Consider the following 57064-nt stretch of genomic DNA (forward strand, 5'->3'; position numbering starts at 1 on the left):
GCCCGGCAACGACGATCCGGTATGGACTCGGCTCAACGATCAGCTGAGCTGGTATCGCGCCAAATCCCTGCGCGCGCAACGGTCCTACAAGGCGGTGAAGGTGGTGCAGCTGCTGGTCGGGGCCACCGTGCCGGTCGTGGCGGCGCTGTCGGCGCCGGCGTTGCTGACCGCGAGCCTGGCCGCCGTGGTGGTGGTCGCCGAAGGCGCCGAGCAACTGTTCCAATGGCACGCGAACTGGTTGCGCTACCGCGCGACCACCGAATCCCTCAAGCAGCAAAAGCATTTGTTCCTCGCCGGCGCGGGCCCCTACGGTGGCCGCGAACGCCGCAAGGTGCTCGCCGAACGGGTGGAACGTATCGTCTCGCAGGAGACCAGCGCTTGGCTCACCGACGCCGAGCGCAGTGCGCAGGGGCCGCAGCAGTAGTCGCGGCAGGGGAGGGGTTGGCCGGTGACGCGCATTTTCCTGAGTCATTCGAGCAAAGACAACGCGGCGGCAATCGCCCTGCGGCAGTGGCTGATCGAGCAGGACCCCGGACTGTCGGAGGACATCTTCCTCGACCTGACTCGCGAGGCCGGCATCGCGGCGGGCACCCGCTGGAAGGAAGCGCTGATCCGCGCCAGCGAACGCTGCGAAGCGGTGATCTGCCTGGTCACCGCGCACTGGCAGGCCTCGCGCGAATGCGTCGTCGAGTATCGCACCGCCGAGAACCTCGGCAAACGCATCTTCAGCGTGCGCCTGGAGCGGCTGACCGAAACCGACATCACCCGGGAATGGCAGCGCTGCGACCTATTCGGGGACGGCCCGCACACCGAGATCGAGGTGGCCGGCTACGAAACCGTCGTCTTCCGGACCGAAGGCCTGCACCGGCTCCTGGACGGCCTGCGCACCTCGGGCATCGGCGCACAACACTTTCCGTGGCCGCCCGCGGCGGACCCGGACCGATCGCCCTACCGCGGCTGGCAGCCCTTCGACGCCGTCGACGCCGCGGTGTACTTCGGGCGGGATGCCCAGATCGTGCGCGGCATGGATCTGCTGCGCGGGATGCGCACGGCCGGTAAGCCTTCCGTGTTCGCGATCCTCGGCCCCTCCGGCACCGGGAAATCCTCGTTCATGCGCGCCGGTCTGCTACCCCGGCTGGCCCGCGACGATCGCGAATTCGTCGTGCTCGACATCGTGCGTCCGGAACGCGCGGCCCTGACCGGAGCCCACGGACTCGCGGTCGCGATCCACGGCACCCGCGCTCGCCTCGGGCTCGGCGGCCGCGCCCTCGGTGACCTCAAAACCGCACTGCCGCACGATGTCGAGCTGGTCCGGGACTGCCTGCGCGAGATCGCCCGCGCCGCCCACACCCGGCTGCTCGACACCGGCGAGGCGCTGCCCACCCTGGTCCTGCCGATCGACCAGGCCGAGGAGTTGTTCGGTGCGGACGCCGGCGTCGAAGGCGACCAACTCCTGCACCTGCTCGCCCAGCTGCTGGCCGACCCCGCGGCGCCGCTGATCATCGTCCTGACCATCCGCACCGACCGCTACGAACTCTTCCAAACCGCGTCCCCGGTCGCCGAGGTCGAAACCCTGGTCTTCGACCACCTGAAACCCCTGCCCCGCACCCGATTCCGCGAACTGATCACCGGCCCCGCCGCCCGCGCCACCGCCGCGGGCCGGCGCCTGACCATCGAACCCGCCCTCCTGGACGAACTCGTCGCCGACTGCACCGACGGCGCCGACACCCTCCCACTCCTGGCCCTGACCCTGTCCCGCCTGCACCACGACTACGGCGAAGACGGAGTGCTGCGACTCGACGAATACACCGCCATGGGCGAAATGGCCCGCGTGGTGCGCACGGAAATCGACGCCCTGCTGGCCGCGGACCCGGACCAGCGCCGCGAACAACTCGGCATACTCCGCAGCGCGTTCATTCCCTGGCTGGCCACCGTCAACCCGGAAAACGACTACCCCCTGCGCCGCATCGCCCGCTGGAACGACCTGCCCGCCGAAAGTCACGCGCTGATCGACCGATTCGTCGACGCCCGGCTGATGGTGAAAGACCACCGCGACGGGGAGACGGTTGTCGAAGTCGCAGTGGAAAGCCTGCTGCGCCAATGGGACGAGCTCGCCGCGTGGTTGCGCGAGGAAGCGGACGCGCTGAAAGACGCCGACGCACTCGAACAATCGGCCCTGTCCTGGGAACACAACGGATGTGACGACGCTTGGCTGGTCGAGGGAACCCGCCTCGTCGAAGCCGAAACACTGTCCACGAAACCGGGATTCCGGGAACGGCTGGAATCGGTGCGGCCATATCTGGTCGCCTCGCGGGCGCGGGAGAACGAGCGCGCCGACGTCGAAAAGCGGCGGCAGCGGGAGGAGTTGCGGGCGGCAAAGGAGCAGCAGGAGACCGCGGAGGCGCTTGCCGCGGCGTCGGCGCAGGCGGAGTGGGAGGCGCAGCAGTACGCGAACGGGATACGGCAGCGATCGCGGTTGTTGCTGGTGCTCGCGACGCTGTCGGTGGTGATCATGCTGGTTGCGGCGGGGGCGTTCGTGGTGGCCAGGAAGAACAAGGACGCGGCCGACGAGCGGGCGCGTGACGCGGTGGCGCTGCAACTGGTGGCGCAGAGCAAAGCGATTCTGAGTGGGAATCAGGACGGTGGGGACGCGCTGGCTTTCCAACTGGTGCTCGCCGCGCTGAAGTTATCCGAGCAGGAGCAGGTGCGTGCGGCGGCCGTCGACATTCTGTATGAGAACCGCGGGTTGCAGTGGGTCACCTCGGTGAATTCGCTCAGTTCCGTATCGTTCGATACGGACGGCAGCCGAGTGTCCTTTGCTGATTCGAGCGGAATTCTGAAAACGCTGGATACCGCTACCGGAGAGTTCCGAGAAGCTCCGGCGGCTCAGCTGCAAGACAGTATCTCGACGCTCAGTCCAGACGCCACACGGGCAGCTGTCGTGCGAAACCTGGACCGAGAGTCCGAAATTCAGGTGGTCGACCCGATTTCCGGCCGACTCGTTACTGCGCTCGCAGTCGACGGAGCGGTGATCAAGGTCGCCTTCAGTTCCGACGGCTCCCGGCTGGTGGCTACCTACGGCGGCGACACGGTCCAAGTGTGGGACGCGAGATCGGGTGTGACCGTCGGCGGTCCGTGGCCGAGCGACTTCCAGGAAACGACTTACAACCTGGCGATCAGCAGTGACGGTCGAAGAGTCGCATGGGGGCAGACCCATCTGCAGGTATGGGACGTGGACGCCGGTCGGCGTTTCGACGGTCTCTTCGGCGCCAGGGCACAAAGCGAGGACAGCACGGCGCATATCGCGTGGAGCCTGGCATTCAGTAGCGATGGCCACAAGATCGTCGTTGGTTCGATCGACGGAGGAGTCGAGGTCTGGGATATCGAGACAGCCCAGCTCGCCGCCGCTCCGGTGTACAGCGGCCTGGGCAGCATGGTGACGGCGGTTGCTCTGAGTCCAGACGGGCGCAGGTTTGTGGCAGGCGACTCCAGCGGGGCGCTGCAAGTCTGGGACCTCGAGCGAATGGTGAGGTTAGGAGCAGCGATCATGCCGGCAACCGAGCCGATGGCTGTTCATTTCACGCCCGACAGCGAAGATGTCGTCGTCGTCGGATCGAATGGAACCGTGCGGCGCTTGGACCCGGAGGCGGGTACGCTCCCACGTCCGTTCTCGCAGTTGTCGACCAGTTATCGCAACTCGGGGCTGAGTTCGGATGGATCCCGAATGATCACCTGCTACGACGGTGATGAGCTACAGGTGTGGGATGTTCGCGCAGGTCGCAAAGTCGGATCGCTACCAGACAGGGAGGCTTGCACCCCGCAGCGGGGGAGCGCATTCCGCTGGGACGGAAGAAAGTTCATGTTCGTGACTGCGGCGGGGAATGTCCGCGTCTGGGACGTGGACAGTGGACAGACGGTGAGCGGGCAGCTGCCGTTTCCACTCGATGATTATGCCGATCTAGCGTTCGGCGCGGAGGGCGATCCGATTCTGATGAGCATCATCGGGCCGACAGCGCAGATTTGGAATCCTATGACCGGAGACCCGGTCACCGCGCCCATGCGTGCGTCATCGGACGAACTACTGGGGCCCGTTTTCAGCGCGGATGGACGATGGGTCGCACTGCAGAGCGTGGACAACTCTGTCGTGGTCTGGGATACGAAGACCGGCCAGGCGGAGGGGCGCCCGATGAAACTCGAATCGCAGGCGAATCTTCTGAAATTCAGTCCTGACGGTACGAAAATGGTCTCCAACAACCAAGGGACGGTCTCCGTGTGGGACATCTCGTCCGGAAGGACCGTTGCCGACATCACCACCGGCCACCTCTCGGTCATCGCGTTGTTGACCTTCAGTCAGGATGGCAGATATATCGCCTCAGCCGATGCCCGAGGCGCTCTGCGCATTTGGCACGCCGATTCCGGAGCATATGTAGGCGGCTCGACAACCACTGGTACATCGGTCGACGCGCTCGAATACACCCCTGGTGTCGGATTCATCGCGTTGTACGACCGAGCGATCCGAACCTGGCCCCTTTACGATGACGTGGAAGCCCCGCTCTGCGACAAACTCCGCTCCAACATGCGCGAAAAGGATTGGGAGACTTGGGTTGGCACCGGCGAACCGGTGAAGCTCTGCGACGGACTCCCTTAGCTCCGTTGACCCACACCCCACCGCCTGGGACGCTCCTTCTGTGCGGATCCACCATCTCAACTGCGGCACCATGTCCATGGGCGTGGTCGACCACTGCCTCCTGATCGAAACCGGCACCGGTCTGGTGCTGGTCGACACCGGCTACGGACTCGGCTGCGTGCACGATCCCGGTCGGATGATCGGTCCCGCGCGTTTTGCGCTGGGCACCAAGTTGCGGGAAAACGAGACGGCGATCCGGCAGATCGAGGGGCTCGGTTACGACCCGGCCGATGTCCGCGACATCATCCTCACGCATCTGGATCTGGATCACGCCGGCGGTCTCGCCGACTTCCCGGACGCGACCGTGCACGTGCACGGTCTGGAGTTACGCGCGGTCACCGAACCGAAGACGGTGGCGGAGCGGCTGCGCTATCGCAGGCAGCAGTGGGCGCACGAGCCGAAGTGGCTGGTCAACGAAAACGTCAGCGGCGGCGACTGGTTCGGTTTCGGGGCGGTGCGGGATCTGCCCGGGCTGCCGTCGGAGATTCTGGTGGTCCCGCTGCCCGGTCATACGCGCGGGCATATCGGTGTCGCGGTGGACACCGGCAGCGGCTGGCTGCTGCACGCGGGCGACGCGTACTACCTCGGCAGTGAGATCGATCCGGTGCGCCCGCACACGCCGCTGATCTGGCGGCTGTACGAAACCGGTGCGATCCTTGCGCGGGCGTATCACGAGAACCGCCGTCGGCTGGCCGAGCTCAATCGGGCCCACGGCAGCGAGATCACGATCTTCTCCTCGCACGATCCGCGTGCTTTCCGCCGGCTGTCGGCCTGACTTGCGTGGCCGCCGCGGCTGCGCGCACCGTTGACCCCGTGGCAGACGGCAGGCTCGGGCAGTTGAGTGGCGATGGTGATGTGCTGTTCGCGTATGGGACGCTGCAATTCCCGGAGGTTCTGACCGCGCTGCTGGGCCGTTGTCCGCGGCTGCGGTCCGCGGAACTGCGAGGGTGGCGGGTGGCGGCGTTGCCGGACCGAGTTTATCCGGGACTCGTGCCGGATCCCGGTGGGCTGGCGCGCGGCATGCTGATCTCCGGGCTCGACGCCGCGGAGTGGTCGGTCCTCGACGGCTTCGAGGACGACGAATACGACCTGCTGCCAGTCGATTTCGCCACCGGGTCCGCGTGGACCTATGTCTGGACCGCGGCGGTCGAGCCCGAGCTGTGGCACTCCACCGAGTTCGCCGCGGCGCACTTGGCCGCGTTCCTTCCGCGCTGCGCGCAGTGGCGGGTGTGACCTGCCGGTTGCGTTCCTAGACGACCGGTCGTATATTTCAGGCATGGCCCGCCCCCGACGCAGTGACGACACTCGCCAGCTCCTGGTGGAGGAGGGTGCGGCCGGGTTCCTCACCAACGGCTATCACGGCACCGGCATCAAGCAGGTGCTGGACGCGGTCGGTGTGCCGAAGGGGTCGTTCTACAACTACTTCGACAGCAAAGAGACCTTCGGTCAGGCCGTCATCGATTACCACTCGCAGTGCATCCAGCGGAACATGGCCGCGGCCTTCGGGCCGGCCCTGGATCCGGTGGCCGGGCTGCGTGCCTTCTTCGCCCGGCAGATGGACGAGTTCGTCGAAACCGATTACACGGGTGGGTGTTTGATCGCCAACCTCGGCGCCGAACTCGAAGGCAGCGAGGTGCTGCGCGAATCGCTGTCGGCCGCGTTCCGCACCTGGCGCGACGGGATGGCCGTGGCGCTGCGCGAAGCGCAGGAGCAGGGCACCATCCGCGCCGATATCGACGCCGCCGAACTCGCTGATCTGCTGATCGAATCCTGGGAGGGCGCGGTGATCCGGATGAAGATCGACCGCACGCTGGAGCCGCTGCGCAAGTGCCTGGCCCGACTGCTGGACGACTACTTCCGGCCCTGATCTCTGGCGTTCCGCGCGCGTACTTCATTTATCCATTCAAAGACGACCGGTCGTATCAACTGATGAAGGAGAAAGACATGTCCACCAAAACGGTGATCGTCACCGGATCCTCGAGCGGCATGGGCCGCGATATCGCCCGGGCCTTCGTGGCCCGCGGCGACAATGTGGTGCTCAACGGGCGCGACGCAGGCAAGCTCGCCGAGGTCGCCGCCGAACTCGGCGCGCCGGAGCGGGTCGCTCAGGTGGCCGGCGATATCGGTGCGGCCGCAACGGGTTCGGAGCTGGTGCGCACCGCCGTCGAACGCTTCGGGCGGGTCGACATCCTGGTCAACAACGCCGGAATCTTCGGCGCCAAACCGTTCGTCGACGTCACCGAAGCCGACCTCGATATTTATCTGGACGGCAACCTGAAGGGCACCTTCCGCACCACCCAGGCGGTCGTGCGCCAGTTCCTGAGTCAAGGCGCGGGCGGCAGCGTCGTCAACATCGGCACCGTCCTGATCAACCACGCGCTGGCGGGCCTGCCCGCCTCCGCCGCGCTGGTCAGCAAGGGTGGGGTGCACGCCCTGACCACCAGTCTCGCCGCGGAACTCGCCGCCGCGGGGATTCGGGTGAACGCCGTCGCCCCCGGCATCATTCGCACGCCGCTCTTCGGTGCGGGCGACGAAACGAGTTCCGGCCGCCTGGCTCTGCTCAATCGCATCGGCGAGGTCTCCGAAACCACCTCGGCCGTCCTCTACCTCGCGGACGCCGACTTCATCACCGGCCACATCCTGCCCGTCGACGGCGGGTTCCTCTCCGGAAGAGCAGCGTAATGCCGTACGTCAACATCAAAGTCACCGACGAGGGCGTCACCCGCGCGCAGAAGGCGCAACTGATCAAAGGCGTCACCGACCTGCTCCAGGATGTCCTGGGCAAGGATCCCGACACCACCTTCGTCCTGATCGACGAAGTCGCCCTGAGCGATTGGGGTGTCGGGGGCGTGGATGTGGAGGAGTACCGGCGGCGGCGCGCCTGACCCGCCGCTATCGGGTATCGAGGTCGATCCAGTACCGGCGTGCGGGCCCGAACTCGGTAGCGCGGATCTCCTCGAGGACACCGCCCTGGCATTCGATGGTTCTCGCCGAGGCGGCGTTCTCCGCCGCGCAGACGATCAACACGCGAGCCAGCCCCGCGGCGCGCGCCTCGTCGAGCATCCGCCCCAGCGCCCAGGTGGCCACACCCCGCCGCCGCGCCGACGGGCGTATCCCGTAACCGATATGTCCGGCTTCCCGCACGAGCTCGGAGTAGCTGTGCCGCAACGCTATCCCGCCGAGCACCTGCTCACCCTCGATGATCCACCGATAGGTGCAGCGATCCGGACCCGAGGAGGACCGCAACCGAGCGACCCACGCGGCGAATCCGTCCGGCGAGTCGACCTCGTCGTCGTGCAGCAGCCCGAAGCCGTCCTCGTGGGCGCCGGGGCCCCACTCGCGATGCGCTTGCAGCCAGGCCGCGTGCCGGTGTGCCTCGGGGGCGATCAACTCGGGCATGCTGCGACGATATCCGGCCGAGCGCGAAAACTCAGGGCCCGCACGGACTTCCGTGCGGGCCCTGCGTCGAATACGTCTTACTTGCGCAGCGCGTACGGTTCGATCGACCCGCGCAGCAGCGCCCGCGCGTCGAGGGTCTCCGGACGGTAGGGCAGGGTGGCCAGGCGCGCGGTCATCTGCGCGACCGGATCCTCGACCGGCTTGGCGACGCCGAACAGGAAGGTCCACTCGTGCTCGTCGCTGGCGTAGGGCACCACCGTGTCGAAGAGCTTGTGGAAACGATCCCAGGAACGCTTCAGTGTCTCGTTGCGCCACATCGTCTGACAGCCGGCCTGCGCGGCGAGCACGCCGCCCTCGGCCAGCAGCGACTTACAGCGCAGCAGGAACTCGTCCTCGTAGAGGCGATTGTGCTGTGCGTCCTCGACCCGCTCGTCCGGCAGATCGATGATGATCATGTCGTAGCGCGTGCCCGCCGCCTCGGCCTTGGCCAGGAAATCCCAGCCGTCGGCGTAGTGCATCTTGATCGGGCCGTCCTGGGCGACCGCCGCGGCCAGATCGGCCTCGGTGTAGCCGTAGGGCAGGTGCTTCGCGCACAGCTCGACCTCGAGCTGATCGATGTCGACGTGGTCGACCAGCGACGCACCGGCCGCCGCCGACATCTGCGAGGCGACACCCTCACCGGAACCGATGATCAGCACCTTGTCCAGCTTCTCGGCCAGCACATACCCCGGCACGAGCATGGCCTCGTGGTAGGTGAGCTGGGAGAACTCGGTGGACTGGCGGTCCTCGTCGGAGAACAGGCTGACGCCCTGATCGGTCTTGGCGATCACCATGTGCTGGTACGGCGTATTGGTGTCGACGATGACCTCGTCGAGATCCCAGATCCGGGTCAGGCCTTCGCCGACCGGCTCGTGGATCTTCTCGGCGCCGTGGCCACGCTGGATGACCTGCATCCGAACGTCGCGGGGCTCGAGTTTGTCGCGCAGTAGCTCGACAGCCTTCGTCGCGCCCGCACCGATGCTGCCGCAGGTGAAGACGTCGACGAAAATGTCGCCGGACTCCGGATAAGTGTGAATCGAGGCGTGAGACTCCGACAACAGCGCGAGGACGGTCACCCCCTGCGGATCGAACTTCTTGTGTACGACATCGCAGATGGTGACGCCCGCCGCGATCAGTGACTCACGCAACGCCGATTCGAGTCGTTCGAGATCGTCGCACAGGTCTGTGTCGACACCACCGAACTCGGCCAGCACGTGCCAGCCGGTGAAATCCGCCGTCATGATAGGCAAACTCACTCTCGCTCAGCGCCCGAGACATGAACGGTCAAGGGCGGAAAACCATTGAAGGACACCGACGAGTAACTCGCGGTATAGGCGCCGGTATGCAGGATCTGGATGAGATCACCGGCTCGCAACGTGGTCGGCAAAAGGACCTTTGTGCGTTGATACAGTACATCGTCGCCGTCGCAGGTCGGACCGGCGACTACCGCTTCGTCGACGGGATCGCCGTCACGTTCGGTGACGAACCGGTAGGCGATGTACTCGTTCTCCGTCTCGGCCATGCCGTTGTAGCGGCCGATGTCGAGATACACCCAGCGCCGGCCATCCGGCGCGATTCGAATGCCGATCACCTCGGCATGGATGGTGCCCGCGTTGCCGACCAGGGCGCGGCCGGGTTCGACCACGACCTCGGCGCCGGCAGGCAGGAACTCGGCGACCGCGGTGTTCACCACTGTCGCGATCTCGCCGAGTTCGGGGGCGGCGGTGGCGTAGGCGATCGGCAAGCCGCCGCCGATGTTCACCGAGCGAACCTCGACGTCCTTGTCTGCCAACGCGTTCGCAATCTCCCCGGCCTGCTCGATGCCGATCCGCCAGGCTCTCGGGTCGGTCTGCTGCGAGCCGACGTGGAAGTACGGGCCCGCCACGATCAGCCCGAGATCACGCGCGCGCACCAGCAGCCGGGCCGCCTCGGCCGGCGCGCAGCCGAACTTGGTGCCGAACGGTGTGGTCGAGGCGGGCGTCGAGGCCAGGAACCGGCACTCGACCTCGGTACCCGGCGCGTGCTCGGCGATGCGCAGCAGGTCGTCCTCGGTGTCGAAGGCGTAGCGGCGCACCCCCAGCGCGTAGGCGCGGGCGATATCAGCGGCCTTCTTGATGGGGTTGCCGTAGCACATGACGGCCGGATCGACCCCCTGCGCGAGACCCAGTTCGATTTCGCCGAGCGAGGCGACATCGAACTCGGCGCCCTCCTCGTTCAGGAGCCGGATGATCTCCGGCACCGGACTCGCCTTGACGGCGAAGCGAATTCGCGCCGCGGGAAGTGCGGCTCGCAATGCGCGATAGTTCGCGCGGACCCGGTTCAGCTCGATCACGAGACGGGGCGACTCGAGCACGTTTCGATCGGCCAATCTAAGGGAACTCTTTTCGATCAGGCGCAGGTGAGCGGCGTGTAGGCAACAGTCCGCGACAATACACGCGCAGGGCTCGGAAAAACGAACCGGACGCGGGTCGTCCGCGTCACGCCGCGCGTGCCGCGCGGCGCTCAGCCCGCCGCGACCGTGAGCTCGTCGAAGACCACTTCGCCCGCGGCGTCGGACTCGGCCAGATCGACGATCGCCTCCAGTGCCCAGCCGTGATCACCGGCGGGATCGTCGAGGGTCTGGCGGATGTGCCAGAAGCCGGGGCGGGTCTCGACCTGGAACAGCTGCGGACCACGAGCGTCGGGCCCGGTGCCGATGCGCTCGTACTCGTCGAAGTAGGGCTCGAACTCCGCGGCCCAGTCCGGTCCGGCGCCCATCGCGTCCAGATCGTTCCAGCGGCGCAGCGCGGCCAGTTCGACCCGGCGGAACATGGCGTTGCGGACCATCACCCGGAACGCGCGGACATTGGCGCTGATCGGGCGGATCGACTCCGCGCCGAAGGCGACCTGCTCGGTGTCGGTCTCCGCACCGGGGCTGGTGAGCTGCTCCCATTCGTCGAGCAGGCTGGAATCCACCTGGCGCACCAGCTCGCCCAGCCACTCGGTGATGTCGTCGAGTTCCTCGGTGCGGGCGGCGTCGGGCACGGTGCGGCGCAGCGCGCGGTAGGCGTCGGCGAGATAGCGCAGCACCACGCCTTCCGAGCGCGCCAGCTCGTAGTGCGAGATCAGTTCGGCGAAGGTCATCGAACGCTCGATCATGTCGCGCACCACCGACTTCGGTGACGGCGCGAACTCCGAGACCCACGGGTGCCCGGCGCGATAGGTCTCATAGGCCGGGTCGATCAGCTCCGCGAGCGGCTTCGGCCAGGTCACCTCTTCGAGCAACTCCATGCGCTCGTCGTATTCGATGCCGTCGGCCTTCATCTCCGCGATCGCCTCGCCGCGTGCCTTGTGCTGCTGGGCCATCAGCAGCTGCCGCGGATCCTCGAGCGTCGACTCGATGAGGGAGATCACTTCGAGGGTGTAGCCGGGCGCGTCCTTGTCCAGCAGTTCGAAGGCGGCCAGCGCGAAGGGCGACAGCGGCTGATCGAGAGCGAAATCACGTTGCAGGTCGACGGTGAGCCGGGCTCGGCGGCCCTGCGCGTCGGGCTCCGGAAGCTGTTGCACCACACCCGCATCGCGCAGCGCGCGATACAGCTGCACCGCGCGCAGAATGTGCTTGCGCTGAGCCGGACGGGGCTCGTGATTGTCCTCGAGCAGGTGCCGCATCGCGTCGAAACAGTTGCCGGGGCGGGCGATCACGTTGAGCAGCATCGCGTTGGTGACGCTGAAACGCGAGACCATCGGCTCGGGCTGCGCGGTGACGAGCCGGTCGAAGGTCTCCTCGCTCCAGGAGACGAAACCGGCCGGCGGTTTCTGCCGCTGCACCCGCTTCTGCTTCGCCGGATCGTTGCCCGCCTTGGCCATCCGCTTGGTGTTCTCCACCTCGTGCTCGGGGGCCTGCACCACGACGGTGCCCATGGTGTCGTAGCCGGCGCGGCCCGCGCGCCCGGAGATCTGATGGAACTCACGGGCTTTGAGGCGGCGGGTGCGGACGCCGTCGTACTTCGTCAAACCGGTCAGCAGCACCGTGCGGATCGGCACATTGATGCCGACGCCGAGCGTGTCGGTGCCGCAGACGACCTTGAGCAGGCCCTCCTGGGCCAAGCGCTCCACCAGGCGACGGTATTTGGGCAGCATGCCCGCGTGATGCACGCCGATGCCGTGCCGGATCAGGCGCGAGAGGGTCTTGCCGAAACCGGAGGCGAACCGGAATTCACCGAGCGCCGTGGCGATCGCGTCCTTTTCGGCCCGCGAGGCGAAGTTGACGCTGGTCAGCGCCTGCGCGCGTTCCAGCGCGGCGGCCTGGGTGAAATGCACGACGTACACGGGGGACTGGTTGGTGGTGACCAGGTCTTCCAGTGTCTCGGTGATGGGCGTGCGCGCGTAGGAAAAGCTCAGCGGCACCGGACGTTCGGTGCCCGCCACGATCGCGGTCGGATTGCCGGTGCGGCGCTCGAGATCCTCGGCGAAGAAGTCGACCTCGCCCAAAGTGGCGGACATGAGCAGGAATTGGGCGTTGGGCAACTCGATCAGCGGAACCTGCCAGGCCCAGCCGCGATCGGGGTCGGAGTAGAAGTGGAACTCGTCCATCACGACCTGGCCGACATCGGCGGCCGCGCCCTCGCGCAGCGCCAGATTCGCCAGGATCTCGGCGGTGGCGCAGATGATCGGCGCGTCGGCGTTGACGGCGGCGTCGCCGGTGACCATGCCGACCTTGTCGGCGCCGAACACCTCGCACAGCGCGAAGAACTTCTCGCTGACCAGCGCCTTGATCGGCGCGGTGTAGTAGGTGCGCAGGCCGCGGGTCAACGCGAACAGATGCGCGCCGACCGCGACCAGGGATTTGCCGGAGCCGGTCGGAGTGGCCAGGATCACGTTGGACCCCGAGGCCAGCTCCATGATCGCCTCGTCCTGCGCCGGATACAGCGGGGTGCCCTTCTCGGCCGCCCACAGCGCGAACGATTCGTAGAGCGCGTCGGCGTCGGTCCCCGGTATCTCGAGCAGTTCGGTCAGATCCACTCGTTCCACCCTACGGGCCACCCGGTGGGTGGCCCGATCAGGGACGGACGGAACTACTTCGACGTGTCGCCGTCGTACCCGCCCTGTTCGGCAAGGAACTTCTCGAACTCGGCGCCCAGTTCGTCACCGCTGGGCAATTCCTCGTCACTGGCCAGCAGCGAGGTCTGCTGCTCCTGGGCGGTGACGAAGCTGTCGTACTGCCGCTCCAGGGCGTTGACCACGGTCTCCACCTCGGAGTTGCCCGAGACGTGCTCGTTGACCTGCTCGCGCACCCGCGCCGCCGCCTCGCCGAGCGCGGCCAGCGGAATCGACAGGCCCGCGTTGTCGGCCACGTTCTCCAGCAGCGTCTGCGCCGCCTCCGGATAGGCCGTCTGTGCCAGGTAGTGCGGCACGTGCACGGAGAAACCGACCGACTCGTGCCCGTGCTGGGCCATGCGGTACTCCAGCAGCGAGGACGCGCTGCCGGGCACCTGTAATTCGCCCGGCCAGCGCTGATGATCGGAGATCAGGGTGCGATCCGAGGAATGCGCGGTGATACCCAGCGGACGGGTATGCGGGATGGCCATCGGGATGGCCGACAGGCCGATGCTGCGGCGCACGCCCAGCTGTTCGGCCAGCAAGCGCACCGCGGTGGTGAACTTCTCCCAGCGCAGATCCGGTTCGATGCCGGCCAGCAGCAGGAACGGGGTGCCGTCGGTGTCCTTGACGGCCCACAGGTTCAGCTCGGGCTCGGCGTACTCGCTGAAATGATCGGTTTTGAACGTCATCAGGGGACGCCGAGAGCGGTAATCGAGCAGCTCGTCGACGTCGAAGGAGGCGACCAGTTCGCTCTCCAGGCTTTCGCGCAGATGCGTGGTGGCCAGCCGCACCGCATGCCCGGCATCGGTGAAACCCTCCAGCCCATGCACCAGGACCGGACCCGAGCCGTCGTCGGACGACAGCTGCGGAGCGGGGAACTCCAGCTCATACATTCGCGACTCGTGCTCCATCGCGTACTCCTTCCTGCGCGGTCCGCTTTCCGGCTTTCCGAGTAGCTCGGACATCGGTGTCCTGGCGTTACCCGTTGTTGCACTGCGCGGTGCGTCAACCATGTCCATTGTCCCCTATGCGGGTGACAAGCACCGCGCACGGTAGTGGACACCGACCCGTACGTCGAGGAACAGCTGATCGGCCCGTGGCATTCCCGTGCCGCACAATTCGCCCGTTCGACGGGCGGAGAATCCGGATCTGGAACTCCAGGGGTTCCCGATCCGGCACCGGTTCATGCATTCGAAGCCGAATCGGCCGAGGATGACGGTGCGTGCGCCCGGTCCCGGTCGGCGTGGCAACGCGGGCGGACCCGGCGGGTTTGGCACAGTGGGCCGGGTGAGTGTGCCGGAGTCGTCACGCGCTCGGTGGCTGGGAGCCGCCTGGCTGAGCTCTGCGATGGTCCTCAGCGGGTGTGGGGCCACCATCAGTGGACACCCTGTCGCGGGCGAAGCGGCCACCGTGCAGGCGCACGTGGCCATCGGCCTCGAGGAGTTGCTGCCGGAGCAGGCACTGTTCCCGGCCGGATACGTGGTGGTGGTGCTGCCGCCCGAGGCCGCCGCGCAGGCCGCCGGTGATCTGAACGGGATCGCGCGCGGCTCGGCGGTGTATCCGGACGGCTGCGCGCCGCCCGAGCAGCGGTTCGGGCCGGATCAGACCGCGATCGCGGTCGGCACCGACGACGAGGCCCGGGCCACCATCACCGTCGAACTGGCCCGAACCCGGCAGCAGTTGTCCGCGCTGCGCGAACAGCTCGCGGGCTGCACCGAACTGCGGGTCAACCAGGCCGGGGCGATCACCACGGTCGCCACCCAGCTGGATCCCGCGCCGCCGGTCGACGCCGACGACTCGATCGCGTTGCGCCGCACCGTGATTCCGGATCTGGGCGGGGCCAAGCTGACCCAGTCGATGCAGACGCTGCTGGGTCAGGTGGGCGATGTGCGAATCACGGTGACCTACATGACCTTCGGCGCGCCGAAGCCGGACACGGCGGCGCTGAACGAGTTGTTCACCGCGACCGTGCTGCGGGTGCGCGAGCGCTGATCGGCGCGCGGCGGCTTGTAACACCGGCCACCGACAGATTCACGCCGGGACAGCCGCGGGAGCGGGGGTTATCCCCAATTTCCGGTTCGTCCCCAGCAGTGCCGAAAGCCCAGCTCGCCCGGCCGGCCGCGGCGGCGGCCGGGCGCATGCTCGGCCCATGACCACTTCAGCAGAACTTCCCGCCACCCTCGGGCACGGCGCCCCGAACCCGTACTGCGGCACCGGACTTCCGCGGCGGCGGGTCCGGCCCGCGCCCGCCTGCGCGGATCCCACCCCCTTCTATCGCGGCGGGGAGTGGGCGCGCTCGCCGCTGTGCATCGCCGATCCGGGCGAGCTGATCGTCGCGCTGCCGCCGATGCTCGGGTTCGTCCCGGAGCGATCGCTGGTCGTGGCCGTGCTGCGGGCCGGGCTGCCGCCCGGCTCGGGTCCGGTCATCGACGCGCTGGCCCGGTTCGATCTGGACCCGCCGGGCGGCCGCGGCGGGTTGGCCGCCCGGATCGCGCAGTGCCTGTCCCGGATCTGCGCGGCCGAGCAGGCCGAGGAGGTACTGGTGGTCGTCGTCGACGAGGGCGCCGCCCAACCCGGGCCGCCCGATCCCCGGTGCGTCGCCCGGCAGGTCGCGCTGGTCACCGCGCTCGACAAACGCCTGGCCACACACGAAATCCTGCTGGCGGGCGCCTGGGCGGTGCCGGCCATCGATACCGGCGAGCACTGGTGGCCGCTGCTGGGCGGTCCCGGCGGCGGCGTGCTGCCCGATCCGGGGAAGTCGGCGGTGGCGCTGGCGAGTGTGCTCGACGGGCGGCCGATCCACAGCTCCCGCGCGCAGCTCACCGCGGTGCTCGCGCCGGACCCCGAACTGTGCGCCCTGGTGGCAGCCGAACTCGGCGGGGCATTCGAGCGCGGCCGGGACAGATACGTCCGGGCCGTGCGGCACGGCGAGCTGGACAGCTACCACCGGGGCCTGCTGGAGCGCGTGCTGTGGGAGGTCGCGCACACCGCCGCCGGGTCGCTGCCCGAGGCGGCGGCCATCGCGGAACTGGTTGGCGCACTGCGGGAACCGCCGGTGCGCGGGGCGCTGTACGCGCTGGCCTACACCGATCACGCGGCGGCCGCGGAACGGCTGTGGGTCCGGATGGTGCGGGGCCTGACGGGCCCCGATCGCGCCGACGCCGCGGCGCTGCTGGGCTACGGCGCCTATGTGCGCGGCGACGGCCCGTTCGCGGGGATGGCCTTGGACGCGGCGCTGGAAGCCGACCCGTGCCATTGCATGGCCGGGTTGCTGGAATCGGGCCTGCGCTCGGGAATGCGGCCCGGACCGCTGCGCCGGGTAGGGCGCAGCGGTCACTCGATCGCCGCCGACCTCGGTATCGCTCTCGGACCGCTGGTCCGATGAGGCCGCTACTTCGCGCTGTGCGCCCGTGCGCCCAGCGACTGGGTGAACTTCCAAGCGTCGCCGACGATTTCGTCGAGATCGTTGTGCTCCGGGCGCCAGCCGAGCTCGGCGACCGCGCGGTCACTGGAGGCGATGAGCACCGCCGGGTCGCCGGCCCGGCGTGGCGCGTCGACGGCGGTGATCGGCAGCCCGGTGACGCGTTCGCACGCCGAGATCACCTCGCGCACCGAGAAACCGGTGCCGCTGCCCAGGTTGCAGATGCGGTGCGTACCGGGCTCGGCGGCGCCCAGCGCCAGCAGGTGTGCCTGGGCGAGATCGCGGATATGGATGTAGTCACGGACCGCGGTGCCGTCGTGGGTGGGCCAGTCGGTGCCGAAGACCGCGATGGACTCGCGGTGGCCGAGCGCGACCTGCAGCACCAGCGGGATCAGGTGGGTCTCCACCACCCGGTTCTCACCGAGCCCGCCGTAGGCGCCGGCGACGTTGAAGTAGCGCAGGCTGGTCGCGGCCAGGCCGTGCGCGACCGCGTAGGAGGTGATGGCGTGGTCGATGGCCAGCTTGGAGGCGCCGTAGGGGTTGGTCGGCCGGGCCGGTGCGTCCTCGGTGATCGGCACCTGCTCCGGCTCGCCGTACACCGCCGCGGTGGAGGAGAACACCAGCCGCCCGGTGCCGGTCTCGCGCATCGCCTCCAGCAGTTGCAGCGTCTTCACGACATTGCCCTGCCAGTACTTCTCCGGCTTCAGCACCGATTCACCGACCAGCGACTGCGCCGCGAAATGCAGGACGCCGTCGAAGGATTCGGCCCGCAGCAACCCGGTGCCGGCCTCGGCGATGTCACCCTCGACGAAGCGGGCGCCCTCGGGCACACCCTCGGCGTTACCGGTGCTCAGATCGTCGACCACGACCACCTCGTGGCCCTGTTCGAGCAGCACCTGCGCGCAGACGCCACCCACGTATCCGGCTCCGCCGGTCACCAGAAGTTTCACCGGTCAGACCAGCTTCACCTGGACGGCGTGGGCCATCTCGTCGGAGAGTTCGAACCCGGCGTGGCCGGGCACGGTGATGACCACCGAGCCGGGCTTGGTCTCGACCGTGACGCGGGCATCGGGCACCACACCCGCCTCGCGCAACTGGCTGATCACCTCCGGATCGGTCTGGATGTGCTCGGCGAGCCGGCGCACCACCACCGCGTGGCCCTGCCCGTGCGGCAGATCCGACAGGCGTACCAGCGTCTCCTCCGAGGCCGGGGGCGCGGTGATGCCCAGTTCGTCCAGGCCGGGGATCGGGTTGCCGTAGGGCGAGGTGGTGGGGTGGTTGAGCACCTCCACCAGGCGGCGCTCGACGTCCTCGCTCATCACGTGCTCCCAGCGACAGGCCTCGGCGTGGACGTTCTCCCAGTCCAGGCCGATGATGTCGACGAGCAGCCGCTCGGCGAGGCGATGCTTGCGCATGACCGCGATCGCCATGCCGCGGCCCTTGTCGGTCAGTTCGAGATGGCGGTCACCGGCGACCAGCAGCAAACCGTCGCGCTCCATTCGCGCGACGGTCTGGCTCACCGTCGGACCACTCTGCTCGAGGCGCTCGGCGATGCGGGCGCGCAGGGGCACCACGCCCTCCTCCTCGAGGTCGTAAATGGTACGGAGGTACATCTCCGTGGTGTCGACAAGATCCTTCACCTGTTAACCCCTTCGTCGGCACGAATTCTACCCACGCACGGCAACCGCATCGTGGCCGCGTCACGTGGTGTGCCGCTGTCACGATGCGATGCCGGGTTTGTGGGAATCGGCTTCGGCGCACGGCGTCTGGCCGTGTTCGCACTTGCTCTCTTTCTACTGCATAGCAACGTCGCACGGGTGTCCCAGCTTCCCGCGTACCGTGGCGATTATGGCCACACCCGTCACTCGGGCATCGGGAACCGTTGTCTGGACCGAGAAGTTCCTGGACTATGCCTGGACGCCCGAGCACCCTATGAAACCGGCGCGCCTGAAGTTCACCATGGCGCTGGCCGAAAGTCTGGGATTGCTCGAAGGTGTCGAGCCGGTCCGCCCGAACCCCGCCGCGCCCGCGGATCTACTGCGCGTGCACACCCCCGCCTATATAGAGGCCGTCGAGCAGGCGGTGCAGCCGCCCGGCGCGCCGCTCGCCCCGCCGCACGGGCTCGGGTCGCCCGACAATCCGGTGTTCCCGCGGATGCATCAGGCGGCCTCGGTGATCGTCGGCGGCACGCTGGCCGCGGCCCAGGCCATCGCCGAGGGCCGGACCCGGCGCGCGGTGAGCATCGGCGGCGGCATGCACCACGCGATGCCGGACGCGGCCTCGGGCTTCTGTATCTACAACGACGCCGCCATCGCGATCTCGTGGCTACTGGATCACGGCTTCGACCGCATCGCCTACCTCGATGTGGACGTGCACCACGGCGACGGCGTGCAGCGGGCCTTCTACGGCGACCCGCGGGTGCTGACCTTCTCCATCCACCAGCATCCGGCGACGCTGTGGCCGAACACCGGCTGGCCGGAGGAGACGGGAATGGGCGCGGCCGAGGGCACCGCGATCAATCTCGCGATGCTGCCCGGGGCCCGGGATGCGCAGTGGCTGCGCGGGTTCCACGCGGTGGCGGACGGCGCGCTCGCGGCGTTCCGGCCGCAGATCGTGGTCAGTCAGTGCGGTGTCGACACCCACCGCGAGGACCCGCTCGCGGACCTGGATCTCACCGTGGACGGTCAGCGGGCGGCGTTCCTGGCCATGCGCGAGCTGGCCGACCGCTATGCCGAAGGCCGGTGGCTGGCCGTCGGCGGCGGGGGATACGGCCTGGTCCGGGTGGTGCCGCGGTCCTGGACACATCTGCTGGCCGCCGCGCTGGACCGTGAGATCGCCCCGGAGACCGCGATCCCGCAGGACTGGATCGACCGGGTCCGCGCCGAAGCGCCCGCCGCCGACCCGCCGCGCACCATGGGCGATGGGGGCGATGTCACATACCTGCCATGGGACGGGCCGGGTGGCACGGGGGAAACTGGAGACGCGCACCTCGACCGCGCCCAGCGCGCCGTGGACACGGCCGTATTGGCCACGCGCCGGGCCACTTTCGGGTTGCTCGGCCTGGATCCGGAGGACCCTCGTGACTGAGCCGACCCCGTACCCGGATACGCCCGGCACCCCCGCGGTGCCGCCGCCTCCGCCGCAGCACTGGATGGCCGACGTGCTCGCCGCCGACGGGGGCGTGGTGCGGCTGCGGCCGGTGGTCCCCGACGACGCCGAGCGGATGCAGCAGTTCCACGCCGCGCTCTCCGACCGCACCCGCTACCTGCGCTACTTCGGCCCCTACCCGCGGATCTCGCCCAAGGATCTGTACCGCACCACCCACGTCGACTATCACGACCGCGTCGGGCTGGTGGTCGAGCTGGGCGACGCCATCATCGGGGTGGGCCGCTACGAGCTGCTGGATCGCTCCGGGCCACGCGCGGCGGAGGTCGCCTTCGTGGTCTCCGACGAGCACCAGGGGCGCGGGCTCGGCTCGATCCTGCTCGAGCACCTGGCCGGAGCCGCCGCCGAGAACAAGATCGACACGTTCGTCGCCGAGGTGCTCGCCGAGAATTCGGCGATGGTCACGGTGTTCCGGGATGCCGGCTATCAGGTCGAGCGCAGCCGCGACGGCTCGGTGCTGCACCTGGAATTCGCCATCGATCCCAGCGAAGCGCTTGTCTCGGTGCGGGATTCCCGCGAGCGCGCCTCCGAGGCGCGCAGCGTCGGCAACCTGCTCGCGCCGCGCTCGGTGGCCGTCATCGGGGCCACGGTCGGCACCCGGGTCGGCGGGGTGGCGCTGGCGAACCTGCTGTCCGGCGGGTTCCAGGGCCCGGTGTTCCCGGTGAACCCGAACCGGCAGTCGGTGCGCGGCGTGCGCGCCTACGCCACGGTGCGCGATATCCCGGACGAGGTCGACCTGGCCGTCGTCGCGGTGCCCGCCACCGCGATCGACTCGGTGCTCGACGACTGTATGGCCAAGGGCGTCAAGGGTTTGGTCGTGCTGACCGCCGGATTCGGCGAGACCGGCGCCGACGGCGTGGCCGCCGAACGCGCGCTCGTCGCCGCGGCCCGCGGGCACGGGATGCGGGTGGTCGGTCCGAGCGCGCTCGGGATCGCCAATACCGATGCCGCGGTGTCGATGAACGCCACGCTGGCCTCGGTGCTGCCCGGGCGCGGCCGGATCGGATTCTTCTGTCAGTCCGGTCCTTTGGGCGCGGCGATTCTCGGTGAGGCCGCCGGGCGCAACCTGGGGTTGTCCACCTTCGTGTCGGCGGGCAATCGTGCCGACGTCTCGGGCAACGACCTGCTGCAGTACTGGGACACCGATCCCGCCACCGAGGTGGTGCTGCTGTATCTGGAGAGCTTCGGTAATCCGCGCAAGTTCTCCAGGATCGCGCGGCGGGTGGCGCGCACCAAACCGATCGTCGCGGTGAGCAGCGGCCGGTTGGCCGCGCGCGCCCAGCCGACCGGCGATATGGACCGCTCGATCGTGCGAGATCTGTTCGCGCAGGCGGGAATCGTGCAGGTCGACTCGATCTCGGAGCTGTTCGACTGCGCCGCCCTGCTCGGTTACCAGCCGCTGCCGGCCGGCCGCCGGGTCGCGGTGATCGGCAACAGCGCCGCCCTGAACTGGCTGGCCGTCGACGCGGCCCACGGTGAAGGTCTGGAAGTGCGGCGGCCCGGGGCGATCCCGGTCCCCGGCGTGCGGCAACCCCGCCCGACCGAGCGCGCGGTGGACGAGCCGACGGTCGGCGAGCCGGTGGATCTGGGGCCGGAGGCGACACCGGGCGCGTACCTGGACGCTGTGGTCGCCGCCCTGCTGTCGGACGAGATCGACTCGGTCATCGTGATTTTCGCGCCGCCGGTGCCGCTGCCGATGGCCGGCTTCGCCGACGCCATCCGCGAAGCCGCGCTGGCCGTCCCCGACTCCGGCAAGCCGCTGCTCACCACGTTCATCGCCGAGCAGGGGATTCCGAACCTGCTGGCCGTGCGTGGGATCGGCGGTACCGCGGCGCGGGGCTCGATCCCGTCCTATCCGGATCCCGAGCGGGCCGCGCGAGCGCTGGCCCGGGTGCACCGGTATGCCCAGTGGCGCAACACGCCGGTTTCGACGGTGGTGCGGCCCGACGGGATCGACACCGAACGCGCGCGCCGGTTGATCGCCGACTGGTCGGCTGCCGGCGAGGGCCGCTGGCTGAGCGACCTGGAAGCGGTGGAACTGCTGGACTGCTACGGGATCGGCGTCGTCGAATTCCGCGAGGTGCGCAGCGCCGACGAGGCCGTGGCCGCCGCCGAGGAGCTCGGCTACCCGGTCGCGGGCAAGGCCACCGGCGAAATGTGGCGGCGCAGGCCGGATCTCAGCGGTGTGCGCTTGGATCTGTGGCGGCCGGAGGCCGTGCGCCAGGCCTACGCCCACCTGGTCGATCTGTGCGGTGATCCGGCCGTGCACATCCAGAAGATGGCCACCCCCGGGGTCGGCTGTGTCCTGCGCGTCCAGGACGACCCGTCCTTCGGCTCGGTCATCGAGTTCGGGCTGTCCGGCATGATCATCGAATTGCTCGGCGACCGCGCCTACCGAGCCCTCCCGCTGACCACCGCCGAAGCGACCGCCCTGATCGACGCCCCCCGCGCCGCGCCCTTGCTGTCGGGCACTCCCGCCAGCCCGCGCGTCGACAAGGCCGCGCTCGCCGAACTGGCCCAGCGCGTCTCGGCCATGTTCGACGATCACCCCGAAATCCGCGAACTCGCCTGCGACCCGATCCTGGCCTCACCCACCGCCGCCGCCATCCTCTACGCCCGCGTCCGAATCGGCCCGCAACCCAGCCGCTTCGACATCGGCCCGCGCCGATTGGCCTGACCGACAACACAAGCCGACGCCAAGCACCTGCCAAGCGCCGATCCCTACCGTCCAGGTATGAAACCCACCCTGGTCATCACCGTCCCCGTCTTCCTCGCCCTGCTCGCCGGCTGCACCTACACCCCGACCATCGAGGAAGCCGACTTGGAGAAGTCCGTCCAGCAAACCCTCACCGAGAAGGTCGGCCGCACCCCGGATTCCATCGACTGTCCCGGCGACCTGAAAGGCAAAGTAGGCACCACCATGCGCTGCACGCTGACCGCCGACGGAACCCAACTGGGCCTGACGGTGGAGGTCACCGGCGTGGTCGACGAGAAGGTCGAATACGAAGTCGAAGTCGACCAGGCCTGAAATTCGAGGCGGGCGGAAGAAAAAACAGGCCGACCGGTTCGCGCGAACCCGGAGGGGACAGGACGCGCGGGCACCGGTCGGCGCTTGCGAGGTGCCCCGTCGACTGGGTCACCCCGAGTGGTGTGCTGCCGGGGCAGCGGGGTGGGTCAGCTGGCGTAGGCGCGCAGGCGATCGGCCCGCTCACCCTTGCGCAGCTTGGACATCACTTCGCGTTCGATCTGGCGGACCCGCTCGCGGGACAGGCCGAACAGCTTGCCGATCTGATCGAGCGTGCGCGGCTGGCCGTCGTCGAGGCCGAAGCGCAGGCGGATGACCTGCTGTTCGCGTTCGTCCAGGGTGGCGAGCACGCTGCGCACATCGTGATGCAGCAGGCCGGCGATCACGGCGGATTCGGCCGAGGTGGCCTCGGAATCCTCGATGAAATCGCCCAGGGGGGCCTCTTCGTCGTTGCCGACCGGCATGTCCAGGCTGACCGGGTCACGGGAGTGATCGAGCAGATCGGAGATCTTCTCCACCGGGATGCCGGACTCGTTGGAGAGCTCGGTGTCGGTGGCCTCGCGACCCAGCTGCTGATGCAGCTCCCGCTTGATCCGGGCCAGCTTGTTGACCTGTTCCACCAGGTGCACAGGTAGGCGGATCGTGCGGCTCTGATCGGCCATGCCCCGGGTGATGGCCTGACGGATCCACCAGGTGGCATAGGTGGAGAACTTGAATCCCTTGGCGTAGTCGAACTTTTCCATCGCACGGATGAGCCCGAGGTTGCCTTCCTGGATCAGATCCAGCAGCGGCATGCCGCGGCCGGTGTAGCGCTTGGCGAGCGAGACCACGAGGCGCAGATTGGCTTCGAGCAGATGCGCGCGGGCGGCCTGGCCTTCGCGAACGACGATGGCCAGATCACGCTTACGGGTGGCCGACAGTCGTTTGCCGGTCTCCAGTAAATTCTGCGCGTAGAGGCCCGCCTCGATGCGCTTGGCCAGCTCGACCTCGTCGGCGGCCGTGAGGAGAGCGGTCCGGCCGATGCCGTTCAGGTACACGCGTACCAAGTCGGCGGCGGGGCTCTGGGCGTCGAGGTCGGAATCGCTGGGGCGCACACGAGTGGTGGCGGGGCTGGTCATGACTTGCCTCCTGTCGGTGGTGTCTCATCCCGATCAACGGACCCGACATAGAGAAAGTTCCCGTTTCAGCCGCCGGTAAACCGTCCTGAGCTGCGGTTTTGCCGACCTATCTCTGAGAAGTTCCTGAGAAGGATCCGTGTCCGGAACACCGCTGTTCTGATCGCGCCACCGAGGCCCGCCCGTAGCCGAATAGCTATACGGGCCGCACCAATCCGTGACGCACGAGTCCTGCCACCACGGAGAGTGCCTCACCCGCGAACTCCGGTGAAACGTCGTCGGATCCGTGGGCCAGAGCCAGCAGTTCGATCAATTCGTACAACGGCAAACCGTCGGCACGCATTCCCGCGACCAGGGAGATCGTGGCCTCATCCACCTCGTGCTGCCAGCGCGGACCGTCCCCGCGATGCAGCCGCGCGACCTGCTGATTCCAGCCGTCCGCGCCGGGCAGGTAGACCCGTTCCAGGGCGGTCGCCGGGTCGACGGCGAAGCGCGCGTTCCAGGCCAGGTCGGTATCGGCCGCGGCGGCGCGCAGCCAGGCGGAGCGCTCGAAGTACCGACTGGCCTCGTTGCCCAGCGGGTCTTCGAAGCCGTGGGTGAGGTCCTCGGCGAGCACTTCGGTGGGTCCGTCGATGGCGCGCAGATAGACGAAACCGAAACCGATACCTTCCACCTCCGCCGACCGGAAGGCGTCGAGCCACTGTTCGGCGCGGGCCTGGGCGGCCGGATCGCGAGGATCCAGGCCGGCGTCGCGCAGCCAGGTGCCGACATAGAGGGCGGGATCGGCGACATCGCGCTGCACTACCCAGGCGTCGACGCCGTGCGCGGGCAGCCAGGACGAGACCCGCTGCCGCCAGTCACCGTCGGCGGTGTGCACCCACGCGGCCAGCATGGCCGCGGTGCCGCCGGGCGCGAGCAAGCCGGGAGCCTGCGAGATCACCAGTTCGCTCGCGCCGTCCAGGGCCAGGCCGGAGTCGCGGTAGGTGTGCTCGATGCGCGCGGGCCCGACCACGAACGGCGGATTCGCGACGATCTGATCGAAGCGCCGCCCGGCCACCGGCTCGAACCAGGAACCCTCGAGCAGTTCGATATCGAGCTCGTTCAGCGCCGCGGTGGCCTGCGCCAGCCAGATCGCGCGGGCGTTCACGTCGGTCGCGGTGACGGTGTGGCCGTAGGAGGCGGCGTGCACGGCTTGCACGCCGCAGCCGGTGCCCAGATCCAGCACCGAGCCCACCGGGCGGGTCGGGGTGGCGCGCAGCAGCGACAGCGACGCGTGCCCGACGCCGAGCACGTGTTCCTCGGTGAGGGTTCGCCGGTGCATCGAATCGTCGAGATCGGACAGGATCCAGCGGTTGCCCGCGCCCGCGTCCAGTGGCCGCAGATCCAGCGCCGCGCGCACCTCGTCGCCCGCGCGCTCCAGCAGTCCCGCCGCGACGGCCTGCTCGACCCGCACCGGTGCGAGCGCGGCGCCGACCTCCCGGTCGGGCAGCGCGTCACCCAGCAGGAACAGCCGGGTCAGCGTCCCCAGTTCGCCGAGCTCGCGCGCCGCGCGCCGCACCGGCACCGGCTCCGAACGCCCCAGCGCCGCATGCACATCGGGCCCCAGCGCCGCCAACAGCGTGTCGGCGTCGTACCCGACCCGGGTCAGCGCCACCCGCAGAGCAGGGCACAGCGCGGTCAGCAGCGATTCGGTCGTCGTGGGGTTCGTAGGCACGCGGATACTCTGCCACCGCGAGCTTCGCCGAACCCCGCGCCCCCGCCCGCAGGCTTTAGTGAGCACCCCCGCCCGCACGCGCCCTCGTGCTGCCGCGCTCTCCGAACCCTGGCCCGCGGGATCAGTGCAGTTGTCGGCCTGCGGGTCACTGACGTCGCTCCGTCCCCCAGAGCGGCCTAGACAAACCTCGCGACCATGACAACCTCGCGTCCGCGCTGCCGCGCTGCCGCGCTGCCGCGCTGCCGCGCCGCCGCGCTGCCGCGCTGCCGCGCTGCCGCGCTGCCGCGCTGCCGCGCTGCCGCGCCGATCTGGTGACGGGCCGCCCGGTTCCCGGATGCCCGGTACCGCACCGGGCCGCCATGGCCCGCGCCGCCGGTCAGTGGCCGTGCGGGTCGCGGGAGGTGAGGCAGTAAGGGGCGCCGGCGGGGTCGGACATGACGATCCAGTGTGTTCGGCGTTCGACGAGGGTGGCGCCGAGGGATTGGTGCCAGGCAGCGGTGGCGGCGGTGTCGCTGCAGGCCAGGTCGATGTGGGCGGTGGTGGGGCGGTCCTCGCCGAGGCGTTGCAGCAGGAATTGGACGGGCTGGGGTTCCTTGGGGCGCAGGCGGGAGAACTCGGGCAGGCTGGCTTCGGACTGGTCCCAGCCGGTGAGGGTGGTCCAGAAGCGGGATTCGTCGTAGTAGTCGGCGGCGCCGATGTCCAGGCAGACCTGGTCCAGGCGGGACAGGGCGCCGTCGGGCCCGGCGAGCGCGGGGGCCGGGTGGCTTTTCTCCGGGCCCGCGGGGGTGAAGCAGAAGAGCTGGCCGTAGGGCGAGCGCAGGACGGCGTAGCCGGGATGGTTGGCGACGAGGTCGGCGCCCAGATCCAGGGCGTAGCGCACCGAAGACGGGATGTCCTCGACGTCGAAATCCAGGTGCACCCCGCCCAGGCCGGTGACCGCCTGCATCTTGATGCCCGCGGCGGCGAACAGCGCCGGATCGGGTAGCAGGGTGAGGAATTCACGCTCCGCGCCGCGGCGCTCGGACGGCGCGGTGCCGGTGATGGTGGACCAGAAGCCCACACACTCGTCGAAACGTGCCGCGGGACGGTCGAGGAACGCCCAGACCCACCTGATCATGTTGTCTCCTGAGTACTGCGGGACGCGGTCCGCGTCCCGTCGCAACGCGCGCCGTCCCGGCCGCGCTTGTCGTTGTCCCGGCACACAGTAGGAGGAGCCGGTGCGGCTGTCGAGCATATTCGGGAGCGTCCCGACGCGGTGTCGAACGCGCCAGATGTCTCCACGGCTCGGGTGGAATATGTTGCCGGAAAGCATAATTCGCCGGAATTGCGCGGATACCGCCGGTCAGCCCGTGGAAGCGGTTGCGAGCGGGGCTGATTGGAGGGGGCGCGCGCGAAATGTCCGCCGGTAGGCCATCGGTGCGACACCGAGCTCCCCGCGCATGTGGTGGCGCAGCGAGTGCGCGGTGCCCAGACCGGCGGCGTGGGCGACCGCGTCCACGGGCAGATCCGTGGTCTCGAGCAGGTGGCGCGCGTGCCGCAGGCGCTGTTGCAGAATCCAGGTCCCCGGCGCGAGCCCGGTCTCGGCTTTGAAGCGGCGGGTGAAGGTGCGCACGCTCATGCTGGCGTGCGCGGCCAGGGTGGCCAGGTCGAGTTCGGCGTCCAGATGGCGCAACGCCCAGGCGCGGGTGGGCGCGGTGCCATCGGAGCCGGGGTCGGGGACCTGGCGGTCGATGAACTGGGACTGCCCGCCCTCGCGCCACGGCGGCACCACGCAGTAGCGGGCGGCGCGATTGGCGATGTCGCTGCCGTGATCGGTGCGCAGGATGTGCAGGCACAGGTCGATGCCGGAGGCGAGTCCCGCGGCGGTGCAGATCCTTTCGTCGTCGGCGACGAACAGCAGGTTGTCGTCGAGCTGGACCAGTGGATACAGCGCGCGGAAGTCCTCGGCGAAGGACCAGTGGGTGGTGGCGCGACGGCCGTCGAGGTAACCGGCGGCGGCGAGCACGAACGCGCCGGTGCAGATCGAGATGATCCGGGCGTCCGGGCGGATGGTGGCCAGCGCGGCGGCGACCTCGGCGGGCAGCGTGCCCGCGTAGCGCGGGCCGGGGATCTGGGTGCCGGGAATGATCACGGTGTCGGCCAGCGCCAGCAGTTCCGGACCGTGCTGGGGAACGATGGCGAAACCGCCGGTGGAGGCGACGGGATCGGTGGACAACCCGCAGATCCGCACGTCGTAGAGCCTGGCGCCGTCGGCGGTCTGGGCCATGCCGAGCACCATCGCCGGGATGGTCAGGTCGAATCCGACGACGGGTTCGAGGGCGAGCACGGCGACCAGGTGTGGCTCGGGCATGGGATCCTCTCGAAGCCTTGGCTAGATATTTACGCATTGTGGCATTCAGGCCACTCGTTCGAAACCCCCGGATCCCGCACGCTGTTCCGGTGACCGAATTGCGTACCGCCTCCGACGCCCGAGATCCCGTGGATCCCACCGGCATTGCGCCTCGCCGCGGCCTGCATCCGGCCTGGCTGGTGGCCGGGGTGACGTTCCTGACGCTGATCGGCGCGGCCGCGTTCCGGTCGGTGCCGAGCGTGCTGATGACTCCGCTGCACGAGGAGTTCGGCTGGTCGCACGGCACCATCGGCACCGCCGTCTCGCTCAATCTGCTGCTGTTCGGCCTGATCTCACCGTTCGCGGCCGCGCTGATGGAGCGCCTCGGCATCCGCAAGGTGGTCGCGGCGGCCCTGGTGCTGGTCGCGGCCGGCAGCGGGTTGACGGTGTTCATGACCCAGTCCTGGCAGCTGGTGGCGACCTGGGGTCTGCTGGTCGGCGTCGGGACCGGATCGATGTCGATGGCGCTGGTGGCCACGGTCACCGGACGCTGGTTCGTGCGCCAGCGCGGCCTGGTCACCGGCGTGCTCACCGCGGCGGGCGCGACCGGTCAGCTGATCTTCCTGCCGCTGGTCGCCGCCGTAGCGCACGACCACGGCTGGCGGCTGCCGTCGCTGATCGTGGCCGCGACCGCGCTGGCGGTGGTGCCGTTGGTGCTGCTGTTCCTGCGAGACTTCCCGAGTGACGCCGGTGTCCTGGCCTACGGTGCGGAGCCGGGCAGCACGGTCGGCTTGCGGACCCCGCCGCACGGCGGTGCGCTGCGGGCGCTGACGGTGCTCGGGCAGATCGCGCGCCGGCCCGGATTCTGGCTGCTGGCAGGCGGATTCGCGATCTGCGGCATGTCGACCAACGGCTTGGTCGGCACGCACTTCGTCAGCGCGGCCCACGATCACGGCATGCCGCAGACCACGGCCGCGGGACTACTCGCGCTGGTCGGCATCTTCGATGTGGCCGGCACGATCTTCTCGGGCTGGCTCACCGACCGGGTCGACCCGCGCTACCTGCTGCTGGGCTACTACGCGCTGCGCGGGCTGTCGCTGCTGATCCTGCCGTCGCTGTTCGCGCCCGACACCGAGCCCAGCATGTGGGTGTTCATCATCTTCTACGGGCTGGACTGGATCGCGACGGTCCCGCCGACGGTCATGCTGTGCCGGGAGCTGTTCGGCGCCGACGGCCCGATCGCCTTCGGCTGGGTCTTCGCCTCGCATCAGGTCGGCGCGGCGATCGCCGCCACCGGCGCGGGCGTGATCCGCGATCTGCAGGGTTCCTACGATCTGGCCTGGTACGTGGCGGGCGGACTGTGCGGGATCGCGGCGATGATGTCGATCGTCATCCGCCGGCCGAAACCGGCGGTCGCGGCGTGACCAGGTAGGTCGGTTCAGTGCTCGATCGCGCGGTGCGGCCCGGCTTCCAGGGCCGCCTGCTTGCGACCGTCCCAGCGGCTGGGTTCGTCCTTGGTCCGCGGCGGGCGGTCGTTGGCGATGAGCACCGCGATCCAGGGCAGCGGGATGGAGACGCCGATGATCAGCAGGGAGATCACCCAGTTCTCCCACAGGCTGTAGGCGACCGCCGCCAGCACCAGGCAGGGGATGCGGAACGCCATGATCATCGTGTACCGGCGGACGCGCCTGCGGTGCTGATCTTCCAGCGATTCGGCCGCTTCGGTGATCAGAACCGGGTGTTTCTCGTCGTTGCCGGGAAAGAATCCCCGTGAGGCGGGTTTCGTGGAGGGCATGGAGACGTCTGGGCGAGCACCGCTGCCGATGTCGTCGGCGTCGGAGGTGTCGCCGTACTGCTGCATGACTCCGAGTGTCGCACAATCGGCGGTCGCGCTCGGCGGGCCCCGGGGAATGCGGCATCATGGAATGCGTGAGTACCGACACCATGACTCGTCCGGATACGACGACCGACGAGACGACGGCCGACGACACCCCGAAGTTCTTCCACTACGTGAAGAAGAACAAGATCGCCGAGAGTGCGGTCATGGGCAACCACGTGGTGGCTCTGTGCGGCGAGGTCTTCCCGGTGACGCGCTCGGCCAAGCCGGGCTCGCCGGTGTGCCCGGCGTGCGAGGAGATCTACAAGGGCCTGCGCAAGGGCGACTGAGCCCCCTGGTCGTCCGGTCGTGAGCACGGCCCGCCCTTCGGCGCGGTCGTGCTCAGTGCTGTGAGCCGGGCGTCAGTACGCGGTCCTCGGGCCGCCGCTCCTCGTCCGCCCCCGGCTCGTCGTCCTCGTCGTCGTCCCCGCGGACCTGGTTGGCCAGCCACTCCTTCATCTGCTCGATCCGGGTCGCCCGGGCCGGCCAGAACTCCTGCACGGTGGCGTTGAACTCGGCGCCGAGGATCACCGCGAAGCCGAGGAAATAGGTGAACAGCAAGAACGCGATCGGCGTGGCCAGCGCGCCGTAGGTGACACCGGTGGCGTTGATCCAGGACAGGTACTGGCGCAGGCCTTCGCTGGCGGCCATGAAGAACACACCCGCCACCACCGCACCCCAGAACAGCCGATGCCAGGGCAGCGTCCGGTGCAGCGCCAGTTTGTACAGGGTGGCCAGCGCCACGATCAGCAGCAGGCCGACGCCGGGATAGTAGAAGCTGTCCAGCAGCCGGATGCCCTGTTCACGCCAGACATCGGGCAGCACCCGCCCGGCCAGCCGCGGGCCCAGCGCCACCAGCGGCAGCAGGAACACCGAGGCGATCAGGAAGCCGACATACAGCAGCAGCGCGAAGATGCGCTGCCACACCGGATGCCGCGCGTCCTGCTGGCCGTGCGCCTCGACGATCGCGTCGACGAAGGTCGACATCGCCGAGGATCCGGCCCACAGCGAGAGCACGAAACCGAAGGAGACCACCGCGCCGCGCCCGCGACCGAGCACGTCGTTGACCGTCGGCTCGATCAGGTCGCTGACCACGGTGGGGCTGAACAGTTCGCGGCTGAAGCTGATGATCTTGGCTTCGACGATGTTGACGGTGTCGGGCCCGAACAGGCCGCCGACGTACCCGAGACTGCCGAGCACGCCGAGCAGCAGCGGCGCCAGCGAGAGTGTCTGCCAGAACGCCGCGGCCGCGGACTTGGTGAAAATCGAGTTGTCCCAAGCCTTCTGCGCCACCCGGAACACGACGCGGCGGCTGTGCCGGGCCGAGCGCCGCACGCGGCGGGTGATCAGGGCGGTGCGCGAGGGGCGCGCGCCACCGCCGCCGCTGTGGATCGGCGGCGGTTCACTCTCGGCGGGCCGGGCGTCGTTCATGGTCCTTACAGCATCGCGCATACGGGCCCGCAACACCGCTTTGTCGCGGACACGACGCGACCCGCTGGTAATCGACACGCCGTGTCGACCGGCGGAACGGTGGTGTTGTGCCCGGTCGGCATGTGATGCCCATCGCCCGCGCCGCGTCGGTTTAGCAACACGCCGAGTCGGCCCGCTAGGGTCTTCTGCGTGACTGGGTCGGGTGGCGCTGCGGCGGGAGACAAGGCTTCGCCGGGCGATTCGGAAGCATCGGGTAGATCTGGCCAGCAGCTCCGCGCGTGGCAGCGCCGGGCGCTGACGAAATATCTCGCGACCAAACCACGCGACTTCCTGGCCGTCGCGACCCCGGGCGCCGGTAAGACCACCTTCGCGCTGCGCGTAGCGGCCGAACTGCTGGCCGACCGCACCGTCGACCAGATCACCGTGGTCGCGCCCACCGAGCACCTCAAGCACCAGTGGGCCCAATCCGCGGCCCGCGCCGGCATCCAGCTGGATTCGCGCTTCTCCAACGCCACCGGCGGCACCTCCGGCGATTATCACGGCGTGGTCGTCACCTACGCCCAGGTGGCCTCGCATCCCGCGCGGCACCGGGTGCGCACCGAGAACCGCCGCACCCTGGTGATTCTCGACGAGATCCACCACGCGGGCGACGCGAAGAGCTGGGGTGAGGCGACCGCGGAGGCGTACGGCGACGCGACCCGCCGCCTGGCGCTGACCGGTACCCCGTTCCGCTCCGACGACAGCCAGATCCCGTTCGTCACCTACGAGCCCGGCGAGCACGGCCTGCCGCAGTCGCGCGCCGACCACACCTACGGCTACTCCGAAGCGCTCGCCGACGGCGTCGTGCGGCCCGTGGTGTTCCTGGCCTACTCCGGCGAGGCGCACTGGCGCGACAGCGCGGGCGAGGAGTACACCGCCCGCCTGGGCGAGCCGCTGAGCGCCGAGCACACCGCCCGGGCCTGGCGCACCGCGCTCGACCCGGCCGGTGACTGGATCTCCGCGGTGCTGCGTGCCGCCGACACCCGCCTGCGCCAGCTCCGCGTGGCCGGCATGCCGGATGCGGGCGGCCTGGTCATCGCCACCGACCAGGAACGCGCCCGCGACTACGCCGAGCTGCTGGAACACATTTCGGGGGAGAAGCCCGCGGTGGTGCTCTCCGACGACCCGTCCTCCTCGGACCGGATCAGCCAGTTCGCCAACAGCACCCAGCCGTGGATGGTGGCCGTGCGCATGGTGTCCGAAGGCGTCGACGTTCCGCGTCTCGCGGTCGGCGTCTACGCGACCAGTGCCTCCACGCCGCTGTACTTCGCGCAGGCGATCGGCCGATTCGTGCGTGCCCGCAAGGCCGGTGAGACCGCCAGCGTGTTCCTGCCCTCGGTGCCGGTGCTGCTGGATCTGGCCGCGCAGCTGGAGTTGCAGCGCGACCACATCATCGGCAAGCCGCACCGTGAGAAGAACGCGCTCGACGACGAACTGCTCATCGACGCGAACAAGCAGAAGGACGAGCCGGGCGAGGAGGAACGCAAGTTCGTCGCCCTGCACGCCGACGCCGAACTCGACCAGCTCATCTACGACGGCAACTCCTTCGGTACCGCCACCATCGCCGGCAGCGCCGAGGAGGCCGACTATCTCGGCATCCCCGGCCTGCTGGACGCCGACCAGATGCGCGCGCTGCTGCGGGAACGCCAGACCAAACAGGTTTCCGATCGCAGTGCCGCCGCCGCGGCCGAGCCCTCGGCGCACGTCGCGACCGCTACCGAGCGTGTCGCCACCGCCGACAAACTGGGCGAGCTACGTAAGGAACTGAACAGCCTCGTCGCCATGCATCACCACCGCACCAACAAGCCGCACGGCGTCATCCACGGTGAGCTGCGCCGCGAATGCGGCGGGCCGCCCACGGCGCTGGCCACCGCGGACCAGCTCGCCGAACGCATTACCGCTCTGCGCCGGAGATAGTTCGACGCCCTGGTGGTTCAGCTTTCCGCAGGGGCCTTGCGCGTGTGTTGCGCGACGAGTTCGGCGACATGCTTTCCAGTGCGCTCCAAGGGGGCCGCGGAGCGCTGGGCCAAGGACATCACGACGGCGCCCTCGACCGCGGCGATGATGGTGGTCGCCAGGGAGCGGGCCGTTTCGGGTTCGACGTGTTCGGCGCGCAGGCGCTCGGCGAGGATCTCCTCCCAGTCGGTGAAGCTCTGGGCGGCGGCGTCCGCGGCGGCGGGGGATTCGGTACGGCCGAGGGCGGCGGCCAGGATCGGGCAGCCCGCGCTGAAATCGCTGGCGAGCATGACTTCTCGCCACATGGCGGGGTAGGCCGCGATGCAGGAGGCCACGTCCGCGCCGGCGGTGAAGGTACGCATCAGGGCGCTGGTGGCCTCGCCCGCCACCCGGGTGGCCTCGGCGACGAGCTCGGATTTGCCGCCGGGGAAGTTCAGGTAGACCGTGCGGCGGGAGATGCCGCTGTGGTCGAGCAGTTGCGCGATGCCGGTGCCGGCGATGCCGTTGCGCCGCATGAGGTCGATAGCACTGGCCAGCAATTTGTCCCTGGCGGCCATCGGTGCCCCTTTTCTTCGTCGACTGGTGGGACCCAGTCTACGGTTGATGTAGACCGATCGGTGTACTACGGTCCGAGTATACCGATCGGTTTACCGAAGCCGACCACGACGAACGGGACCCAGCGATGCCGACCCTGCCCGATTCACTACCGCTCGCCTGCGGTCAGGTGCTGCCCAACCGGATCATGAAATCCGCCCTGAGCGAGGGGCTCGGCAACGCCGAGCTCGCGCCCGACGAACGCCTGGAACGGCTGTACCGGCGCTGGAGCACGGGCGGCTTCGGGCTCGTCGTCACCGGCAACGTGATGGTCGACAGCCGGCACCTCGGTGAGCCGGGCAATGTCGCCATCGAGGACGAACGGCATCTCGACGCCCTCACCCGCTGGGCCAAGGCGGGCAAGGAAGGCGGCACCCCGGTCTGGGTGCAGCTGAATCATCCCGGCCGCCAAGCCAATCCGATCGTCACCCGGCATCGACCGGTCGCGCCGTCGGCCATCGCGCTGACCATTCCGGGCCTGCCCGCGCCCCGCGCGCTCACCGAGGACGAGATCCTCGACATCATCCGGCGGTTCGGGACCGCGGCCCGGGTGGCCGAGGCCGCCGGGTTCGACGGCGTGCAGATCCACGGCGCGCACGGATACCTGGTGTCGCAGTTCCTCTCGCCGATCTCGAATCAGCGCACCGACGCCTGGGGCGGCGATCCCGAGCGCCGGGCGCGGTTCGTGCTCGAGGTCGTCAAATCCATTCGGGGGCAGGTGAGTCCCGGGTTCGCGCTCGGCATCAAGCTGAATTCGGCGGATTTCCAGCGCGGGGGTTTCACCGAGGAGGAGTCCCGGGAGGTCGTCGCCCGGCTGGCCGCCGAAGCGGTCGATCTGATCGAGATCAGCGGCGGCAGTTACGAATCGCCCGCCATGATGGGCCGCCCGCGGCAGGCCGGGGCGAGCACCCGGGCGCGCGAGGCGTACTTCCTCGACTACGCCGAGACGGTGCGCCGGGTCGCCGCCGCCACCCCGCTGGCGGTGACCGGTGGCTTCCGGACCGTGGCGGGGATGTCCGAGGCGGTCGAGTCGGGGCTCTGCGAGGTGGTCGGCCTGGGTCGTCCCACGGCGGTATTCCCCACGGCCGCGGGCGATCTGCTCACCGGGCGCACCGGCGAGCTGCGCCCGCCGCGGATCACGCTGGGTCTGCCGCCGCGCCTGGCCACCAACGGAAATCTGAAGGCCTTCGACGGCGCGCTCGACTTGCAGTGGCACACCGACCAATTGCATCTGATCGGCAGTGGCGCGGACCCGGATCCGGCCCGGTCGCCCTGGCGGACCGCCGTGCAGATGGTTCGCCACCACGGCGTGGATGCCTTCCGCGCCAAGCGATCCGCCGCACCGGCCGCCGATCGCGCCGCGCGCAAGTTCCGCCGCGAGCGGGTGCTGGGCCGCTACGTCATGAATCCCACCGTGCGCGCCCTGGGCCGGGTCGGCGTCCGCACCACCCTGGCCACCGAGATCGAGACCGTCGGCCGCAAGTCCGGTCAACCGCGCCGGGTCCCGGTGTCGGTGCTCTTCGACGCCGACGGCGCGTGGATCATCTGCCAGCACGGGATGCGCTCGGGCTGGGGCCTGAACATCGGCGCGAACCCGAATGTCCGGGTCTTCCAGAACGATCGGTGGCGCACGGGCACCGCGGTCTTCCTCCCCGAGGACGACGTGGTCGCCCGCGCCGCCACCTTCGCCCCGCACCCCGCCCTCGCGCCGCTGACCCGCTCGATGTTCGCCGTGCTGGAGACGACGCCGGTCACCGTCCGGGTCACCTTCACCGACGTGACCAGCTGATCGGGCCCGGTGATCCCGGTGCGGCCGGGCCGCGCGACCGGCCTAGTCTTGCCCGCATGACGACTTCCCAGCAGACAGTTATCGCCCCCGGCTCCTGGACTCTGGATACCGCGCACTCCGCTGTGCACTTCACCGTCAAGCACCTGGGCATCTCCAAGATCCGCGGTCGCTTCAACCACTTCGAGGCCGGTTTCGTCGTGGACAACGACGGCGCCGCCGCCATCGAGGCCACCGTCTACTTCGACTCCTTCGACACCGGCAACGAGTTCCGTGACAACCATGTGCGCGGCAACGACATGCTCGACGTCGCCAACATCCCGCACCTGAGTTTCCGTGTGCCCGAGCCGGTCACGATCACCGACCGGTTCGAGGTCACCGGTGCGGCCACCATCGGCGGCATCAGCAAGCCCATCACCTTGCAGGTGGAGTGGGGCGGGGTGCAGCTGTTCCCGATGGACAGCAAGAACCACGCCGGATTCGCCGCCACCGGCACCATCAGTCGCAGCGATTTCAACGTGGCGCCCGGCGTGCCGACGCTGCTGCTGAGCGATGCGATCGAGATCGAGCTCGACATCCAGCTGATCGAGCCGAGCAGCTGATCTCCGATCGTGCGGCGGCACCCGTTACGGTGCCGCCGCTACGGCGCGGTGCTCAGACCGCCTCGAAGTAGGCCAGCGGGTCCAGCGAGTGCAGGGGCACCCAGCGCGGGATGTCGGCCGGGGTGTCCGGATCCTGGTGGGTCGCTTCGAAATAGCCTTGGAGCTCCAGGGCCAGGCGGGGGTTCTCGTCGACGCGGCGGGCCAGGTCGTAGAGCAGCGCCAGCAGGTGAACACAGCGCGGGTTACGGGCCGAGCAGGAGCAGTCGGTGGCCGCGAGCACCGGAGTGGGCGTCCGGCCGGCCTCGGCCAGGGCGCGGTGCATCTCGTCGGTGAGCACCGTCGGATCGGGGATCAGCTCGGCGATGGCCGTGACCGCGGTGCGGGTGAGCGGCGCCACCTCGACGTGGGTGACCGAGGCCTGGCCGCCGCGGTGGATGACGGCGCGGACCACACGCCCCGCCAGGGTGGCCGGTACGCCGTTGTTGCGGGCGATGCTGCGGGCGCGGGGGAGCAGCGGATCGGGGCGGGTCTGGCGCAGCGGCTCGGCCAGGCGCACCCAGTCCCGGCCCCAGGCGGTGTATCCGAATTCGTTGTCCGGCATCAGTTCTCTCGCTTCCGGCGCAGGATCTCCACGAGCTGGTCGTCGTCGAGGCGAGCCAGGGCGGCGATGCCCGCGGTGTCGGACAGGTCGGTGAGGGCGGATTTGCGGTCGTGCATGCCCGCGATGTGCTCCTCCACGGTGGTGCCGGAGGTCAGCGTGGTGACGGTGACGGTGCGGGTCTGGCCGATGCGGTGCGCGCGATCGGAGGCCTGCGCCTCCACCGCCGGATTCCACCAGCGATCGAAGTGGATGACATCGGCCGCGCGGGTGAGGGTGAGCCCGGTGCCCGCCGCGCGCAGGCTCAGCACCAGCACCGGCGGGCCGTCGGGTGACTGGAAGTCGGTGACGATCGCGGCGCGTTCGTCCTGCTTCAGGCCGCCGTGGAAGAACGGGGCCGTGACGCCGAACTGTTCGGCGAGGTGGCGCACCAGCAGCTCACCGGTCTGCCGGTACTGGGTGAAGATCAGCGTGGGCGAGTCGGTTTCGAGATTGGTGGCCACGATGTCGGTGCACAGGTCGAGCTTGCCGGAGCGGCCGGTGAGCTCGCCCAGTTCGCCGGTGATCAGGCCGGGGTGGTTGCAGACCTGTTTGAGCGCGGTCAGCGCGGCCAGTACGCGGCCCTGACGTTGCATGCCGGTGCCGAAGCCGTCGTCGACGGCGCGATCGAGCAGCTGGTCGTAGAGCGTCTCCTGCTCGGCGGTGAGGTCGCAGAGCAGGTCGGTGTGGATCTTCGCGGGCAGTGACGCCGCGACCTGGATCTTCTTGCGCGCCAGCAGCACCGGTTCGATGGCGTCGCGCAATCGCGCGGCGGCGCTGGCCGAACCCTCCTGGATCGGTCGGACGAACCGGCGCCGGAACTGGGTGCGATGCGCGAACAGCCGCGGCGCGACCAGGTTGAGCAGCGCGAACAGTTCCTCGAGGTGGTTCTCCACCGGAGTGCCGGTGAGGGCGACCTTGGCGGTCGCGGTCAGGCCGCGCGCGGCTTTCGACACCTGGGTGCGCGGATTCTTCAGCGCCTGCGCCTCGTCGAAAACCGCCGTCGCCCAGGCTGTGCCGGTGAGGTGCTGCCCGTGCAGGCGCAGCGTGGGGTATCCCGCGATCAGCACCGTGCCCGGTTCTGGCTGGACCGCTCCGCCGCGCCACACCACCGGCCGCAGCTCAGGGGCGAACCGGGTGATCTCGTGCGCCCAGTTGCCGACCAGCGAGGTGGGACAGACGACCAGCTGCGGACCGTCGGCGATCCGGCCGACCAGGAAACCGATGGTCTGCACCGTCTTGCCCAGGCCCATCTCGTCGGCGAGCACCGCGCCGCCGAACGCGGCGGTGGTCTCGCGCAGCCAGCTGATGCCCCGGGCCTGATACGGCCGCAGCTCGGCCTTCAGCGCCGTCGCCATTTCGGCTGTCGCGGCCTGGGTTTCGTGGAAGACACGCAGAGCGCGCGGCGCGGCCACGATCGAGGTGCCCACGGCGTCGGGGACGGCATGTGCGGCGATCGGCAGGGCCGGGTCGGCGGCGGGGGAGTTCGGGGCGGCGTGCAGTAGGGACTGCCAGGCCCGCAGGGACGGCCCCGGTGCGGCGAGGTGCGGTTCTTGCGGGCCCGAGCGCAGTTCGGCCAGCTCGCGCGCCGTGACGAGCGCGCAGTCGACCTCGGCGACCGCCAGGGCCGCGCCCGTGCTCGTGGGCACCGCCAGCGGCAGCGTCTCGCGCTCACCGACGCCGGTGGGCGCGCGACCGGTGGTGGCCCCGCTCCAGGTCCAGAGCGCGAACATGTGCCGGTCGGGCAGGTAGGTGGCCTGGGTGGAAGACAGATCGATCCCCTCACGTGCAATGTGTTCTGCGGCACAAAAATTGTCCAGGGACGCCGACAGCGGGCGACTGGTAGGTCGCCCGCTGCCGGTGAAGACTGTGTTCTGTTGTTCGATGCTGTTGTGTCGGGACGCGAAGTCGGACTGTGCGTCGCTTACAAGGCGGGAGCGGCTTCCGTGTCGATGACGGCTTCCAACTCACGCAAGCGATCCATGTGCTCGTTCGCGTGGTGCTGGCAGAAGAGCAACTCTCCACCTGCGGGAAGGGTGGCGCGCACGCGCGCTGCCGCCCCGCAGCGGTCGCAACGATCGACCGCGGTCAGTGGGGTGCTTGTCAGGGTTCCTGGCATGACTCCTCCGTCCTGGCTCCCGGCACTACAGTCCGTTCACCTGGTGTGGGGCCCGTGGTCACTCCGCGGGCTCGCTACCGCTACTTCCCAGCAGTGGTATGACTACTCTGTCAGACGTTCGGGACGGGGGCTTTGTTCCCGTAAACGAATCGGTGTGTTTTCCCTAACATGACCTGGTATTTCGCTACAGGCGAACAGCTCAGCTCAGGTGCCGCACACGTCCTCGATCACTCCACGAACTCACCTATCCAGTTGTCTACCGGGAGATTACCCGTGATGCATGACACTCACACACTCGTTCACATTTGTGATCTGAACGATTGGTCGAACGCCCGGCAAATCGGAGAGTACCGCCCGGTTTCCCTGAACGAGGCCGGTTTCATCCACCTCTCCACCCCGCAGCAGGCGCATCTGCCGGCCAACCGGCTCTTCCGCGGCCGGGAGGACCTGGTCCTGCTCCGGATCGATCCGGCCCTGGTGGGCGCGGAGGTGGTCTGGGAGCCGGGCGTGCCGACGGATCCGGAGTCGATGCTGTTCCCGCACCTCTACGGCCCGCTGCCGGTCGAGGCCGTCACCGCCGTCGAGGAGTACCTGCCCGAGGCGGACGGGTCCTTCGCCCCGCTGACCGAGTGATCACTGCTCGCGGGCCTCGCGCGCCACGATCGCGGCCTGCACCCGGGACCGCACGCCGAGCTTGGTGAGCACCCGGGAGACATGGGTTTTCACCGTCGTCTCGCCGATGAACAGCTGGGCGGCGATCTGCGCGTTGGACAGGCCGTCGCCCAGGCAGTCGAGCACCTCGCGCTCGCGGTCGGTGAGATCGGTGAAGCCGTGCGGGGCGGGCGCGGGGGACTCGGCGGCCGAGGACGCGAACGCGCCGATCACCGCCTTGGTCACCTCGGGGGCGAGCACGCCGTCCCCGGCGGCCACCGCGCGCACCGAATCCACCAGCGCCGCACCGGAGGTGGACTTCAGCACGAACCCGGACGCGCCGGCCCGCAAGGTCCGGAAGACGTACTCGTCCAGGTCGAAGGTGGTCAGGATGAGCACCCGGGCCAGCTCGTCGGCGGTGATCCGCTCGGTGGCGGTGATGCCGTCGACGCCGGGCATGCGCACGTCCATCAGCACCACGTCCGGCCGCAGTGCCCTGGCCTGCGCGACCGCCACATCGCCGTCGGCGGCCTCGCCGACGACCTCGATGTCCTCGGCGCTGTCCAGGATCATCCGCAGCCCGGCCCGGATGGCGCCGTGGTCGTCGGCGATGAGCACGCGAATCGTCACCGGATCATCAGATCACAGGCCCGCGCCCGGGCGGATCCGCCGAAGGAAGGACCGGCGCTACGGGCTGACCGCGAGGAACACGAACGCGGCGAACAGCACCAGGTGCACGCCGCCCTGCAGCAGAGTCGCCCGGCCGGGCACCACGGTGAGCGCGCCCACCACCACGGTCAAGGCCAGCAGCACCATCTGGGTGGCGCCCAGGCCCAGGGTCAGCGGCCCGGAGATCCAGATGGTGGCCAGCGCGATGGCCGGGATGGTCAGGCCGATGCTGGCCATCGCCGAACCCAGCGCCAGGTTCAGGCTGATCTGCACGCGGTCGCGGCGGGCGACGCGGACCGCGGCCAGGGTCTCGGGCAGCAGCACAAGCAGCGCGATCACCACACCGACCGCCGAGCGCGGCAGACCCGCCGCGTGCACGCCGTTCTCGATCGCGGGCGAGACCAGCTTGGCCAGGCCGACCACGCCGACCAGCGCCACCACCAGCAGGACCAGGCTCCACCCGGTCGCGCGCCGCGTCGGGGGCTCGTGGTCCTCGTCGTCGTCGGCGATCTCCACCGGCAGGAAGTCCTCGCGGTGCCGGATGGTCTGCACGGTCACGAACAGCCCGTAGAGCAGCAGCGAGGCCACCGCGGCGAAGGCCAGCTGCGAGCCGGAGAACTCCGGGCCCGGCTTGCTGGTGGTGAAGGTCGGCAGCACCAGGCTCAGCGTGGCCAGGGTCGCCACCGTCGCCAGCGCCGCGCCCGTGCCTTCGGCGTTGAACACCGCGACCCGCCGCCGCAGCGCCCCGACCAGCAGCGACAACCCGACGATGCCGTTGCAGGTGATCATCACCGCCGCGAAGACGGTGTCGCGGGCCAGCGAGGAGGCATCGGGGCCGCCGGAGGCCATCAGCGTCAGGATCAGCCCGACCTCGATCACGGTCACCGCGACCGCCAGCACCAGCGACCCGAACGGCTCACCGACCCGGTGCGCGACCACCTCGGCATGGTGCACCGCCGCCAGGACCGCGCCGCCCAACGCCAGCACCAGCACGATCATGACCGCCCCCGAGGGGTGGTTGAACCACGCGATTGCCAAGATCACGGCGGCCAGGAGCGGAGCAGCGGTCGTCCAGTGTCTTGTCAATACGCGCATCATGCGTCCCATGATCCCAGCGAATTCCCGGCGGCCGGGCTGCCGCGGCGCCGTCGGCGCTCCGACCTGCATGTCCATGCCGAACGGCGGGATCGAATATGGCACACCTCACAGCTGCGGAGGGTTCGCTCGTAACCTCGATTCACACTCGGGCAACAAGCCGTGCCCAAGATCTGACCATTGATTGTTTCGGACAAGAGGAGCGGCGCCGGAGATGACGATGGACGAGGCTACGGCGGCGAAACCCGCCGCGGCGCAGGATTATCTGGCCAAGCGAACGCTGCGTTCGGGAACCGCGGGCTGGCTGCTGCTGGCCGGGCTCGGCGTCAGCTATGTGATCTCGGGAGACTTCTCGGGCTGGAACTTCGGAGTGGCCGAAGGCGGTTTCGGCGGACTGCTGATCGCCTTCGTCCTGATCGCGGGCATGTATCTGGCGATGGTGCTCGGCATGGCCGAGCTGTCGGCGGCCCTGCCCGCCGCGGGCGGCGGCTACACCTTCGCGCGGCGCGCGCTCGGACCGTGGGGCGGTTTCGCGACCGGGACCGCGGTACTGCTCGAGTACGCCATCGCGCCGGCGGCGATCGCCACCTTCATCGGGGCGTATGTGGAATCGCTGAACCTGTTCGGGATCACCGACGGCTGGTGGGTGTATCTGGCGGTGTACGCGCTGTTCATCGGCATCCACCTGGCCGGTGCGGGCGAGGCGCTCAAAGCGATGTTCGTGATCACGGCGATCGCGCTGGCCGGGCTGCTGCTGTTCGCGGTGTCGGCCTGGGGGCTGTTCGACGCGGGCAAGCTGACCGACATCCCGGCCGATCCGGACGCCTTCGGCAGCTCGGCGTTCCTCCCGTTCGGCGTGTTCGGGATCTGGGCGGCGGTGCCGTTCGCGATCTGGTTCTTCCTGGCGGTGGAGGGGGTGCCGCTGGCCGCGGAGGAAGCGCGCGAACCGGAGAAGAACGTGCCCAAGGGCATCATCATCTCGATGCTGGTGCTGCTGGTCACCGGCGCGGCGGTGCTCTTCCTGGCCACCGGAGCCTTCGGCGCGCAAGCGATCTCGACCTCCGGTAACCCGCTCGTGGAGGCGCTCGGCGACGGCGCGGCGGCCAAGGCGGTGAACTACATCGGCCTCGCGGGCCTGGTGGCGAGCTTCTTCTCGATCGTCTACGCCTACTCGCGCCAGACCTTCGCGCTGTCGCGGGCCGGCTACCTGCCGACGAGCCTGTCGATCACCAACGCGCGCAAGGCGCCGGTGCTCGCGCTGATCGTGCCGGGCGTCGTGGGCTTCGCGCTGTCGCTGACCGGCAAGGGCGCGATGCTGCTCAACATGGCCGTGTTCGGCGCGGCGGTCAGCTATGTGCTGATGATGGTGAGCCACATCGTGCTGCGGGTGCGCGAACCGGGCATGCCCCGGCCCTATCGCACACCGGGCGGCGTGATGACCACCGCGTTCGCGCTGGTCATCGCGTGCGGCGCGGTGATCGCCACCTTCCTGGTCGACCCGGCGGCCGCGGGCTGGACCCTCGCCGCGTTCTGCGGATTCATGGTCTACTTCGCCCTCTACAGCCGGCATCGGCTGGTCGCGAGCTCGCCGGACGAGGAGTTCGCGGTGCTGGCCCGCGCCGAAGCGGAGCTGGAATGACCTGGTACACGCAAACTCTCGCCGGCCACACCTATCGGTTCGACGGACTGGTCGACCTGCTGGCCAAGGCGACACCGCTGCGCAGCGGCGACGAACTGGCCGGATGCGCGGCGAGCTCGGATGCCGAACGGGCCGCCGCCCAGTGGGCGCTGGCCGAGGTGCCGCTCACGGTGTTCCTGAACGAGCCGGTGGTGCCCTACGAGACCGACGAGGTCACCCGGCTGATCATCGATTCCCACGATCGCGGCGCATTCGGTCCGATCTCGCATCTCACTGTCGGGGGGTTGCGGGATCGGCTGCTGGAGGTGGTGGCCGGTGACGGGGCGGCGGCCACGCTGCGTGCCCTCGCACCCGGCCTGACCCCGGAGATGGCCGCGGCGGTCAGCAAGCTCATGCGCAATCAGGATCTGATCGCGGTGGCGCGCGCCGTCGAGGTCACCGCCGGTTTCCGCACGACGATCGGGTTGCCCGGGCGGCTCGGCACCCGGCTGCAACCCAACCATCCCACCGACGATCCGCGCGGAATCGCGGCCGCGGTGCTGGACGGGCTGCTGCTCGGCTGCGGGGACGCGGTGATCGGCATCAACCCCGCCACCGACTCCCCGCAGGCCACCGCCGACCTGCTGCACCTGCTCGACGACGTGCGCACCCGCTTCGACATTCCGGTGCAGTCCTGCGTGCTCTCGCACGTGACGACCACGCTCGGCCTGATCGAGGCGGGTGCCCCGGTCGATCTGGTATTCCAGTCGATCGCGGGCACCGAGGGCGCGAATTCCGGCTTCGGCGTCGATATCTCGCTGCTGCGCGAAGCGAACGAGGCGGGACGGGCGCTGGGCCGCGGCACCGTCGGCTCGAATGTCATGTACCTGGAAACCGGTCAGGGTTCGGCGCTGTCGGCGGGCGCGCACCTGGGTACCGGCGGCAAGCCGGTCGACCAGCAGACCCTGGAGGCGCGCGCGTACGCGGTCGCCCGGGACCTGGACCCGCTGCTGGTCAACACCGTCGTCGGATTCATCGGGCCGGAATATCTCTACGACGGCAAGCAGATCATCCGGGCCGGGCTCGAAGATCACTTCTGCGGGAAGCTGCTCGGCCTGCCGATGGGCGTGGACGTCTGCTACACCAACCACGCCGAGGCCGACCAGGACGACATGGACACCCTGCTGACCCTGCTCGGCGCGGCGGGCTGCGCGTTCGTGATCGCGGTGCCGGGCGCGGACGACGTGATGCTCGGCTACCAGAGCCTGAGTTTTCACGACGCGCTGTATGCCCGGCGGGTCCTGGGATTGCGGCCGGCGCCGGAGTTCGAGGCGTGGCTGTCCCGGCTCGGGATGCTCGATCACGCCGGGCGGGTGCTTCCGGTCGAGCCGCTGTCCTCGCCGCTGCGCGCGCTGGCCGGTGCCCGATGAGCGCGCCGGTCGGCTCGGCCGGTGCCGCGGCGCAACGGTTCTGGGAGGACCTGCGGCACAGCACCCAGGCCCGGATCGGCCTCGGCCGCGCGGGTGACGCCCTGCCCACGAACCGGGTCCTGGAGTTCCGCGCGGCGCACGCCGCCGCCCGGGACGCGGTCCACCTACCGCTGGACGTCGACGCCCTGGCCGGCCGGATCGACGAACTCGGGCTCGGGCGGGCCGTGCATGTCCGCAGCCGGGCGGGCGATCGCGCCGAATACCTGCGCCGCCCGGATCTCGGCCGGCTGCCCGCGCCCGCCGCCCTCGACGCGGTGTCGTCCAGCGGGGCGGACGTGGGATTCGTGCTCGCGGATGGTCTTTCGCCGCGGGCGCTCACCGAGCACGGGCCGGACGCGGTGGCGGCGCTGCTCGCGGAACTGGGCCCGGCCTACGCGCTCGCGGCCCCGGTGATCGCCACCCAGTCCCGGGTGGCGCTCGGCGATCACATCGCCGCGGCCATGGGCGTGCGCACGGTGGTGGTGCTGATCGGCGAACGGCCCGGGCTCTCGGTCGCCGACAGCCTGGGCATCTATCTCACCCACCGGCCGCGGCCCGGCCGCACCGACGCCGACCGCAACTGCGTCTCCAACATCCACCCGCCCGAGGGCCTCGGCTACCGGCAGGCGGCGCAGGTGGTGGCGGGATTGATCGCCGGCGCCCGCGCGCTCGGCCGCTCGGGCGTGGATTTGAAGGACACCTCACGCGCCGCCGCGATCACCTAGTAGGCCGAGACCGGGAGCTCGGCGCGCACCTCCCAGCGCCCCTCGGCGGGCTCGGCGACGAACGAGCCGCCCAGGGCGACGGCACGCTCGCGCATGTTCATCAGGCCGCGCTTGGCCGAATCGTCGAGGGGCGCCTCGGCGGGCCGGGCCCGGGTCGGGTTGCGCACGGTCAGCACGAGATTCGCGTCCCGCGCGTGCACGTCGATGTCCACCGGCTGGCCCGGCGCGTGCTTCATCGCGTTGGTCAGCGCCTCCTGGACGATGCGGTACGCCGCCTGATCGACCGCGCTGGGCAGGGCCGTCCCGTTCAGGGCATCGTGCACGCGCACGGTGATCCCGGCGGCGCGCGCGGCGTCGACCAGGATCGGCAGCTGGGCCAGCGTGCGCGGCGCGGCGATGTCCTCGTCGGCACCGTCGTCGCGGAGCAGGCCGATCATGGTGCGCATCTCCTGCAGGGCGCTGACGCTGTTGGAGCGGATCGAGGCCAGGATTCCGGCGACCTTCGGGTCGAGACCGCCCGTGCCCGAAACACCCAGGGCGGCCTCGGACTGGATGGCGATGGCCGAGAGATGCCCGGCGATGACGTCGTGCAGGTCGCGGGCCATGGTCTTGCGCTCGTCGGCGATGGCGGCGCGGCGGTCCAGCTCGGCGACCAGCGTCATCGCCTGGGCGCGGGTGTGCTCGGCGTCGGCGATCTCCTTGTGCTGGCGGACCTGCAGGCCCCACCAGACCGGCGTGCCGATGAAGGCGAAGGCCGCGGCGATGGCGATCGCGAAGGCGTGCCAGTCGCCGGCGGCGATCCAGACCGCCACCGCCAGCACCAGCGACAGCCCGCCGCTCACCGCGGCCGTCACCCGGGAGACGGTGCGCGAGCCGTAGAGCACCGCCGCGTAGACGAGATCGGAGTACACCAGCCAGATCGGCACGGTCGAACCGAGCAGGGTATCGGCGGCCAGCGGCACGAACCCGATCGCCAGCGCGGTCGCGGGCATCCGCCGGCGCAATACCGAGGCGACGCACAGGGCGGTGAGAATCGCGAAGCGCCACAGCAGCGGAGCCTCGGTGCTGATCCGGCCCATCGGATAGATCCCGGCCAGGTAGAGCACCGCGCCGAGCGTGAACAGAAAAGCCGCGATCAACACGTCCTGTGCCGTCGCCGACAACGCGTGCCACTGCTTCACCGGTCCATCACAGCACACGCCCGCCGGGCCGGGGTCCGCCGAAGTGATGACCCGCGATCGATCCGATGGCCGACGCCGGTCGCACCGTGCGCACGGGACGCTCTACCCGTGATACTCATACCGGCCCTGATCGGCTTGGCCCTGGTGGACTCCACCAGCATCGGAACCCTGGTGCTGCCGATCTGGTTGCTCCTGGCCCCGGACCGCCCGCCGGCCCGCCGGCTGCTCACCTATCTCGGCGCCATCACCGCGTTCTACTTCGCCGTCGGCGTGGCACTGCTGACCGTCGTCGGTTCCGCGCTGGATCGCTTCGGCGATCTGGCGCGCAGCCCGGTCGTGCTGATACCGCAGCTGGTGCTCGGTGTCCTGCTGTTCGCGGTGTCCTGGCGGTTCGACTCCAAGAAGCGCCGCGAACGCGGCGAACCCGACCGCACCGCCGCCTGGCGCACCCGCGCGCTGACCAAGCAGTCCTCCGGCACCGGGCTGGCCGTGCTCGCGGTGAGCGCGGGCACGCTCGAGCTGTTCTCGATGCTGCCGTACCTGGCCGCGATCGGGCTGCTGGTCTCCAGTGAGCTGCCCACGCTCACCTCGATCGGGCTGCTGGCGGGCTACTGCCTGGTCATGGTGGCACCGGCGCTGGTGCTGATCGCCGCGCGAGAGTTGTTGCACGCCAAGATCGAACCGCTGCTCACCCGCATCGACGCCTTCCTGTCCCGGCACGCCGACAGCGCGACCGGCTGGGCGCTGGCCATCGCGGGCATCGTCCTGATTCGCGGCGCGGTACCCGGCCTGTTCGGCAACTGAGACGCCGCGGCTCCGGCCCCCTGGCGCCCTGGCGGGTAAGCGCTAGGGTGTACCGGTGAACATCGATGTCACCGCCCTCCCCGGTATCGGGGTACGCAAGGACTTCCAGGCGCGCTCCGGTCGCCGCATCGGTGTGGTCGACCACCGCGACGGGGGCATCGACCTGATCGTCTCCAAGCTGTCGGACCCGGACGCCTGCGCGGCCCAGGTCCCGTTGACCACCGACGAGGCGGCCGTGCTGGCCAACCTGCTGGGCGCGCCGCAGCTGGTCGCGCAATTGCAGGAAGACCATCGCGACCTGCCCGGCATCACCACCCGGCAGCTGCCGATCGAGGAGGACTCGCCCTATTCCGAGCGCACCCTCGGCGAGACCGGCATGCGCACCCGCACCAAGGTCTCGATCGTCGCCGTGATGCGCGCCGGGCAGTTGCATCCCTCGCCGGGCCCGGATTTCCTCTTCACCGCCGATGACGTGCTCGTCGTCGTCGGCACCCCGGAAGGTCTGGACGCGGCCACGAAAATCCTCACCCACGGCTGAGCGGTACTTCACCGAGGCGCTGAGCCACGCGCCGGCGTTCGACCGCGGTCCAGAAGGCGGTCGCCAGCGCGGCGGCGAACAGCCCGATCAGGCCCGCGCAGAGGTGGCCGTAAGCGGTGAAGGTGCGATCGGAGATGACTGCGGCGAGCAGGACGAGCAGCACCGTGGCCACCCACGCGAGCCGGACCCAGCCGCGGAATCGGAACGCCATCGCCGTCAGCACCGCGACGAACCCGTAGCTGGTGCCGACATCGGGGACGATCGCGGTCCGCAGCGGGATCATCTGATGCTCGATGGCGCGGGAGATGCCGTAGACGGTGAGCAGCGTCGCCCCGATGTGGCCGGTGGCGAACAGCAGGATCCAGCGGCCCGTGCCCAGCCAGCGTTCCGCGAGCGCCATCAGCACCAGGAACTCGGCGATGGTCACCCACGGGAAGTTGCCCTCGGTCCAGAACGCCGAGGCCACCAGCACCTGAATCGGGTTGTCGCGCATGTTGTGCAGGTTGGTCGAGGCCGAGAAGATCAGCTTGCGTTCTTCGACCGGGCCGAGCCCGCGCAGCGTCCACCAGGTGACGAACAGCGTGAAGGCATAGGCGGTGCTGGCCGGTGCGTGGCTCAGATGGTGGCTCAGCGCCGGATAGATCCGGGACAGCAGCCGGGGTGCGCGCAACCACGCCCAGGCCGCGCGCAGCGCGGTCCGCAGGTCGACGGTCCGGGTCCAGGGGGAGTGGTAGCGCCCGTCGTCGATCGGGGCCGGGGTGGAGGTGGCCACAGGGGAAGTGTGCCGCCCGCGTCGCGCCGCGCGGGGCTGACGCGCCCGCCCGGCCGGAACTCGCGCTGGTAACCGCAGGTCATCTCCGGGCAACAAGCGCGGCGCAGACTTGGCTCAGCGACCAGAGCGAGGAGTGCCGAGCATGACGATCGAGGGGACTCGAGGGACGGCGAGACCGCGGTGGCACCGGATCGTGCATGTGGCGCGATTCGTGCGCGACGCGCTCTACGAGGGGTTCCGCCGCCGCAGCCATTTGTCGCCCGGTTCGCGGATCGGCCAGTAGTCGTCCTCGGCCGCCGTCTCCTCGGCGGGGTCCGCCAAGCCGGCGCCCTTGGCGAGCAGGCGCTGGCGATCCGCTCGGGCGAGGGCCTTGCGGGTCTGCGATTCGGTGACGGGCAGCGCCGAGCGCGGGCGGGTGTCGCGCTGAGCCGGTGCGGCCCACTGGGTCCGCGCTCCGGGCTGGGGCGGCCAGTACGAATTGGCGGGCTCGGCGTCGTGTTCGGCGGCCGGGCGCTGGGTGTGCTGCCGTTGCGGTTTCAGCGTCACCGGTTTCGCGGGCGATTCGGCTGTCACGGGTGCGGATGGGCTTGACCCGGCTCGGCGTAATCGGGGCAGATCGACGATATTGTCCTCGACCGAGGTCAGGCTGACGGCGATCAGCAGCAGCATGGTGGCGATGCTGATCAGCAGGAGCAGCGGCGCCAGCAACTGCCCGGGATCGGCGCCCGTGGGTTCGGCGTCGTGCCCGGAGTGCTGGGCGTGCATGGCGGCCATGCCGGTGTAGTGCATTCCCGAGATCGCGACACCCATGATGAGGGCGGCGGCGATCGTCGCGCCGATCCCGTTGACCCGCAGCGCGAACCACAGCGCCACCGTCGCGGCGACCACCGCGATCACCACCGACAACCCGACCAGCGGCAGGTCGTAGCCGATGTGCGCGTCCGAGTTCATCGCGTACATGCCGGTGTAGTGCATGGCCCCGACGCCGAGCCCGGTGATCGCGCCGCCGAGCAGCAGCGCGGGCACCGTCGGCTGCGGCCGGATCACCAGGAACAACCCGATCCCGACCACCACGACCGCGGTCAGCGCGCTGAACAGGGTGAGAGGCACGTTGTAGCGGATCTGCGCGCCATCGATCGAGAAGCCGAGCATCGCGATGAAGTGCATGACCCAGATGCCGGCGCCGCCGATGGACACGGCGGCGGCGATCAGCCACCCGGATCGGATCCGGCCCTCCTGGCGCGCCCGGACCGCGCACTGCAGGCCGAGCAGCGAACCGAGGAAGGACATGATGTAGGCCATCAGAGGGGTAACCCAGCCGTAGCTGAAGTGTGAGATATCGAGCACGAGCACTCCGCCGTTCGAGGCGAACAGCCTCGTCAATGAAACAAGTAGCTGTCAGACGATACGACAGCGTTCAGCGATTTATACGGCGAAAGAACGCCGCCGTTTCAGTGCTCTGAATCACTTTTTGTTTAGCCGTGCCGAGGCTTCGCGAAAAGTGTTGCCACACAACAGCAAAGGGCGCACAGGTCGAAACCTGTGCGCCCTTCGCGGAATTCGCGTGCTTAATCCAGGTAGTCGCGCAGCACCTGCGAGCGGCTGGGATGGCGCAGCTTGCTCATGGTCTTGGACTCGATCTGGCGGATGCGCTCACGGGTGACGCCGTAGACCTGGCCGATCTCGTCCAGGGTGCGGGGCTGGCCGTCGGTGAGGCCGAAGCGCAGGCGAACCACGCCCGCCTCGCGCTCGGACAGCGTCTCCAGGACCGACTGCAGCTGATCCTGCAGCAGGGTGAAGCTGACCGCGTCCACCGCGACGACCGCTTCGGAATCCTCGATGAAGTCGCCGAGCTGGCTGTCGCCCTCGTCGCCGATGGTCTGGTCCAGCGAGATGGGCTCACGCGCGTACTGCTGGATCTCCAGCACCTTCTCCGGCGTGATGTCCATTTCCTTGGCCAGCTCCTCCGGCGTGGGCTCACGGCCCAGGTCCTGGAGCAGCTCGCGCTGGATGCGGCCGAGCTTGTTGATGACCTCGACCATGTGCACCGGGATACGGATGGTGCGGGCCTGGTCGGCCATGGCGCGGGTGATGGCCTGCCGGATCCACCAGGTGGCGTACGTGGAGAACTTGTAGCCCTTGGTGTAATCGAACTTCTCGACCGCGCGGATCAGACCGAGGTTGCCCTCCTGGATCAGATCCAGGAACGCCATGCCGCGGCCGGTGTAGCGCTTGGCCAGCGAGACCACCAGGCGCAGGTTGGCCTCGAGCAGGTGGTTCTTGGCGCGGTTGCCGTCGCGGATGATCCAGTTGAAGTCACGGCGGGTGGCCACGGGCAGCTTCTCGCCGGCCTCGGCCCACTCGCGCATCTTCTCCGCCGCGTACAGGCCGGCCTCGATCCGCTTGGCGAGCTCGACCTCCTCCTCGGCGTTGAGCAGCGCGACCTTGCCGATCTGCTTGAGGTAGGCACGCACCGAGTCGGCCGAGGCGGTGAGCTCGGCATCCTTGCGCGCCTGACGCAGCGCCTCGGATTCCTCCTCGTCCCAGACGAAATCACCGGAGGCCTTGTCGGCCGCGGTGGGCTCGGCGGCCTCCTCGGTAGTTTCCTCGGCGGCGTCGGCGACCAGCTCCTCGGCGTCCTCGGTGAGGTCGTCCTCGGAGACCTCGAGATCCTCGAGGTCTTCGATTTCCACCGACTCGTCTTCGACGGCTTCGTCACCCGGCTCGCCCTCGCCGGAGGTGGCCTTCTTGGCCCCCTTCTTGGCGGGCGCCTTCTTGGCAGCGGCCTTCTTGGCAGGGGCCTTCTTCGCCGCGGCCTTCTTGGCCGGAGCCTTCTTGGCGGCAGCCTTCTTGACCGGTGCTTCGGTTACATCTGCGGAGTCGGCTTCGGCCGAGTCGGCGGTCTGACGGGTCGTGGCTACCACGTACGCCCTTTCGTGACGGTCTCGTGCGGCGTCACGCCAGAGTGGTGTTCCGGCGGAGCGGTCTGTCGGGTTTCACCGGCGAAGAGCCGGTCGGGTTTCTCCGGCTAAGGCCGGGCACGTTCCATTGTAACGATCCTGCCAGGGTACTCATGCCCACCTTGGCTTGGACGCGCGACGCGCAGATCTGTTACGGCACCAGCCCCGCCTCCACCGCCATCGCCGCCCCGACGATGCCCGCGGTGTTTCTCAGATGCGCCGGAACGACCTGAGTTCGGTTGGTGAGCAACGGAATCCAGAGATCGGCGTCGCGGCTGATGCCGCCGCCCGCGACGATGACGTTCGGCCAGAAAAGGTTCTCCAAGCCGATCAGTACCGTCGACACCTCCGCGGCCCACTGTTCGAAGCTCAGGCCCTTGCGATCCTTCACCGAGGCCGCCGCGCGGTGCTCGGTCTCCATACCGCCGATCTCGAGGTGACCGAGTTCGGTGTTGGGCACCAGCGTGCCCTGATAGATCAGGGCCGAGCCGATGCCGGTGCCGAAGGTCAGCAGCAGCACCATGCCCGCGTAATCCTTTGCCGCGCCATAGGTGTCCTCGGCCATGCCCGCGGCGTCGGCGTCGTTGAGCACCGTCACCTCGCGGCCGCCGAGCGCGGCGGAGAACAGCGCCCGGGCGTCGGTGCCGATCCAGGCCTTGTCGATATTGGCCGCGGTGCGGGTGACGCCGTCCAGCACGACCGCCGGGAGGGTCACCCCGACCGGGCCGTCCCAGTTCGCCTCCGTGACGACCTTGGCGGCGGCCTCGGCGACCGCCTGCGGCGTCGAGGGCTGCGGTGTCGCGACCTTGATGCGTTCGTGCACCAATTCGCCGGTCGCGAGGTCCACCGCGGCGCCCTTCACGCCGCTGCCACCGATATCGATTCCGAACGCGTGCCCCCGAGCGGACATGGCAAACCCTCGTTCCGTGTGCTGGTCTCTGCCGACAGTGCCCGACAAGAGTAAAGATGGAGCCCGTCCGGCGCACGGGAGGGTATCTGTGATGCGATGGACGACGTGCCCGAAACCACGAGCTTCCCAGCCGAATCCGCCTTCTTGCCGCCGGAGGAAGTGGCCGAACTGCGCCGCCTGGCCGTCGACCTCGCCGAGACCGCCGCCGCTCACGTGCGCGCCCGCCGCCCCGAGGTCTTCGGGCCCGGCGGCGCGCAGGCCGTCGACGCCGTGCAGACCAAGGGTCATCCGACCGACCCGGTGACGGTGGTCGACACCGAGACCGAGGACCTGATCCGCAAGCTGCTGGCCGAGCAGCGGCCCGGCGATCCGATCCTGGGCGAGGAGGGCGGCGGCACCCTCGAGGTCGGCGGCGACGCGGTCACCTGGGTCCTGGACCCGATCGACGGCACCGTGAACTTCCTCTACGGCCTGCCCGGCTACGCGGTGTCGGTGGCCGCGATGCGCGGCGGCCGCTCGGTCGCGGGCGCGGTGGTCGACGTCGCCCGGGCGGTGACCTACAGCGCGGGCCTCGGGCTCGGCGCGATGCGGGTGGACGGCGACGGCGCCGTGGAGCACCTGCGCTGCAACCCGGTGAACACCCTGCCGCTGGCCCTGGTGGCCACCGGCTTCGCCTACGGCGTGCACCGGCGTGCCCGGCAGGCCGAGATGGTCGCCCAGCTGCTGCCCCGGGTGCGCGACATCCGGCGGCTGGGCGCGGCGGCGCTGGACCTGTGCCACGTCGCGGCGGGTCAGGTCGACGCGTACTACGAGCATGGCCTCAACGCCTGGGACTTCGGGGCGGGCGCGCTGATCGCCGCCGAGGCCGGCGCGCATCTGCTGCTGCCGGCGGCGACCGTGCCCGGGCGGGCGGGGGAGCTGGTGGTTGCCGCCGCACCCGGGATCGCGGACGAACTCGCGGCGTTGCTCAGCGCGATCGGCGCGACCGAGGCACTGCCGGACCGGTAGCGCCGCTCAGCAGCGCGAGGTGCGCGCGGCGTCGAGCAGCTTGGTGTCGATGGAGCTGCCCGGCACCGGATTCTTCAGCGACCGCAGCACCTCCTCGGCGTCGTTACCGGGCTGCAGATCGCTGCCGAACAGCGAGCCGAGCACCAGGTCGACCGTGTCGTCGGTGCGCTGATCCTCGATCAGCTCGGCGCACGGCGCGACCAGCTGCACCGAGGCGGCGGCCGGGCGGCCGTTCACCCCGAAGCGGACCTGGCCGGTGCATTCCAGGTCGCCGTTCACATAGACCGGATCGTTGCCGTATTGCATTCCCGGTGCGCTCGCGAAACCGAGGTCCCCGAGCTGGGAGGCGATGTGGCCGGCCTGGCCACGCTGGTTGTTCGCATTCAGGACGCGGACCTTGCTGGCCGACAGACCGGCCGGTTCCACGTCCTGCAGCCTTGACGCCCCGACGCGCTGCCCGAGGGGCGCGGCGGGGGTCGTGCTGTTGGCGGTGGCGGGGCTCGGCGAATTACACGCCATCGCCGCGCCGCTGTTGTCGGCGGTCGTCAACGCTTTGATCCACACGATCGCGCAGATCAGCGTCATGACGCCGAGCAGGATGAGCCAGGGCCGCGGGCGCCGACGTGTCCAGGGACGTCCCTGGGGGTCGGTGGGGCTGCCTTCAGTGATCAGTGAAACCACGAGCACACTCTACGAAAATGTCTCGGCTGGAGCGCGCAAGGTCTCGGCGAGTTCGACCGAAGGTGTCGATTGGCCCTCGATTTAGAATCGTCAGTGTTTTGATTGCGACTTTCGCGCCCGGGTCCGCTATTGTCTGGCGGCCCAGATCGAATCACCAGCGGCGAAAATCGGTGGTCGGTCGCGGGAACAAGTAGGGCATGTCCTGCGTTTACCGAGCGCTGTCCCAGGTGGATCCAACCAGATCCGCCCTGATAGAGCACCGGTGCACGTGTGATGTGCGCCACCGGCGGGGCGGTGCATGCCACCTCGGTTCCTCGAACAGGAATCGGTGTAGCGCGAGCCGGTCCGGGATATACGGAGTAAGGACGAGGGGAAGACGACATGGCAACCGACTATGACGCACCGAGGCGTACCGAAACCGACGACGTGTCGGAGGATTCGCTGGAGGAGCTGAAGGCTCGTCGCAACGAGGCACAGTCCGCCGTCGTGGATATCGACGAATCCGATACCGCGGAGTCGTTCGAGCTTCCCGGCGCGGACCTGTCCGAGGAAGTGCTGAGCGTTCGGGTGATCCCGAAGCAGGCGGACGAGTTCACCTGTTCCAGCTGTTTCTTGGTACATCACCGGAGCAGACTGGCCAACGAAAGCGGCGGGCAGTTGATCTGCATGGATTGCGCCGCCTGATAGATCCCTGCGGCGGCCGGACCAGCACGTGTCCGGCCGAGGCGACTTCTGTCAGCCCGCGCTCGGCAGGCCGAGCGCGGCTAGGACGTTTTCTGGACGCCGGGTACTGACCAGCCAATATGGCGTCGGGTCATCCGGGTCGTCCAGGACCAGCAGCACCATCTGGCCGATCCAGGCGCGGTGCTGTACGTACGCGGCCGGGTCGAGCTGACGCCCGAGGGCCGCGCTCTTGGCCGTCTTGGGCACCACCACCGCGCGGGCCACGAAGCTCACCGGCAGGTGCGCGCGGTCGACGCGCAGTTCCGGCGTTCCCGCCGCATCCCGGGTCACCTCGACCCGATGACGACTCAGCCACACCAGCACCCACACCGGGACCGGCAGCAGCAGCAGATACGGCAGCCAGGCCCGCAGACCCGGTGCGCCCATGTGAATCTCGGCCGCCAGCAGGCCGGCGATGCCGAGTGCGACCGGCCACCACCACAGCGGCACCCACAGGCGCTCGGAATAGGTCTGGGCGGTCTGGGATTCGTGTTCTGTCACGGGGCTGGGCTGGTCCGACACGACTCAACACTAAGTCACGGGGCTTCGCGCCCAACGCGTAGGCTCTCGCAGTGTGAGCGCACTTTCACCTATTCCCTTGCTGCGGCTGGATCCCGGCATCCCCATGCCCGCGCGCGCCCATCACGGTGACGCCGGCGTGGATCTGTGCACCACCCAGGACCTGATTCTGGAACCGGGGGAGCGAGCGCTGGTCGGTACCGGCGTCGCGGTCGCGCTACCGGTCGGCACCGTCGGCCTGATCCACCCCCGGTCGGGTTTGGCTGCCAAAGCCGGACTTTCGGTGGTCAACACCCCCGGCACGGTCGACGCGGGCTACCGCGGCGAGATCAAGGTGTGCCTGATCAACCACGATCCGCGCACGCCGATCGAGCTGCGCCGGGGCGACCGGATCGCCCAGCTGCTGGTGCAGCGGGTGGAACTGGTCGATTTCGTCGAGGTGGACGTGCTGGACGAGACGGCGCGCGGCGCGGGCGGATACGGGTCGAGCGGAGGCCACGCGATCCTGGCCGACGCCGCCAAGGAGGCGTGAAATGGCGATGTTCGGCAGAAAGAAGAAGTCGGACGACTACGAGTCCGGCGACTACGACGACGTCGACTACGACGCCTCCTATTCGGAGCTCGAGTACGGCGAGCCCGCCGGCGGCTACGAGGACGCGGTGGACGACTACGACGGCGACACCCCGCAGACCGGGCCCTACGACTACGAGGCGGTCGCGGATCTGCTCGCCGGCGTCGCCGATCAGCGGCTCGACCTCGGTTCGGTCATCCTGCCGGTCCCGCCGGGCGGTCAGCTCCAGGTCGAGATGACCCCCGAGGGCACCCCGCAGGCGGTGCACCTGGCCACCGAGCACGGCCGGCTCACCGTGGCCGCCTATGCCGCGCCCAAGTCCAAGGGGCAGTGGCGTGAGGTGGCCGCCGATCTGGCCGACTCGCTGCGCAAGGACGGCGCCCGCGTCTCGATCGAGACCGGCCCGTGGGGCCGCGAGGTGCTGGCCATCACCGAGGGCGCGGATCTGCGGTTCATCGGCGTGGACGGGCCGCGCTGGATGGTGCGTCTGGTCGCGGCCGGCCCGCAGGGCGCGGCCGATGACAGCTCCCCGCTGGTCGCGGCGGCCCGGGCGATCATGAGCGAGACCGTGGTCCGGCGCGGCTCCGATCCGCTGCCGGTGCGCGATCCGCTGCCGGTGGTGCTGCCGCAGGAGCTGGCCGATCAGCTGGCCGCCGCGCATCAGGCCCAGGTCGAGGCGCAACAGCAGCAGATGGAGGCCGCGCAGGCCGCGCAAGCCGCTGCCGCGCAAGGGATTCAGCCGGGTGTCATCCCGCCCCGGCTACCGGAGGGGCCGCGGCGCGGCTCCGAGGGTTCGGCCATGCAGCAGCTCGGCCTGAACTGACACTTCGCGATACCGGTCCCGGTCGAGCCACGCTCGGCCGGGATTTCTGGCGTCTCAGGGGGATTCAGTCGAAGGCGGCCAGGCCGGCGTGACCGAGGATCGCGGGATCGGCGCCGAGCTCGTCGAGGGTGATCCGGGCCAGCGCGGAGCGCGGGATCAGCCGTGCCCACTCCTCGGCGACGGCCAGCGGATGCACCGGGTCGTCGACCGCCGTGATGACCACCACCGGGACCTCCAGGGTGGCCAGCCGCTCGGCCTCGGGCCATTTGTACTCGGCGGCCTCTTGCAGCGCCCGCGGCAACTCCGGCCACTGGGACCGCCAGGACTGGGTCAG

At 69.4% G+C, this 57064-nt stretch carries 53 protein-coding genes and 2 pseudogenes (2 of these 55 running past the window's edge); 28 read left to right on the forward strand and 27 right to left on the reverse strand.

What is annotated here, in order from left to right:
• From AB0H76_RS06480 to AB0H76_RS06515, 8 genes and pseudogenes are all read left to right on the forward strand, one after another.
• Positions 1-424: the 3' portion of a DUF4231 domain-containing protein gene (locus AB0H76_RS06480; RefSeq protein ID WP_357318214.1), read on the forward strand. 29 nt of this gene lie to the left of the window's left edge; the window shows 424 of its 453 coding nt (coding positions 30-453); its start codon lies off the left edge, out of view; its stop codon occupies positions 422-424.
• 24 nt (positions 425-448) lie between these two features.
• Positions 449-787: pseudogene (locus AB0H76_RS06485) on the forward strand (toll/interleukin-1 receptor domain-containing protein); the annotation flags it as partial.
• 33 nt (positions 788-820) lie between these two features.
• Complete coding sequence (locus AB0H76_RS06490; protein WP_357320472.1) at positions 821-4648, forward strand: NACHT and WD repeat domain-containing protein; 3828 nt, start codon at positions 821-823, stop codon at positions 4646-4648.
• Positions 4649-4688: 40 nt separating this feature from the next.
• On the forward strand, positions 4689-5462 hold the full coding sequence (locus AB0H76_RS06495) for an MBL fold metallo-hydrolase (protein WP_357318217.1): 774 nt from the start codon (positions 4689-4691) through the stop codon (positions 5460-5462).
• 38 nt (positions 5463-5500) lie between these two features.
• Entirely contained in the window at positions 5501-5920 is a 420-nt protein-coding gene (locus AB0H76_RS06500) for a gamma-glutamylcyclotransferase family protein (protein WP_357318219.1), read from the forward strand.
• Positions 5921-5963: 43 nt separating this feature from the next.
• Positions 5964-6554 (forward strand): TetR family transcriptional regulator C-terminal domain-containing protein, encoded by a 591-nt coding sequence (locus AB0H76_RS06505; RefSeq protein ID WP_357318222.1) that lies wholly within the window; start codon positions 5964-5966, stop codon positions 6552-6554.
• 77 nt (positions 6555-6631) lie between these two features.
• On the forward strand, positions 6632-7369 hold the full coding sequence (locus AB0H76_RS06510) for an SDR family oxidoreductase (RefSeq protein WP_357318225.1): 738 nt from the start codon (positions 6632-6634) through the stop codon (positions 7367-7369).
• A complete protein-coding gene (locus AB0H76_RS06515; protein ID WP_357318227.1) occupies positions 7369-7572 on the forward strand; it encodes a 4-oxalocrotonate tautomerase family protein in 204 nt (67 codons plus the stop codon). The genes AB0H76_RS06510 and AB0H76_RS06515 overlap by 1 nt, the downstream gene beginning before the upstream one ends.
• 7 nt (positions 7573-7579) lie before the next feature.
• Here the strand turns inward: AB0H76_RS06515 and AB0H76_RS06520 are convergent, their stop codons facing one another.
• From AB0H76_RS06520 to AB0H76_RS06540, 5 genes are all read right to left on the reverse strand, one after another.
• Positions 7580-8086, reverse strand: coding sequence for a GNAT family N-acetyltransferase (locus AB0H76_RS06520; protein ID WP_357318230.1), 507 nt, complete (start codon positions 8084-8086; stop codon positions 7580-7582).
• A gap of 77 nt (positions 8087-8163) precedes the next feature.
• Positions 8164-9366 carry an adenosylmethionine decarboxylase gene (speD, locus tag AB0H76_RS06525; RefSeq protein ID WP_357318233.1) on the reverse strand — a complete coding sequence of 401 codons (1203 nt, stop codon included), beginning with the start codon at positions 9364-9366 and terminating at the stop codon, positions 8164-8166.
• 11 nt (positions 9367-9377) lie between these two features.
• A complete protein-coding gene (locus tag AB0H76_RS06530) occupies positions 9378-10478 on the reverse strand; it encodes a type III PLP-dependent enzyme (protein WP_357318236.1) in 1101 nt (366 codons plus the stop codon).
• A gap of 149 nt (positions 10479-10627) precedes the next feature.
• Positions 10628-13126 carry a DUF3516 domain-containing protein gene (locus AB0H76_RS06535; protein ID WP_357318239.1) on the reverse strand — a complete coding sequence of 833 codons (2499 nt, stop codon included), beginning with the start codon at positions 13124-13126 and terminating at the stop codon, positions 10628-10630.
• Between the two features lie 53 nt (positions 13127-13179).
• Complete coding sequence (locus AB0H76_RS06540) at positions 13180-14115, reverse strand: PAC2 family protein (protein WP_357318242.1); 936 nt, start codon at positions 14113-14115, stop codon at positions 13180-13182.
• A 376-nt stretch (positions 14116-14491) separates the two neighbouring features.
• On the opposite strand from AB0H76_RS06540, the gene AB0H76_RS06545 reads away from it, so the two are divergent.
• On the forward strand, positions 14492-15196 hold the full coding sequence (locus AB0H76_RS06545; RefSeq protein ID WP_357318245.1) for a sensor domain-containing protein: 705 nt from the start codon (positions 14492-14494) through the stop codon (positions 15194-15196).
• A 157-nt stretch (positions 15197-15353) separates the two neighbouring features.
• Positions 15354-16589, forward strand: a complete 1236-nt coding sequence (locus AB0H76_RS06550; RefSeq protein WP_357318248.1) for a DUF4192 domain-containing protein — start codon at positions 15354-15356, stop codon at positions 16587-16589.
• A gap of 5 nt (positions 16590-16594) precedes the next feature.
• Here AB0H76_RS06550 and galE read toward each other — a convergent pair whose 3' ends face one another.
• Positions 16595-17575: a UDP-glucose 4-epimerase GalE gene (gene galE / locus AB0H76_RS06555; protein ID WP_357318251.1), complete on the reverse strand. Its 981-nt coding sequence runs from the start codon at positions 17573-17575 to the stop codon at positions 16595-16597.
• A gap of 3 nt (positions 17576-17578) precedes the next feature.
• Positions 17579-18265: an iron dependent repressor, metal binding and dimerization domain protein gene (locus AB0H76_RS06560; protein ID WP_357318254.1), complete on the reverse strand. Its 687-nt coding sequence runs from the start codon at positions 18263-18265 to the stop codon at positions 17579-17581.
• Positions 18266-18473: 208 nt separating this feature from the next.
• Between AB0H76_RS06560 and AB0H76_RS06565 the strand changes: the two genes are divergently transcribed.
• The 3 genes from AB0H76_RS06565 (at position 18474) to AB0H76_RS06575 (ending at position 22818) form a co-directional block, all read left to right on the forward strand.
• A complete protein-coding gene (locus tag AB0H76_RS06565) occupies positions 18474-19712 on the forward strand; it encodes an acetoin utilization protein AcuC (RefSeq protein ID WP_357318257.1) in 1239 nt (412 codons plus the stop codon).
• A gap of 64 nt (positions 19713-19776) precedes the next feature.
• Entirely contained in the window at positions 19777-22467 is a 2691-nt protein-coding gene (locus AB0H76_RS06570; protein ID WP_357320475.1) for a GNAT family N-acetyltransferase, read from the forward strand.
• A 57-nt stretch (positions 22468-22524) separates the two neighbouring features.
• Positions 22525-22818 (forward strand): DUF4333 domain-containing protein, encoded by a 294-nt coding sequence (locus AB0H76_RS06575; protein WP_357318260.1) that lies wholly within the window; start codon positions 22525-22527, stop codon positions 22816-22818.
• A gap of 146 nt (positions 22819-22964) precedes the next feature.
• Here AB0H76_RS06575 and AB0H76_RS06580 read toward each other — a convergent pair whose 3' ends face one another.
• The 4 genes from AB0H76_RS06580 to AB0H76_RS06595 form a co-directional block, all read right to left on the reverse strand.
• Entirely contained in the window at positions 22965-23933 is a 969-nt protein-coding gene (locus tag AB0H76_RS06580) for a sigma-70 family RNA polymerase sigma factor (RefSeq protein WP_357318262.1), read from the reverse strand.
• Positions 23934-24126: 193 nt separating this feature from the next.
• Positions 24127-25644 carry a methyltransferase gene (locus AB0H76_RS06585; protein WP_357318265.1) on the reverse strand — a complete coding sequence of 506 codons (1518 nt, stop codon included), beginning with the start codon at positions 25642-25644 and terminating at the stop codon, positions 24127-24129.
• Between the two features lie 376 nt (positions 25645-26020).
• On the reverse strand, positions 26021-26761 hold the full coding sequence (locus AB0H76_RS06590) for a VOC family protein (protein ID WP_357318268.1): 741 nt from the start codon (positions 26759-26761) through the stop codon (positions 26021-26023).
• A 225-nt stretch (positions 26762-26986) separates the two neighbouring features.
• A complete protein-coding gene (locus AB0H76_RS06595; RefSeq protein WP_357318270.1) occupies positions 26987-27994 on the reverse strand; it encodes a helix-turn-helix domain-containing protein in 1008 nt (335 codons plus the stop codon).
• An 89-nt stretch (positions 27995-28083) separates the two neighbouring features.
• Between AB0H76_RS06595 and AB0H76_RS06600 the strand changes: the two genes are divergently transcribed.
• Entirely contained in the window at positions 28084-29397 is a 1314-nt protein-coding gene (locus tag AB0H76_RS06600; protein WP_357318272.1) for an MFS transporter, read from the forward strand.
• Positions 29398-29411: 14 nt separating this feature from the next.
• Here the strand turns inward: AB0H76_RS06600 and AB0H76_RS06605 are convergent, their stop codons facing one another.
• Positions 29412-29768: a DUF3099 domain-containing protein gene (locus AB0H76_RS06605; protein ID WP_357320478.1), complete on the reverse strand. Its 357-nt coding sequence runs from the start codon at positions 29766-29768 to the stop codon at positions 29412-29414.
• 134 nt (positions 29769-29902) lie between these two features.
• On the opposite strand from AB0H76_RS06605, the gene AB0H76_RS06610 reads away from it, so the two are divergent.
• The gene (locus AB0H76_RS06610) at positions 29903-30139 is read left to right on the forward strand and encodes a DUF3039 domain-containing protein (protein ID WP_357318274.1); all 237 of its coding nucleotides are present in this window, start codon (positions 29903-29905) and stop codon (positions 30137-30139) included.
• 52 nt (positions 30140-30191) lie between these two features.
• On the opposite strand, the gene AB0H76_RS06615 is transcribed toward AB0H76_RS06610, so the two are convergent.
• Positions 30192-31280, reverse strand: coding sequence for a YihY/virulence factor BrkB family protein (locus AB0H76_RS06615; protein WP_357318276.1), 1089 nt, complete (start codon positions 31278-31280; stop codon positions 30192-30194).
• Between the two features lie 294 nt (positions 31281-31574).
• Here AB0H76_RS06615 and AB0H76_RS06620 point away from each other — a divergent pair, with 294 nt between their 5' ends.
• On the forward strand, positions 31575-33236 hold the full coding sequence (locus tag AB0H76_RS06620; RefSeq protein WP_357320481.1) for a DEAD/DEAH box helicase: 1662 nt from the start codon (positions 31575-31577) through the stop codon (positions 33234-33236).
• A 17-nt stretch (positions 33237-33253) separates the two neighbouring features.
• On the opposite strand, the gene AB0H76_RS06625 is transcribed toward AB0H76_RS06620, so the two are convergent.
• Positions 33254-33832: a TetR/AcrR family transcriptional regulator gene (locus AB0H76_RS06625; protein WP_357318278.1), complete on the reverse strand. Its 579-nt coding sequence runs from the start codon at positions 33830-33832 to the stop codon at positions 33254-33256.
• 125 nt (positions 33833-33957) lie between these two features.
• Between AB0H76_RS06625 and AB0H76_RS06630 the strand changes: the two genes are divergently transcribed.
• Both AB0H76_RS06630 and AB0H76_RS06635 read left to right on the forward strand, forming a co-directional pair.
• The gene (locus AB0H76_RS06630) at positions 33958-35658 is read left to right on the forward strand and encodes a nitroreductase family deazaflavin-dependent oxidoreductase (RefSeq protein ID WP_357318280.1); all 1701 of its coding nucleotides are present in this window, start codon (positions 33958-33960) and stop codon (positions 35656-35658) included.
• Positions 35659-35714: 56 nt separating this feature from the next.
• On the forward strand, positions 35715-36257 hold the full coding sequence (locus AB0H76_RS06635; RefSeq protein ID WP_357318282.1) for a YceI family protein: 543 nt from the start codon (positions 35715-35717) through the stop codon (positions 36255-36257).
• A 52-nt stretch (positions 36258-36309) separates the two neighbouring features.
• Here AB0H76_RS06635 and AB0H76_RS06640 read toward each other — a convergent pair whose 3' ends face one another.
• The 3 genes from AB0H76_RS06640 to AB0H76_RS06650 form a co-directional block, all read right to left on the reverse strand.
• Positions 36310-36858 carry a hypothetical protein gene (locus AB0H76_RS06640; protein ID WP_357318285.1) on the reverse strand — a complete coding sequence of 183 codons (549 nt, stop codon included), beginning with the start codon at positions 36856-36858 and terminating at the stop codon, positions 36310-36312.
• The gene (locus AB0H76_RS06645) at positions 36858-38627 is read right to left on the reverse strand and encodes a DEAD/DEAH box helicase (protein ID WP_357318288.1); all 1770 of its coding nucleotides are present in this window, start codon (positions 38625-38627) and stop codon (positions 36858-36860) included. The genes AB0H76_RS06640 and AB0H76_RS06645 overlap by 1 nt, the downstream gene beginning before the upstream one ends.
• Positions 38628-38818: 191 nt before the next feature.
• Complete coding sequence (locus tag AB0H76_RS06650; RefSeq protein WP_357318291.1) at positions 38819-39013, reverse strand: hypothetical protein; 195 nt, start codon at positions 39011-39013, stop codon at positions 38819-38821.
• A gap of 276 nt (positions 39014-39289) precedes the next feature.
• Here AB0H76_RS06650 and AB0H76_RS06655 point away from each other — a divergent pair, with 276 nt between their 5' ends.
• Positions 39290-39646, forward strand: coding sequence for a DUF952 domain-containing protein (locus tag AB0H76_RS06655; RefSeq protein ID WP_357318294.1), 357 nt, complete (start codon positions 39290-39292; stop codon positions 39644-39646).
• On the opposite strand, the gene AB0H76_RS06660 is transcribed toward AB0H76_RS06655, so the two are convergent.
• Both AB0H76_RS06660 and AB0H76_RS06665 read right to left on the reverse strand, forming a co-directional pair.
• The gene (locus AB0H76_RS06660; RefSeq protein ID WP_357318297.1) at positions 39647-40294 is read right to left on the reverse strand and encodes a response regulator transcription factor; all 648 of its coding nucleotides are present in this window, start codon (positions 40292-40294) and stop codon (positions 39647-39649) included.
• A 57-nt stretch (positions 40295-40351) separates the two neighbouring features.
• Positions 40352-41431 (reverse strand): ionic transporter y4hA, encoded by a 1080-nt coding sequence (locus tag AB0H76_RS06665; protein WP_357318299.1) that lies wholly within the window; start codon positions 41429-41431, stop codon positions 40352-40354.
• A gap of 211 nt (positions 41432-41642) precedes the next feature.
• On the opposite strand from AB0H76_RS06665, the gene eat reads away from it, so the two are divergent.
• From eat to eutC, 3 genes are read left to right on the forward strand one after another with little or no spacing between them, the layout of a single operon-like run.
• A complete protein-coding gene (eat, locus tag AB0H76_RS06670; RefSeq protein ID WP_357318302.1) occupies positions 41643-43067 on the forward strand; it encodes an ethanolamine permease in 1425 nt (474 codons plus the stop codon).
• A complete protein-coding gene (locus AB0H76_RS06675; protein ID WP_357318305.1) occupies positions 43064-44476 on the forward strand; it encodes an ethanolamine ammonia-lyase subunit EutB in 1413 nt (470 codons plus the stop codon). Before eat ends, AB0H76_RS06675 begins: the two co-directional genes overlap by 4 nt.
• A complete protein-coding gene (gene eutC, locus AB0H76_RS06680; RefSeq protein ID WP_357318308.1) occupies positions 44473-45240 on the forward strand; it encodes an ethanolamine ammonia-lyase subunit EutC in 768 nt (255 codons plus the stop codon). The genes AB0H76_RS06675 and eutC overlap by 4 nt, the downstream gene beginning before the upstream one ends.
• On the opposite strand, the gene AB0H76_RS06685 is transcribed toward eutC, so the two are convergent.
• Complete coding sequence (locus tag AB0H76_RS06685; protein ID WP_357318311.1) at positions 45237-46421, reverse strand: histidine kinase; 1185 nt, start codon at positions 46419-46421, stop codon at positions 45237-45239. The genes eutC and AB0H76_RS06685 overlap by 4 nt on opposite strands.
• A 108-nt stretch (positions 46422-46529) precedes the next feature.
• Between AB0H76_RS06685 and AB0H76_RS06690 the strand changes: the two genes are divergently transcribed.
• Positions 46530-47225: a GAP family protein gene (locus AB0H76_RS06690; RefSeq protein ID WP_357318314.1), complete on the forward strand. Its 696-nt coding sequence runs from the start codon at positions 46530-46532 to the stop codon at positions 47223-47225.
• A 55-nt stretch (positions 47226-47280) separates the two neighbouring features.
• Positions 47281-47763, forward strand: a complete 483-nt coding sequence (locus AB0H76_RS06695) for a cation:proton antiporter regulatory subunit (protein ID WP_357318317.1) — start codon at positions 47281-47283, stop codon at positions 47761-47763.
• Here AB0H76_RS06695 and AB0H76_RS06700 read toward each other — a convergent pair.
• The 4 genes and pseudogenes from AB0H76_RS06700 to ppgK all read right to left on the reverse strand — a co-directional run bounded on the left by AB0H76_RS06700 (position 47750) and on the right by ppgK (position 52405).
• Positions 47750-48535: a rhomboid-like protein gene (locus tag AB0H76_RS06700; RefSeq protein WP_357318320.1), complete on the reverse strand. Its 786-nt coding sequence runs from the start codon at positions 48533-48535 to the stop codon at positions 47750-47752. The two genes, AB0H76_RS06695 and AB0H76_RS06700, sit on opposite strands and share 14 nt — an antisense overlap.
• Positions 48536-48760: 225 nt before the next feature.
• Complete coding sequence (locus AB0H76_RS06705; protein WP_357318322.1) at positions 48761-49882, reverse strand: MHYT domain-containing protein; 1122 nt, start codon at positions 49880-49882, stop codon at positions 48761-48763.
• A gap of 221 nt (positions 49883-50103) precedes the next feature.
• Positions 50104-51501 (reverse strand): annotated as a pseudogene (locus AB0H76_RS06710) (RNA polymerase sigma factor); the annotation flags it as partial.
• Positions 51502-51646: 145 nt separating this feature from the next.
• Entirely contained in the window at positions 51647-52405 is a 759-nt protein-coding gene (ppgK, locus tag AB0H76_RS06715; protein ID WP_357318325.1) for a polyphosphate--glucose phosphotransferase, read from the reverse strand.
• Between the two features lie 96 nt (positions 52406-52501).
• Here ppgK and AB0H76_RS06720 point away from each other — a divergent pair, with 96 nt between their 5' ends.
• A complete protein-coding gene (locus AB0H76_RS06720) occupies positions 52502-53413 on the forward strand; it encodes an inositol monophosphatase family protein (RefSeq protein ID WP_357318328.1) in 912 nt (303 codons plus the stop codon).
• Positions 53414-53419: 6 nt separating this feature from the next.
• Here the strand turns inward: AB0H76_RS06720 and cei are convergent, their stop codons facing one another.
• Positions 53420-54094: an envelope integrity protein Cei gene (gene cei, locus AB0H76_RS06725; protein WP_357318331.1), complete on the reverse strand. Its 675-nt coding sequence runs from the start codon at positions 54092-54094 to the stop codon at positions 53420-53422.
• A 381-nt stretch (positions 54095-54475) separates the two neighbouring features.
• On the opposite strand from cei, the gene AB0H76_RS06730 reads away from it, so the two are divergent.
• Complete coding sequence (locus AB0H76_RS06730; protein WP_357318334.1) at positions 54476-54778, forward strand: DUF4193 domain-containing protein; 303 nt, start codon at positions 54476-54478, stop codon at positions 54776-54778.
• 51 nt (positions 54779-54829) lie between these two features.
• Here AB0H76_RS06730 and AB0H76_RS06735 read toward each other — a convergent pair whose 3' ends face one another.
• Entirely contained in the window at positions 54830-55339 is a 510-nt protein-coding gene (locus tag AB0H76_RS06735; RefSeq protein ID WP_357318337.1) for a DUF3093 domain-containing protein, read from the reverse strand.
• A gap of 52 nt (positions 55340-55391) precedes the next feature.
• On the opposite strand from AB0H76_RS06735, the gene dut reads away from it, so the two are divergent.
• Both dut and AB0H76_RS06745 read left to right on the forward strand, forming a co-directional pair.
• The gene (gene dut / locus AB0H76_RS06740) at positions 55392-55868 is read left to right on the forward strand and encodes a dUTP diphosphatase (protein ID WP_357318340.1); all 477 of its coding nucleotides are present in this window, start codon (positions 55392-55394) and stop codon (positions 55866-55868) included.
• A gap of 7 nt (positions 55869-55875) precedes the next feature.
• Positions 55876-56730, forward strand: a complete 855-nt coding sequence (locus AB0H76_RS06745; protein ID WP_357320484.1) for a DUF3710 domain-containing protein — start codon at positions 55876-55878, stop codon at positions 56728-56730.
• Between the two features lie 64 nt (positions 56731-56794).
• Here the strand turns inward: AB0H76_RS06745 and AB0H76_RS06750 are convergent, their stop codons facing one another.
• On the reverse strand, positions 56795-57064 hold the end of the coding sequence (locus AB0H76_RS06750) for an alpha/beta hydrolase (protein ID WP_357318343.1). 396 nt of this gene lie beyond the right edge of the window; the window shows 270 of its 666 coding nt (coding positions 397-666); the start codon falls outside the window, past its right edge; its stop codon occupies positions 56795-56797.

The organism is Nocardia sp. NPDC050712, from assembly GCF_040654295.1.
Taxonomy (GTDB): domain Bacteria; phylum Actinomycetota; class Actinomycetes; order Mycobacteriales; family Mycobacteriaceae; genus Nocardia.

Excerpts from the sequence above, each read along its gene's own strand:
- AB0H76_RS06505 (WP_357318222.1), top strand. The coding sequence starts at position 5,964 with ATGGCCCGCCCCCGACGCAGTGACGACACTCGCCAGCTCCTGGTGGAG.
- AB0H76_RS06510 (WP_357318225.1), top strand. The coding sequence starts at position 6,632 with ATGTCCACCAAAACGGTGATCGTCACCGGATCCTCGAGCGGCATGGGC.
- AB0H76_RS06515 (WP_357318227.1), top strand. The coding sequence starts at position 7,369 with ATGCCGTACGTCAACATCAAAGTCACCGACGAGGGCGTCACCCGCGCG.
- AB0H76_RS06520 (WP_357318230.1), bottom strand. The coding sequence starts at position 8,086 with ATGCCCGAGTTGATCGCCCCCGAGGCACACCGGCACGCGGCCTGGCTG.
- speD (WP_357318233.1), bottom strand. The coding sequence starts at position 9,366 with ATGACGGCGGATTTCACCGGCTGGCACGTGCTGGCCGAGTTCGGTGGT.
- AB0H76_RS06540 (WP_357318242.1), bottom strand. The coding sequence starts at position 14,115 with ATGGAGCACGAGTCGCGAATGTATGAGCTGGAGTTCCCCGCTCCGCAG.
- AB0H76_RS06550 (WP_357318248.1), top strand. The coding sequence starts at position 15,354 with ATGACCACTTCAGCAGAACTTCCCGCCACCCTCGGGCACGGCGCCCCG.
- AB0H76_RS06565 (WP_357318257.1), top strand. The coding sequence starts at position 18,474 with ATGGCCACACCCGTCACTCGGGCATCGGGAACCGTTGTCTGGACCGAG.
- AB0H76_RS06570 (WP_357320475.1), top strand. The coding sequence starts at position 19,777 with ATGGCCGACGTGCTCGCCGCCGACGGGGGCGTGGTGCGGCTGCGGCCG.
- AB0H76_RS06575 (WP_357318260.1), top strand. The coding sequence starts at position 22,525 with ATGAAACCCACCCTGGTCATCACCGTCCCCGTCTTCCTCGCCCTGCTC.
- AB0H76_RS06580 (WP_357318262.1), bottom strand. The coding sequence starts at position 23,933 with ATGACCAGCCCCGCCACCACTCGTGTGCGCCCCAGCGATTCCGACCTC.
- AB0H76_RS06590 (WP_357318268.1), bottom strand. The coding sequence starts at position 26,761 with ATGATCAGGTGGGTCTGGGCGTTCCTCGACCGTCCCGCGGCACGTTTC.
- AB0H76_RS06595 (WP_357318270.1), bottom strand. The coding sequence starts at position 27,994 with ATGCCCGAGCCACACCTGGTCGCCGTGCTCGCCCTCGAACCCGTCGTC.
- AB0H76_RS06605 (WP_357320478.1), bottom strand. The coding sequence starts at position 29,768 with ATGCCCTCCACGAAACCCGCCTCACGGGGATTCTTTCCCGGCAACGAC.
- AB0H76_RS06615 (WP_357318276.1), bottom strand. The coding sequence starts at position 31,280 with ATGAACGACGCCCGGCCCGCCGAGAGTGAACCGCCGCCGATCCACAGC.
- AB0H76_RS06625 (WP_357318278.1), bottom strand. The coding sequence starts at position 33,832 with ATGGCCGCCAGGGACAAATTGCTGGCCAGTGCTATCGACCTCATGCGG.
- AB0H76_RS06630 (WP_357318280.1), top strand. The coding sequence starts at position 33,958 with ATGCCGACCCTGCCCGATTCACTACCGCTCGCCTGCGGTCAGGTGCTG.
- AB0H76_RS06635 (WP_357318282.1), top strand. The coding sequence starts at position 35,715 with ATGACGACTTCCCAGCAGACAGTTATCGCCCCCGGCTCCTGGACTCTG.
- AB0H76_RS06640 (WP_357318285.1), bottom strand. The coding sequence starts at position 36,858 with ATGCCGGACAACGAATTCGGATACACCGCCTGGGGCCGGGACTGGGTG.
- AB0H76_RS06645 (WP_357318288.1), bottom strand. The coding sequence starts at position 38,627 with ATGTTCGCGCTCTGGACCTGGAGCGGGGCCACCACCGGTCGCGCGCCC.
- AB0H76_RS06650 (WP_357318291.1), bottom strand. The coding sequence starts at position 39,013 with ATGCCAGGAACCCTGACAAGCACCCCACTGACCGCGGTCGATCGTTGC.
- AB0H76_RS06655 (WP_357318294.1), top strand. The coding sequence starts at position 39,290 with ATGCATGACACTCACACACTCGTTCACATTTGTGATCTGAACGATTGG.
- AB0H76_RS06665 (WP_357318299.1), bottom strand. The coding sequence starts at position 41,431 with ATGATGCGCGTATTGACAAGACACTGGACGACCGCTGCTCCGCTCCTG.
- eat (WP_357318302.1), top strand. The coding sequence starts at position 41,643 with ATGACGATGGACGAGGCTACGGCGGCGAAACCCGCCGCGGCGCAGGAT.
- AB0H76_RS06675 (WP_357318305.1), top strand. The coding sequence starts at position 43,064 with ATGACCTGGTACACGCAAACTCTCGCCGGCCACACCTATCGGTTCGAC.
- eutC (WP_357318308.1), top strand. The coding sequence starts at position 44,473 with ATGAGCGCGCCGGTCGGCTCGGCCGGTGCCGCGGCGCAACGGTTCTGG.
- ppgK (WP_357318325.1), bottom strand. The coding sequence starts at position 52,405 with ATGTCCGCTCGGGGGCACGCGTTCGGAATCGATATCGGTGGCAGCGGC.
- AB0H76_RS06720 (WP_357318328.1), top strand. The coding sequence starts at position 52,502 with ATGGACGACGTGCCCGAAACCACGAGCTTCCCAGCCGAATCCGCCTTC.
- AB0H76_RS06730 (WP_357318334.1), top strand. The coding sequence starts at position 54,476 with ATGGCAACCGACTATGACGCACCGAGGCGTACCGAAACCGACGACGTG.
- AB0H76_RS06745 (WP_357320484.1), top strand. The coding sequence starts at position 55,876 with ATGTTCGGCAGAAAGAAGAAGTCGGACGACTACGAGTCCGGCGACTAC.